Source organism: Actinokineospora iranica, assembly GCF_900101685.1.
Taxonomy (GTDB): domain Bacteria; phylum Actinomycetota; class Actinomycetes; order Mycobacteriales; family Pseudonocardiaceae; genus Actinokineospora; species Actinokineospora iranica.
In genome coordinates, this window is sequence record NZ_FMZZ01000023.1 from 1 (window position 1) to 57,671 (window position 57,671).

Sequence of the window (57,671 nt, forward strand, 5' to 3'; positions counted from 1 at the left end):
GATCCGCACCACCAACACCACCATCACCACACCGGCCACAGCCGCGGAGAACCGCCACCCCCAGCCGTTGTAGCCGAACAACCACTCACCCACCGCGATCAACGACTTGCCCAACGGCGGATGCACCGTCAACTCATAACCGGCGTTGTCCTCAAACCCCCCATTGCGCAGCATCTGCCACGCCTGCGGCACATAATGCTTCTCATCGAACACCGGAGTGCCATGATCAGTCGGCCACCCCAAATCCCACAACCGCACAAACCCACCCAGCAACCCGACCACAGCGGTCACCAGCCAGCCGCGCAGCCGGTCGGCGGGCATGGGGGTAGCCAACGCCCGCCCGGGGCTGGCGGGCGGGCGTGGTGGGGGGTCGGTCTTGGGGACGGTCTCAAGCAGCATGGCCGGGCTCCCCGCGGGCCCGGCTCATCAACCGCCCCAGTACTGGGTGAACGGCGCCATCGCTTCGCGGATCCGGTCGGCCACGGTGGCGGGTTTGGCCTGCGCGGGCTTGGGCTCGGCTTTGGCCTCGGTCTTGCGCTGGACGGGCACGGCCTGCTTGGGCACGGGCGCCTGGACCTGGGTGGTGGCGGCAGCGGCGGCGGGTGGCGCGACCACGGCCGCCTCGGCGACCCGGGCGGACGGGATCTTCGGCTGCGCGACCGGGGTCGTCGGCGCGGGCGGGTGCTGGGTGCCCGCGACGTCCCTCGGCTCGGATTCACCCGTGACCGCCAACAACGCGCCCGCCGCGACGGCCAACCCCGCCGCGGCTCCCGCGACGCGACGGGGCAGGGGGCTGCGCCCGGGAAGGTCACGGCCTTCCCGGGACAGCACGTCGGCGACGGGCACAGAACGGGCCCGCGAATCCGGTCGCCAGGTCGTCACGGCGACAACACCTCCTGGTTGTGCCAGTCGGTCACATGCCCGCGACCTTGCGGCAGGTCGGCGCCTTGCCGAAGGCGTCGTTGATCTCGGGGTTCTCGCGCAGGTCCTTCATCGGGCCTTCGCTGTACTTCTCGAACACGTCCGTGCTCGCGCCGAGTTCGGTGAGGGCGGCCTGGAACGCGGCCGGGTCGTTCGTCGGGGCTGCCTCGACCTTCTTGATGACCGAATCGAGGGAGGTCTTCGCGCCGTCGATGTTGGCGAGGGCCTTGTCCACCACGGCGGAGCCGTTGGCGACCGGCGGGGCGCCCGCGCCGGTGATGGTGTCGCCGACCTGGGTCAGTCCCTCGCTCAGCGTCCCGAACAGGGTGAGCAGCCCTTCCTTTGTCTTCGCCGGGTCGGTCGGGTCGAAGGCGGGGAACTGCGTCGTTTTCGCGCTCGTGGCGTCGACCGACTGGCAGACCTTTTCCACCCAGCCGACGGCGGGGCTCTCCGGCGGCGGAACCGTGTCCGGGGAATCCGAACTGCAGCCTGCCAGGGCGGCGGCCGCGACCAGCACCGACGCGAGAGCGGGGACGAGACGACCCATCATTAGTCTGCTTCCTTCTCGAAAAGACGAAAAGAGATCGCGCCGAAGCCATATGCCGGCTGCGAATGTCCGCCCCTGGCCCACTTGGCGACTACTGGATGAAACCCTACTGAAACACCAACGGCCCCGGCAAGAACCACCAAGGAACCAGCGTGGACCTTTCGAGGGTTTTGTCACCCCCACACAGTCCCGGTGGGTAACTTTTGAAGGTTGCACAGGGCGAGCCGCCTCGATCGGGTGCCGCCATCCGGGTGATGCGTCCGGCCACCTGACCCATGACGTGGGAAAATCAAGGCGAAGATCCACCGGAGCGGACGCACGGCAGTGGTCCGTCCGGCCGATCGAATGAGGGGCCGACAGTGGTTTTGTCACAAACTCACAAGACGCCGGTTCGGTTTCCACCATTTTCGCAGAAAGCTGCGGTAACTTATGACCCATACGAGTGTCGCAACCGTCACGTAACGGTTGCATTTGACACACCCGGTGTGCCGAACTTATGGTCGTCGTCACAAAATAGCGCCCGCCCGACGGCGCGCTGCGGCGGAGTTTTGTGAGCGACAAGGGGACGAGAATGCCGATAGAACTGGGCAACCGACCCGCACCCCCGACCACTCGGAAGGACCAGCACAAAGGAAGCCGACCACAGTTTCCTACTCCGCACGGACCCGTATCGAGGATTCCGTCGCAGGACGACCGGGCCACCGCGCTCTGGGCGAGCCTGCCAAGGGAGTTGGTTGCGCGCTTCCGTCCGATGGTCGGGCAGCTCACCCAAGACATGATCCGCGAGATCCAGCGCGCGGTGCCCACCTACGCCCAGCCGCTGGAAGGCCACTTCGGCGCCATCATGGTCGCGGGCGTCGAGCAGGCGGTCATGCGCATCCTCGACACCGTCGGCGTCGGCGGCGCCCAGGACGAGAACTGGGCCAACGTGTTCCGCCAGCTTGGCCGGGTCGAGTTCGGCGAGGGCCGCAGCCTGGACTGCCTGCAGACCGCCTACCGGGTCGGCGGCCGAGTGGCCTGGCGCCACCTCGCCGCGTGGGGCCAGCAGCAGCGGCTGCCCACCTCGATGCTGACCGTCGCCGCCGAAGCGATCTTCGCCTACGTCGACGAGATCTCCACCCTGTCGATCGAGGGCTACACCGCGGCGCAAGCCCAGTCGGTCGGCGTGATCGAACGATGCAGACGCAGGCTGGTCGAGCTGATCCTGAGCGAGCCGCCCGCATCGATGGCGACCATCACCAAACTCGCGGGCACCGCCCGCTGGCGGGTGCCCGACTCCGTGGCGGTCGTCGTCGTCGAGCAGGCGGCCGACGGCGAGTCCGACGAGTTCAGTGGCCCCGGCCTGCACGAGGACGTGCTGACCGACCTCGACGGCGAGATGCCGTGCCTGGTGATGTCGGACCCGCAGCGGCAGCTGCGCGGCCTGCACGAGCAGCTGCGCGGCAGGCGGGCCTGCGTCGGCCCGATGGTGTCGCTGCGCGAGGCGGCGACCTCGCTGCGCTGGGCCCGGCGCGCCATGGGCCTGGTGCACCGCGGCGTCATCAACGACGGCCCGGTCACCTGGTGCCGCGACCACCTGTCCACGCTGTGGCTGCTCGCCGACGAGTTCCTGGTGCGCGAGCTGCTCAAGCGCACGCTGGCCCCGCTGGCGGACCTGACCGCGAAGCAGCGGGCCCGCACCGCGGAGACCCTGCTGGCCTGGCTGGAGACACGCGGCAGCGCTCCCGAGATCGCCGAACGGTTGCAAATCCACCCCCAGACCGTGCGCTACCGTATGCGCCAGGTCGAGAAGCTGTTCGGTGACCAGCTCGCCGACCCGGACTCCCGGCTGGACCTGGAGATCGCCTTGCGCGCGCACCGGCTGCTGTGGCCGGGCGACCGCGCGCACGACGGCCGGGAAACACCCGCCCGCGCGAGCTGAAACCGCTTCCCTAGGCCGACGGCCGGTCCCGCCCAGCGGGACCGGCCGTCGCCCTATCCCCGCTGTCGTACTCAAACAGTTCGCAGAAGCAGCCCCCAGGCTTGTCGGCTCATGATAATTTCTCTCATATCACAAGCGTATTGCAGAATAAGTCTCGGAGAAGTTCCGCCGAACCCGCGAATCACTGTAGATTCCGTGACGGGTGACACGCCTGCCTGCCTTTGCGTGACCGGCACGGAATAACGCCCGAAATACGTTGACGGCAATCTTCGACCGGCCGGTCGGGATTGGCACGCACCAGGAGGCCGACGGTGTCAGAGCAGCGCGACGAACCGGACGGACTAGCCGAGTTCCCGCTGCGGATAGCCTTCGACTCCCTGCTCTCCCCCGCCGCGGCAGGCGACCGGGACGACCAGGACGTCAGCTCGATCGACCTGTGGTCCCTGCTGCCGTCGAACCTCGCGCCACTGTTCCGCCCCGGCGTGCAGGACCTCACCGAAGAGATCCGCAGCGAGCTCAACCGGGCCATCCCGGCCTTCGGCAGACGCATGGACGGCTCCTTCGGCCGCTCGGTCACCGAGGGCATCCAACAGGCCATCATGCAGTTCATCGACCGGCTCGCCGACCCCACCGCCCCACAGGACGACCGGGCGCAACTGTTCCGCGAACTCGGCGTCCACGAGCTCTACGACGGGCCGATCCTGGACGTCCTGCAGACGGCTTACCGGATCGGAGCCAGGGTCGCCTGGCGGCGGATGTCGCAGGTGGGAGACCGCGCCGGGGTGCCGACCTCGACGCTGTGCCTGCTCGCCGAGGCGATCTTCGCCTACATCGACGAGCTGTCCGCGCTGTCGGTGGAGGGGCACGCTTCGGTGCGCGCTCGCGAAATGGGCGCCCTGGAACGTCGTCGGCGGCAGTTGCTGGAGGTCATCCTCTCCCCCGCTGCCGCGACTCCGCAGACCCTGGCCCGGCTCGCCGAGGCCGCGCGGTGGCCGGTTCCGGAGCGGGTCGTCACGGTGGCGCTGGAGTTACGCGGGGATGAGCCTGAGCAGCTTCCCGGGGCCACCCTCGACAGCCGCATCCTGGTGGACCTGGAGGGCAACGAGCCGTGCCTGGTGCTCGCCGAGGAGAACCGGGACGCGCTGCACAAACTGAGCCAGGAGCTGCCTGGGTGGCGGGCGGCGGTGGGCCCCACGGTGCCGGTGACCGAGGCCGCGGAGTCCTTGCGGTGGGCCCGGCGAACGTTGGGGCTGGTGAGCCAAGGGGCCCTGCCGGACACGGACGTGACCTGGTTCGACCGGCACATGTCGGTGCTGTGGCTGCTGAACGATCCGTTTCTGGTGCAGGAGATCTCCGAGCGCGCGCTGGCTCCGATGGCGGAGTTGACGGGGAAGCAGCGGGACAAGCTCAGCGAGACATTGCTGATCTGGCTGGAGACTCGGCGTAGCGCGCCGGAGATCGCGCAGCTGCTGGATGTGCACCCGCAGACTGTGCGGTACCGGTTGCGGCAGCTTGAGCGGCTGTTCGGGGCCAACCTGGAGGATCCGGACCGGCGGTTCGACATCGAGGTGGCGTTGCGGGCCCGGCGGACGCTGCGGGGGTTTGAGCATTCTCGGTGAGGGGTGCTCGGGGGGCTGCTCTGGAACTGGCTGTGGGGTCTGCTCGCTGGGGTGCTTGCTTTCGTGGGGTTGCTCGATGGGGTGGAGTGGTTCCCGGACTGGTTCGCGGGGGTTGCTCGCGAATGCTTCTTGGCCTGGCAGGAGGGCGGGTGTCCTTGCTGCTCCACCCCATCGAGGACCTGACAGGGACGGGTGCGGTCTTTGAGGTGGGACGGGTTCTGTCCGCTTCTGCCGAGGATCTGGCAGAGTTGGGTGCGGCTGGCTAGTGGGTGAGTGCGCTGCTCTGCTCCCATCGGGCACCTGGCGACTTTGGGCGCGGTTGGCAGGAGAGCAAGTTGGATCATCAGCCTCGGCTGGTGCGGGTTCGGCCGGTGCCCCAGCCGTGTTCGCGGACGACCTGGTTGCCGATCACGGTATGTATCGTGCGACGCGGGCGAGCAGGGTCGGGCACCACTTCGCCGTGCTCGTCGAGGTCCCAGACCTGGGAGTTGACGGCCAACCACCTGACGCCTGCCGGACGTTCGCCGGTGCGGCACCAGTCCAGGATCACGTCACGGAGTTGGTCCAGTGGCAGCACAGCGACTGGTGGAAAGATCACCGGAGTCGGCAGGTCGTAGAAGATCGACGGGGCATCGGCCAACGGGTCGGGGTTGAGGGCGATCCAGGCCCAGTCGTCGCCGGGCGGGGTGAGGTCGTCGTGGAAGAACGCGGCCCCGTAGCCGCCGTGGTAGCCGATCCGCAACCATCGACGGGGGCGCTTTCCTTGCGGACCTGGGAATGTCGCCGGACCGCCCCACACGTGAAACCAGGTCTCCGTAGGATTGTCCTCCCGGAGCAGCGCGTCCACCAACCAGGCGTGTTCGTTCTCGTCATCAGCGACCAAATGCGGAAACACCGATCCGTTGTGATGACCGATCACGAGCCGGTCAGCGATGTCCACCTATGCACCTCCGGGTAGCTTGGTCGGCTTCGCCTTGCCGGGCGACCACACTTCGAGCAGATACCCGCGTGGCGGTAGTGCGCTGGTGAGCGCGTCGCACGTTTGATCTTCGTCGGCGCACACGCCCTTGCTGTTGTTGATCACTGCTACCACGTGCTTGACGCCGGTTTCGCGCATCCAGCACGCGAGCTTCACCTCGGCGTGCGACGCGGCTGGGTAGCGCCCTGCTCGGTCGGGCGCGAACCCGAGGTCACGCAACTTCTTGGCCACCTTGTCGTAGTCGGCGTCCTCGCCGCTGGTGTACCGGTGCTCGGCGCCGTCCTGGTCGCCACGACGCGCCCTCCTCGTCTTCGCGCAAGCCGTGAGACAACGCGGTTTGGCTGGGGGTCTCCGGGCTCTTGTGGTCTGCTCGATGGGGTGGAGTGGTTCCCGGGCTGGTTCGCTGGGGTTGCTGGCAAGGCCGGGTACGGCTTTGTGGGGGGCGGGTGTCCTTGCTGCTCCACCCCCCAGCGTGCATCTGGCAGCCTTGGGTGCGGTGGCAGTAGGGCGGGTGTCTTGTCCCGCTCGTACCGAACGCCTGGGTGGGTGGGGTTGGTTGGCAGGTTGGCAGGCGCCTTCACTGCTTCGCTTCCGCGAGCAGCCAGCAGGGGGGGGGCGGGGTGGGCCGGGAAGCGTTGAGGATGGGAAATACGTGAGAGGGCAGGCGCAAGGCGCCTGCCCTCTCTAAGCGGATGCTCACCCAACAGCGGTAGGGTTTCAAACCACCGCCAGGGCATCGCGCGTGGACGGGCGACGCTGCCTGTCCTGATAGGTTTCCCCGACCGGCCCCCAAACGCGGCCGACACGTTGAGTTTACCTATTGGGCCATTTAGGGGACAAGCGTTGGGACGTAATTCACCGAAGATCGATGACAATAGCTCTGCGTATTGTCACGTTCTGCGTGAAATCACCTGGGGATGAGTTGGGAGATCTTCCAGCGGCCGTCGTCCTTCTCCGCGGTCACGCTCAGTTGGGCGCCGCCGGAGGTGGGTTCGCCGGTGTCGCCTCGGGTGGCGCTTTGGTCGAGGAAGACCAGGAGGGTGGCGCGGTCGCCGTCGAGGACCGAGACGCCGGAGATCACTACCTTGGAGCGGAGGACCAACTTCTGCGCGGGGGCCTGTTCGCGGACCTGTTGGAACAGGCGGACGTACTGGGCTGACGCCTCGCCGGTGAGGAGGTCTCGGGCGGCCAGTTCGGTGACCACGGTGTCGTCGAACTTGTAGGAGAAGATCTTCTCCAGGCCGTCGCGGACGGCTGTGCTGACTTCGGCTGTGGCCGCGATGTCCACCAGGGCCGTGTTGTCGCTGGCCGCGTCGCGGACCTGGTCGGCGCGGATGGTCATCCAGACGCCCGCGCCAGCCAGGAGCAGGGCTAGGGCCAGGAGGACCAGCGCGAGCACCGGGCGGCCGCGCGGGGGGGCCTGCTCGGTGCCCGCGTCGCCTGCCGGGGTCTGCTCGTCGGGTTCTGGAGTGGCGTCCGGGGCGGCGGTGGGGTGCTGCTCGGCTCGGGACGCCTCTTGGGCTGCTCGGCGGGCCGCGCGGCCCGCCACCACCGGCCTGCGGCCGCCGCGGGCCGTGGTGTCGGGGCGTCCGGTGCGCATATCGGGTGTTCCTCTCGCTTCGCCGGTCAGGCCGTGCTCATCGGGACCTGGCCGAGGGCGCTGAGCAGCCAGCCCGACTCGGTCCTGGTCAGCTCGGCCTGAAACCGGCTGCGCTTGGTCGCGGGCTGGCCGCCGTCGGGGATCACCACGATCTCCACGGCGGCGATCGCCTTCGCGGTGCCCCGTTCGGTGTCCAAGTCGGTCAGGGCCGCGTCGGTGACCCGGCCCTCGCTGGTGGTCTTGGCCTCGATCACCCGCTGCTTGCTGGCCTCACGGGTCTGCGCCAACTCCTCGCGCAGGCCGCCGGTCGAGCCCGCCAGCCAGCGGTCCAGGCCCTTGTCCACCTCACGGTAGTCCAGCGTGTTGAAGGTGGCCACGCCCGACCGGGCCGCGGCGAGGGCGTTGTCGCGCTCCGCGGCCCTGGCGGCGTCCTGGTCTGTCTCGGCCGAGTACAGGCCGTAGCCCGCCCACAGCGCGAAGCCGAGCGCCACCGCGAGGACAGCGGCGGCCACCACCAGCAGCGGCGAGCGCGCCGTGCGCTGGGGATCGGTGTCGGTGTCGCTGTCGGTGTTGTTCATGTCCGCTTCCCTGGTCGGCACGCTGGTCACGGAGTCAGGGCCAGCATCTCGTCCAGTGAACCGCGCAGCCGCGGACTCTGCTGGTCGGGCAGGGTGCTGGTGGCGCCGTAGCTCGCGGGCGCGACCGCGGGCGGGACACCGCCGCCGGACGGGGCGTTCTGCGAGCCGCGCACGTTGCCGCTGCTCGGGGCCAGCGCGCAGCGCGCGTTGGTGTTGAACGGCGCTGGCGAGGTGTCCAGGCCGTTGCGGTAGCGGGTGCCCTCGTAGCCCGCGGTGCACGGCAGCGGGTCGAAGAACGTCGAGGACAGGCCGAAGTGCGCGCCGTCGGGCCGGATCACGTCACCGGCCACCGCCACCGCCTGCGGGGTGACCACCAGCATCTGCTCCAGCCCGTTCTGCCGGGTGGCCAGGACGTTCGAGGTCGTCAGCAGGTTGGCCAGCACCGCGCCCAGCGACGGGCCGCTCTCCTGCAACAGGGCGCTGACCTGCGCGGCAGCGCCGGGCGCGTTGCCCAGCAGGGACCGGATGTCGGCGTCGGAGCGGCCAAGCTGCTCGGCGATGAGCTTGCTGTTGACCGCGAGGTTCTTGATGGCCGCGGAACTCTCGGCCTGCGTGGTCAGCACCGTGCCGGAGTCCTTGATGAGCGACGTGGTCTGCGGCAGGTTCTCGGTGGCGAGCTTGGTGAAGCTGCTCGCCGAGTCCAGCAGCGCCTGCAGGCTGGGGCCGGTGCCCTGGGTGGCGAGGTAGAGCTCGTCCACCAGCGAGCGCAGTTCCTCGCGCGGCACCGACTCCACCAGCTTGTCCAGGTTGAGCAGCACGGTCTCGCTCGCCAGCGGGATCTTGGTGGACTCGCGGCCGATCACCGAGCCGTCGGTGAGGTAGGGCTGGCCGTCGCGGCGGGGGCGCAGGTCGACGTACTGCTCGCCGACCGCGGACCGGTTGGCGACGACGGCCTCGGTGTCCGCGGGGACCTGCGGGGCGTCGTCGCGGATGCGCAACTCGACCTCGACGCCGTCGGGAATCAGGTGCAGATCGGCGACCCGCCCGATGGCGACGCCGCGGTAGGTGACCTCGGCGTTGGAGAAGATGCCGCCGGAGTCGGCCAAGCGGACCTTCACCCGGTAGCCGGTCGCGCCGAAGAGGGCGTCGAGGCCCGCGTAGCGCGCGCCGACATAGCTGATGCCGAGCAGGGCGACGAGCACGAAGATCGTCAACTGCACCTGGACCCGTCGGGTGATGATCACGAGCCTGCACCTCCGTCGGTCTCAGGCCGGCCGAGGTCGGCCGAGGGCAGCGGCAGCGGCGCGGACGCGGGGGCGGGCCTGCCCTGCCCGTGCGTCCGCGAGTTGAGCGAGAGGTAGGTGTTGATGTAGTCACCCTTGATCGCGTTCATCGCGCCGTCGGTGAACGGGAACGTGAACAGCAGCTCCATCGCCTGCGGCAGCTGCTGGCCCGCCTCGTTGAGCTTGCGCAGCGTGGGCTCCAGGGCGCGCAGGTCGGCGATGATGTTGTCCTTGCTCTTCTTGATCACGTCGGTGGCGACCCCGGAGAGCGAGTTCAGCGCGTTGAGCATGTTCACGAACTGGGTGCGCTGCTCGGAGAGCACCTTGATGCCGGGGGTCAGGTTGTCCAGCAAGCCGTTGATCTTGTCGCTCTGCCCGGCCAGCGAGGTCGAGAGCCGGTCGAGGCCGTCGAGCGCGCGGACGATCTCGCCGCGGTGGCTGTCGAGGCCGCCCGCGAAGGTGTTGAGGTTGGTCAGCAGCGCGTGGATGTCGCTCTCGTTGCCGTTGAGAGCGGCGTTCAGCTCGCGGTTGATCTGCTGAAGCTGACCGACGCCGCCGCCGTTGAGCAGCATGGACAGCGCGCCGAACACCTCTTCGATCTCGGTGTTGCGGTTGGTCCGCTCCACCGGGATGTTCGCGCCGTCGGCCAGGACGCCCTCGCGGGCTTCCTCGGCCGGGTCGTCGAGTTCGACGAACTTCTCGCCCAGGACGCTGGACTGGCGCAGCCGGGCCAGCGCGGTCCCCGACAGCCGCACGGACCCGTTGACCGCGAGGGTCACCCGGGCGATGCGGCCGTCCGGGGCCAGCTCGATGGCCTCGACCTTGCCGACGGTGACGTCATCGACCTTGACCCCGGACTGCGGGACGAGGTCGAGCACGTCCTTGAAGTCGGCGGTGACCCGGTACGGGTGGTCACCGAGGTCGGCGCCGCCGGGCAGGTCCACGCCATAGAGGCCGGAGCCGCAGCCCGCGAGCAGCGTGGCGCCGAGCGCGAGAACCGCCGCCCGGGTCACCGCTTTCCCGGTCTGCCGCGTCCTCCGGAGTGTCAACGCGCGCATCAGTTGCCTCCCTGCGCGTCGGCCGTCCGCGGCAGCGGCAGCATCGAGTACTCGTTGAGGTTGGCCCGGCCGTCGATGGTGTGGGTCGCCGGGTCGTAGGCGTTGACCACGTTGGTCAGCGCGAGCGGCGCGGTGTCGAGCGCCTCGGCCAGCGAAGCACGCTGGTCGGAGAGCAGCTTGGTGGTTCCTGCCAGCTTGTCGACGTTGGACTTGATCCGGGCCCGGTTGTCCTTGATGAACCCCTCGACCGCGCCCAGCGCCACGGACAGGTCCTTGAGCGCCGCGTCGAAGGTGGCGCGCTCGTCGGCGAGGAACTGGGTCACCGACGAGAGCTGGTCATCGATCTGGCGGACCTTGTCGTCGTTGGCCGCGAGCAGCGCGGCGAACTTCGAGAGGCTGTCGATGGTGGTGAACAGGTCGTCCTGGGAGCCGTTGAGGGTGCGGGCGAGGTCGCCGAGGTCGCGGACCGTCTGGCCCATGTCCGCGCCGTTGCCGCGCAGGTACTCCTCGGTGGTGCGGATCAGGTCGCTGAACGCGCCGTCGGTGTTGGCGCCCTCCGGGCCGAGCGCGGTGGTGAGCCGGTCGAGGCTGGAGAACAGCTCGTCGAGCTCGACCGGGACGACCGTGCGCTCCAGCGGGATCACCGTGCCGTCGGCGATGCGCTTGCCGGAGGTGAGGACCGGGGCGAGCTGCACGTAGCGGTCGCTGACCAGGCTCGGGGTGACGACCAGGGCGTTGGCGTTCTCCGGGACCGGGGCGTCGGCGTCGATGGTCATGACGACCTTGACGTTGGGGCCCTGCGGCTCCACCGAGTCGACGGTGCCCACGGCGACGCCGAGCACCCGCACGTCGGACCCGGCGTAGAGACCGACCGCCGCGGCGAAGTACGCCGTGAGCGAGCGGGTCTTGCCCTGGTTGACCAGCGCCCACGTGCCCGCGGCGACCACCATGACCGCGACCGCGCCGAGCGCGATCAGGCGCAGCAGGCGGGCCTTGCGCTTAGTCGTGGCCATCAGCGACCTCCCTTCGGCGGAACACACCCGGCGGAACCGTCCGCGGACGGAATGAGCCCGCAGATGTAGCTGTCGATCCATCGTCCGTTGCCGACAGCGTTGCCGATGAGCCGGTAGAACGGGCCCGCGAGGCGCAGGCTGCGGTCGAGGTTGTCCTGGTTCTTCTGCAGGACGTCGGTGACCCGGTCGAGCTGTTCGAGCGCGGGCCCGATCTGCGCCTGGTTGTCCGCGACCAGCGCGGAGAGCTGGCGGGACAGGTCGCGGGTGCCGCTGAGCAGCGCGCCGATCGCGTCGCGGCGCCGGTCGAACTCGGCCAGCAGGGTGGTGCCGTCGTCGAGCAGCGCCTGGAACTGGTCGGTGCGGCCTGCGAGGGTCTTGCTCACCCCCGCGGTGCTTTCCAGCAGCTGCTTGAGCTCCTGGTCACGGGAGGAGATCGTGTGCGACAGCTTCGACATGCCGTCCAGTGCGGTGCGCACGCTCTCCGGCGTGGTGGCCCCGAAGGTCTGCGAGAGCACCTTGAAGCTCTCCGCGAGCTGCGCGGTGTCGATCTCGCCGGTCGTCTTGGCCAGGTCGCCGAAGGCGTCGTTGACGTCGTAGGCGGTGACCGTGCGGTCCTGCGGGATCGGGGTGTCGGGGTCGAGTTCCTTGGTGCCCAGCGGGTCGAGCGCCAGGTTCTTCTGCCCGAGCAGAGTCTTGATCTTGATCGCGGCGACGGTCTGGTCGCCCAACCAGACGCCCCTGGCGCGGAAGGTCACCTTCACGTAGGTGCTCTCCAGCTCGACGTCGGTCACCTTGCCGACCTTGACCCCGGCGACCCGGACCTCGTCGTCGGGCTTGAGGCCCGCCGCCTCGCGGAAGTGCGCGGTGTAGACAGAGCCGCCGACCAGCGGAAGGCTCTCCCAGGTGAAGATCAGGACGCCGAGCACGGCCATGACGGCCAAGCCGACGAGGCCGAGCTTGACGGTGTTGCGTTCGCGGAACGGTTTCACGATCGGCACCTCGCGTCGGTGACCGGCAGGCCGATGTCGCCGGGCGACTGCCCTGGGGCAGGCGGGGCGTCAGTGGAGGCCGAGCACAGGTAGAAGTTGAGCCACGAGCCATACGACGCGGTCCGCCCGATGGCCTCGTACTTGATCGGCAGGTTCGCGATGAACTTGTCGAACGCCGGGGAGTTGTCCGCCAGCGTCTTCGACAGCGCGCCGAGGGCGTCGATGTCGCGACGCAGCGGCTCCCGGCCCTGTTCGAGCAGGCCCGAGGTGGCCGTGGTCAGCGCGGCGATGCCGTCGATCGCCTCGCCGATGGGCTTGGCGTCCCTGGCCAGGCCGCTGACCAGCTCCTGGGTCGTGAGGACCAGGGCGGAGAACTGGTCGCCCCGGGAGTTCATCTGGCCGAGCACGGTGTTGAGGTTGCCGACGACCCGGCCGAACACGTCGTCCTTCTGCGCCAGCGTGGTGGTCAGCGAGCCGATGTGCTTGAGCAGGCTCTCCACGGTGCCGCCCTCGCCCTGCAGGACCTGCACGACCTCCATGGACAGCTTGTTCACGTCCTCGGGCGAGAGCGCCTGGAACAGCGGCTTGAAGCCGTTGAACATCGCGGTCAGGTCCAGCGCGGGGCGGGTGCGCTCCATCGGGATGAGCGTGCCCTCCTTCAGCGACCCGGACCCGGTGCCCTGGTCGAGGGCGATGTAGCGCTGGCCGATCAGGTTGCGGAACTTGATCGTGGCGGTGACCGTCGGGGACAGCGCCCAGCGGCGGTCCACCTCGAACTCGACCTCGCTGAACCGCCGGTCGACGATCTTGATGTCGGTGACCTGGCCGACGCGCACGCCTGCCATGCGGATGTCGTCGCTGGGGTTCAGCGAGGTGACGTCACTGAACCGGGCGCGGTAGGTCAGGGCGTCGCCGGTGCCCTTGTTCGCGATGGTGATGCCGAGCAGGCTGGTGGCCAGCACGGTGATCACCGTGAAGATCAGGCCCTTGACGATCGGGCCGCCGAGGCCCTTCAACTGCTTCACGACAGCGTCACCTCGGTTCCGCGCAGGAGCGGGCCGACGAGCAGGCTGCTCCACTGCGGCATCTCACTCGGACTGACCCCTTCGACCGGCGCCAGCAGTTCGGCGATGAACTGGTTTTCCTCCGGGGAGTTCGCCACGCCCAAGCCGTCGGAGCCGAGGTCGGGCTGGTACGACGCAGGCGCGACGCCGCCACCGCCACCGGGGCAGCGGGGGCCGCCGCCCGCGTTGAAGACCGGCCGGTCGCGGCCGGGCACGTAGGCGCCGCGCGACTCCTTCACGGTGAGCTTCACGTGCAGGCCCGGCTCGTTGGTGCCCACGCCCGCCATCTTGTCGATCAGCGGCTTGAGCCGGATCACCGCGTCGGTCAGGCAGGGGAACTCCGGCGAGTAGCGCGCCAGCTTCTCCAGGGTCGGGCGGCTGGCGTCGGCCAGGCTGATCAGCGTGTTGTGGTTGGCGCGGAGGAACTTGTCCACGTCGTTGGTGGTGCTGGTCAGCGACTTGAACAGCTCCGCCACCTGGTTCTTCTGCTCGGCGAAAGTCTTGGCGGTGACGGTGAGCCCGTCGAGCGCCTCCACGATGTCCGGCCCGGCCGCCTCGTAGACCTCGACGGTGTCGGCCATCCGGCTGATGTCGGTCTGGATCTGCGGCATCTGCGGGTTGAGCTGGTCCAGATACTGGTTCATCGTCGCCAGGGTCTCCCCCAGCGGCTTGCCCCGGCCCTCCAGCGCCTGCGCGATCGCGCCGAGCGAGCTGGACAGCTTCTGCGGCTGGACCGCCTGCAGCACCGGAAGCAGGTCGTTGAGCGCCTTCTCGACCTCGATGGCGCGCATCGTGGTGTCCTGCTGGATGACGTCGCCTGCGGCGAGCGGCCGGGAGGGACGCTCGGGCACGATCAGGCTGACGTAGCGCTGGCCGAACAGCGTCTTGGGCAGCAGGCGCGCGGAGACGTTGCTCGGCAGCAGGGGCAGCTTGTCCGGGTCGATCGCGAGGTCCACCGCGACGCCGTCGCCGGTGGTGCGGACCTGCTTCACGGTCCCGACCATCACGCCGCGGATCTTGACGTCGGCGTTCGCCTTGAGCTGGTTGCCGACCCGGTCCGTGTGCAGGGTGACCGGCGTGGTGGTGACGAATGCCTTCTGGTAGATCGCGATCGAGAGCCAGCCCAGCGCGCCCAGGATCACGATGAAGACCAGGCCCAGCGCCCGGTTCCGCAGCCGCGTCGCATTCATCCGGCCACCCGCACCGTCGTCGTCGCGCCCCAGATCGCCAGGCTGAGGAAGAAGTCCATGACGCTGACGATCACGATCGACGTCCGCACCGAGCGGCCCACCGCGATGCCGACGCCCGCCGGGCCGCCGCTGGCGCGGTAGCCGTAGAAGCAGTGCGTGAGGATGATCGCGACACTGAAGATCATGACCTTCACGAACGACCAGAGCACGTCCTCCGGTGGGAGGAACAGGGTGAAGTAGTGGTCATAGGTGCCCGCCGACTGCCCGTACACCTCCACCGTGATCGTGCGCGCCGCGAGGTAGGCGGTCAGCAGGCCGATCACGTACAGCGGGACGATCGCGATGAAGCCCGCGATGATCCGGGTGGTGACCAGGTACGGCAGCGACCGCACGGCCATCACCTCGAGCGCGTCGATCTCCTCGGAGATCCGCATCGCGCCCAGCTGCGCGGTGAAGCCGGAGCCGACCGTCGATGACAGCGCCAGGGCCGCGGCCAGCGGGGCGATCTCGCGGGTGTTGAGGTACGCCGAGAGGAAGCCCGCGAACGCCGCGGTGCCGATCTGGTTCAGCGCGGAGAAGCCCTGCAGGCCGACCACGGTGCCGGTGAAGACCGACAGGCCGACCATCACGCCGATGGTGCCGCCGATGACCGCGAGCGCGCCGCTGCCGAAGCTGACCTCGGCGAGCAGCCGGACGATCTCGCGGAAGTAGCGGGTGATCGCGAACGGCGCCCACGCCAGCGCCCGGAAGTAGAACCGGAGCTGGTCGCCGAGGCGCTCCAGCGCGTTGAACGGGCGCTGCAGGCTCGGGCGGTAGCGGCCGCTGAGGATCGCCACGTCATGCCCCCTTCGCCGGAATGAGTTGCAGGTAGATCACGCTGACCACCAGGTTCACGAAGAACAGCAGCAGGAATGTGATGACCACGGACTGGTTGACGACGTCGCCGACGCCTTTCGGGCCACCCTTCGGATTGAGGCCCCGGTAGGCGGCCACGAGTCCGGCGAGGAAACCGAAGATCAGCGCCTTGATCTCGCTCACCCACAGGTCGGGGAGCTGGGCAAGGGCCGAGAAACTGGCGAGGAACGCGCCAGGGGTGCCGTCCTGGACGACCACGTTGAAGAAGTAGCCGCCGCAGACGCCGACGACGCTGACCATGCCGTTGAGCAGGATCGCCACCGCCATCGCGGCCAGCACCCGGGGCACGACCAGGCGCTGGATGGGCGAGACGCCCAGCACCATCATCGCGTCGATCTCCTCGCGGATGGTCCGCGAGCCAAGGTCGGCGCAGATGGCCGAGCCGCCCGCGCCCGCCACCACCAGGGTCGTGACGATCGGGCTGGCCTGCTGGACGACCGCGAGCACGCTGGCCGCGCCGTTGAACGAGTCGGCGCCGATCTGCGCGGTGAGCGAGCCGAGCTGCAGGGTGATCACCGCGCCGAACGGGATGGACACGAGTGCGGCGGGCATGATCGAGACGCTGGCGATGAACCAGAACTGCTGGAGGAACTCCCGGATCTGGAACGGGCGCTTGAACATGGCCACGACGACGTCGAGGCCCATCGCGAACAGGTTGCCGAACTCGCGCAGCGCGCCGGTGACCGCGTTGCTCGCCGCCTCGATCGGCGAACGGGTGGTGGTGCTCACTGATCGCCCCCGTCGCGCCGCCACGGACGCAGCCTCGGCCGCGTCGCCGGGGCCTGCTGCACCTGTTGCGGCGGGATCGGGCGGGTCGCCTGGTGCGCCTGCTGCGGCGAGACCGGGCGGGACGGGGGGCGCTCGGGCAGCGCGGTCGGCATGGCCATGCCCGCGGTGCGGCGGCGCCAGTCCTGGTAGCGGTCGAAGTCCTCGCGGCTGAGGCTGGCGAGGATGCCGTGCTGGGCAGGCTCGGGCAGCGTGTGCAGGATCTGCATGACCCGCTGGCGCCTGCGCCGGGCCGCGTCGCGCGGCGGCAGGCCGGGAGTCGGCTCAAGCTGCGGGACGACGCCGCGCATGTCCTCGCTGGAGCCGTCGTGGTGGCCAGCCTCCAAGTGCGCCTGCTCCTGGGCCATCTGCGCGGAGTCCTTCTCCTCGGACATGCCGATCGGGCCGATGCGGCGGCCGTTGAGGAACTGCTCGACGACCGGCTCCTCACTGGTCAGCAGCACCTCGCGCGGACCGAACATGACCAGTTCCTTGCGGAAGAGCATGCCGAGATTATCCGGCACGGTCCGCGCGACGTTGATGTTGTGGGTCACGATCAGGATCGTCGCGTCGATCTGCGCGTTCAGGTCGATCAGCAGCTGCGACAGGTACGCGGTGCGGACCGGGTCGAGACCGGAGTCCGGCTCGTCGCACAGGATGATCTGCGGGTCGAGCACCAGCGCGCGGGCCAGCCCGGCGCGCTTGCGCATACCGCCGGAGATCTCACCGGGCAGCTTCTGCTCCGCGCCGAGCATACCGACCATGTCCATCTTGGACATGACGATGTTGTGGATTTCCTTCTCGCTCTTGCGGGTGTGCTCCCGCAGCGGGAAGGCCACGTTGTCGTAGATGCTCATCGAGCCGAACAGGGCGCCGTCCTGGAACAGCACCCCGAACAGCTTGCGGATCTCGTACATGTCCTTCTCGGGACACGAGCACAGGTCGACGCCGTTGATGACGACCCGGCCCTTCTCCGGCTTGAGCAGCCCGATCAGGCACTTGAGGAACACCGACTTGCCGGTGCCCGACGGACCGAGCAGCACGCTGACCTCACCAGAGGGCAGAGTGAGCGTCACGTCCCGCCAGATGGCCTGCCTGCCGAACGACTTGCTCAGGCCCTCGACGACGACCTCGACACCCATCACACCTCCCGGGAGAACTACTGTGGACTATCGGCGGCTTCGGCGGCTGGGCGGGCCCGGCTCGCGAAGCACGAGACTGCGGCTATGGCGCGGGCGCCGTCGTTCCCCGTGAGACCAGCACGTTCTCGACCTCGTTGCCCGGACCCGACACCAGCCCGCTGATCAGCTTGTCGAGGTTCTCGGTCGTGCCGCAGCCGGTGAACGCTGGGATGGCCGCGACCGACTTCAGGACGCTGCGCTTGCCCTCGGGGAGCTTGACCGCGCCTTCCATCGACAGCTTCAGCGGGGTCGCGGTGCGGCAGTTGGGGCCGACCTTGAGGTCGACGCCGTCCTGGCGGACCTCGAGGACCTTCAGGGTGACCTCGGCTGTCGTCTTCTTGAGCGTGGCGGCGAGGTCGCCGTCCTTGTCCGGCGCGATCGTGGCGAAGCCGTTGACGGTGCCCTGCCCGGAGAGCTTGTTCGTCACGGGCATGAACTTGAAGACCACCAGGTACGCCTCAGTGGGCTTGAGGTCGATCGTGCCCGTCATCTTGTTGCCTTCCGGGCCGGGGGCGGCGATTTCGATGTCGGTCGCCAGCGCACCGGTCAGCACCACGTTGGTCTTGAGCTTCGCGATACGCGTGGTGGCGGTGAGGTCGAAGTAGTACATGAGCCCCTGGGCCGTCACCGGCGGCTGGGCCAGCGCCCGGTTCTCCGCCGGGGCCTGGGGCGCGGCGGGGGCCTGCGCGGCGCGGGGGGTCACGTTGACCGTGCCCAGCGCGCCCGCGCCCGGGTTGGCGGCGCAGTCGACGGTCAGGCCGCCGCTGCGGAGGGTGGCGTCGAGGCCGCTCAGCTCCACTTTCGCCTCGCCCTCGGCGGGGGTGAAGGTGACGGTCTTGCCGATCGCGACGACGCCGAGCTCACCGCCCCCGGGGAGCGGGTTCGACGAGGTCAGGTCGGCGACCTGGAGGTTTTGGGGGGCGTCTCCCTGGTGCAGGGCGAGCTTGGGGCGCACGGCGGTGTCGACCGTCGTCCCGCCGCCCCGCAGCGCGTCCACGACGGCGGCGGGCAGGGTCAGCTTCGCGGTGGGCTCAGCGGTCACCGCGTCGCCCGCGACGGCGGTCGAGGGCACGGTCAGCCCGAACTCGACCGGGACGTCGACCCGTTCCCCGTCCGGAAGCGTGCAGCCGAAACTGCCCGCGGCCGTGGTCTGGCCCGCGGTGGCGGCGCCGGTGAAGTAGAGCCCGCCCGCGACCGCGGCGCCGACCGCGACAGCGGCGATGACTCGCACCGCGACACGGCGGCTCTTCCGAGACCGGGAAACGTTCATGAGACGACCACTCACCTGCCGGATAATAAGCGGAGGGAATAGGCGCAAACCGCACGCCGAACCACGGCAAGGGACGTTACCAGCGTGTCACCAGCATGACAACAGTGCTTTCCCTACCGATGCGTAATGGCGCGGGACTTGTCACGGGTCGCGCAATTCCATGGTCCACTTTGTGCACTACCCAGCACACGGCGGGGCGACACAGGCCCCTCCAGCCCAGGTCGCACGGGCCAGACCCTGCTGTTTTGTGCGTGGTCGAGCAACTTCTCCTGGGAAGTTGTCACCGAGCGCCGAGTTCGCATGAGGTATCGAAACACGGATCGGGAATGATTCGGCCACCATTGCATCACGTGCGTTCAGCGGCCTACGTTACCTCGCCGCGCCGCCTCCGCGCATCACCGGAATCGACGCATTCGCCGGGCTTTTTCTTTGGCAGCGGCGATTTCTGGTCGCGTCATCGTAGGCGCTGTCGGCGGGGTGCTGTCCGGTGGGGTGGCTGTCTTGGTCGGCTCGATGGGGTGGAGTGGTTTCCTCGGGGCCCCAACGAAGGAGCCACGCCATCCCATCGAGCACCTGGCAGCTTCGCGTGCGGCTGGCAGGGGTGTGCCGTGCGCTCGTTCACCCATCGAGCGCTGAGATGGGCGTCGGTGGGTCCGGCGGGTGGGGTGGGTTTTGACCGGGTGCTCAGGCTCCTTCGCGGACTGAGCGGAGCCGCTGGCGTTCCTCGCGGATCAGGGCGCAGGCCTCGCTCAGCTCGCGTGGTGATCTGGCTTTGGCCAGGAGGCGGGACGCCTCGGTGTAGGCGGCGGTTGCCCGGCGGCGCTGTTCGGCGACGATTCCGCCCGCGCGGCGGGGCACCGATTCGATCTCGTCGGCGAACTCGGAGATCTCGGCGCTGACCTCGTCGAGGACCTGTCGGAACACGACCTTGTCGCGGCGTCTGCGGGCTCGGTTCCACTTCGCGAAGGCGACCGCGCCCGCGGTTGCCACCACCAGTGCCGCCAAGACGACCAGCACGTCTGTCATGCCGCGTCTCCCGCGTCCACCTGCTGTTCGAGCAGGTCGCCTTCGGCCAGGACTCGTTTGAGCACCTTGCCGGTCTGGTTGCGGGGCAGCTCGTCCACGAAGATGACCTCGCGCGGGACGGAGAACCGGGCCAGGCGCTGGTGGACGTAGGCGCGGACGCTGTCCTCGTCCAGGCGGGCGCCGGGGCGCACCACCACGTAGGCGACCAGCCGCTGCCCGTACTCGGCGTCCGGGACGCCGATCACGGCGGCCTCGTCCACCTGGGGCAGGTCGACCAGGACCTCCTCGACCGGGCGGGGGAAGACGTTCTCCCCGCCGGAGACGATCATCTCGTCGTCGCGGCCGGAGACGAACAGGCGCCCGTCCGCGTCGAAGTAGCCGCGGTCGCCGGTGTCCATGAGCTCGTTGCGGACCTCGCGGCCCGCGCCGTCGGTGTAACCGTCGAAGAGCATGTCGTTGCCGACGAAGATCCGCCCGACCACCCCGGGCGGGACCGGCTTGCCGTCCGGGCCGAGCAGCCCGAGCCGGGTGCCCTGTGGGGCCCTGCCCGCGGTGGTCGGCGCGGCGCGCAGGTCGGCCGGGCCCGCGATGCTGGCCGCGGAGACCTCGGTGGAGCCGTAGAAGTTGTAGAGGATGTCGCCGAAGGTGTCCATGAACCCGGTGACCAGCGCCCCGGGCAGCGCGGAGCCGCTGCTGGCCACGATCCGCAGGCTGGAGGTGTCGTAGCGGGCGCGCACCTGCGCGGGCAGGTTCAGGATGCGCTGCAGCATGATCGGCACCGCGAACAGCGCCGTGCACCGGTGCTCGGCGATGGCGGCCAGGGTCGCCTCGGCGTCGAACCGGCGCTGCACCACCAGGCCCGCGCGCAGCGGCATGGCGATCTGCAGGGCGGTCAGACCCCAGCTGTGGAAGATCGGGGCGGCCACGAAGATCCGGTCGCCCGCGCGCAGCGGGATGCGGGAGAGCACCTGCGCGGCGTCGGCCAGGCCCGGGGTGGGCCGACGGGCGCCCTTGGGGGTGCCGGTGGTCCCGGAGGTGAGCACGATGAGCCTGCCCGGCTCGGGCGGCGCGGGCAGCGGATCGGTGGCCCCGGCGTCGACCAGCTCGTCGACGGTGGTGTTGACGTGGTCGCTGGGCTCGCCGGTGCCCACCAGCGGAATGTCGTCGGGCAGGTAGCGCAGCAGCGGGGTGAACTCGTCGTCGGCGACCAAGACGACCACGGTGTGCCTGCGCACCATGTCGTCGATCTGCGCGCCCGCGAGCCCGGTGTTCAGCAGCACCGCGTCCGCCCCGAGCTTCCCGCACGCGACCAGCGTCTGCACCATCGCGGAGTGGTTGCGGGCGAGCACGCCCACCTTGCTGGCCGGACCAACGCCGAGACCGGCCAGGCTGTGCGCGAGGCGGGTGCTGCGCTCATCGACCTGGGCGAAGGTCAGCTCACGGTCCTCGTCGGTGATCGCGGGCGCCTTGGGCGACCGCGCGGCCGCGGCGCCGTAGCCGCCCGCGAGGGTCGCGCCCCACTTGGCGAGCGCCCGCAGCTGCCGCAGCGTCTTGTCGGGCCGGGCAGGCATGAGGATGCCCGCGCTGATCAGCGTCTTGGCCACGTGCAGCGCCGACCCGCGCGGCTCCCGGTGCCGGTCGGCCCGGGTGTCGGCGACCCCGGCGAGGTGGTCGGACACCCGGCGCAGCCCGTCGCGGGCCCAGGTGCGGATGTCGGACTCCGACCAGGACGCGCCCAGCTCGTGGCGCAGCATGGGCTTGAAGAAGACGATCTTGACCTGGGTGCGGTCGGGCCCCGCGTCGCTGAGCCGGATCGAGACCCAGCCCCCGGTGTCCGGAACCCCGGAGAGCACCAGCTGCTCGTCGCGCCGGTTGATGACCGTGCGCAGCCGGTGATCGATCACCGCGTTCGTGCCCAGACATGCCCGCAGCGCGTACTCGGCGGGCGCGCCGTAACCATCGGTGGCGAGCTTGTCGCAACTGCTGACCCCTCGGAAGAACCGGGGGTAGCGGGCGGGCTCGCCCAGGATCTCCCACAGCTCGGACCGAGAGTGATCCATCGTCATGTCGAAAACCACGCAGTCGGCAGCCATGACACCCGTCCTCGGTCTAGTCCCACCTCGGTTCACCGAAGAAAGCACCCCCATTAACCTGGGGTCAAGGGTGACCGACCAGTTGCGACAAAACTGCGCGGTGACCGCACACCGGGGTCGAGGTTTTATGTGCCTGCGGACAGTTTTCGCGTGGACGTTAAGTGCCGTTACACGCCACGACCTGCGACGACACGATCGCGCGGGGTCAGCGTTTTTGGCTTAGTATCACAAGTTCGTCCGCCGCGGCAACAGCCCCGCCCGCCGCGAGGAAGGACGCACGCACCGCCTGGGCGGCCTGCCGGTGCACCGGGTTGTCCAGAACGTCGTCCAGCGCCTTGCCGATGTGCTCGGCCCGCGCGTGCGCGAACCGCACCCGCACCCCCGCCCCGGCGCCGACGACCTGCTCGGCCACGATCGGCTGGTCATCGCGGATGGGCGCCACCACCAGCGGCAGCCCCCGGGCCAGCGACTCACACACCGTGTTGTGCCCCGCATGGCACACAACCGCGGCGGCCCGGTCAAGCACCGCCTGCTGCGGCACGGAGTCGCGAACCAGAACATTGTCCGGAACCTCGACCCCAGCGAACACATCCCCCGGCGCGACCACCACAGCGGAAACCCCCGGCCGATCACCGACGGCGGCGACACACTCCCGCAGGAACCGCCCACCCGCGTCGGCGTTCAACGTCCCCAGGGTGACCAGCACCAACCGCCGCTCAGAATCCAACCAGGACCATGGAAACCCAGAGTCCACAGCCTCTTCACGGGCGACCGGCCCAACAAACCGCAGCGGCCCACCAGGGATCGCCACATCCCCGACCAGCGCGGGCGTCGTGAACCCCAGCACCAGATGCGGCGAGAACCGAAGATCCCCTTCAGCCCCCGAATCCCCGAACCGCCCACGCAGCGCGGAAAGCTGCTCGGCAACCCGTTCGGCAACAGCGGGCATGGCAGCCAGCGGATCAGTGAACTCACTGGAAGTGGTAGCGGACGTGGCCCACGGAACCCCCACCCGCTCAGCGACCAACGCCCCCGCGAACGCCTGCTGGTCCACAACCACAACATCGGGCCGCCCTTGGGCAATCGCCTGCTCAACCCCAGGCACCATCGCCTCGGCAAGGGGAACAAGCACGTCATCCCAGAGAAACTTCAAAGCGGCGAACCCGCGAGCCTGCGCAGGCCGCTCGGCAACCGGAGCACCAGCACACGGATAGACGACAGAACCGCTGGGCAGCAACCGCCCCAACAACTCCGGGTCACCCGCCCAGGCAACCGAGTGCCCCCGCCGCGACAACTCAGCAGCCACACCAACCATCGGATTGATGTGACCGGCAAACGGAGGCACAACCACCAAGAACCGGCTCACCGCCCCACCTGCCAAGCCGCGCCAACGCCCGCCAATCGAGCAGACCCCGCAACCCAGCCCGCAGCGGACCCCCGAGCAGCCCCGCCCGGAGCAAACCCGGCGGAACTCACGCAGCGGCCCGGTCGTGCAGAGCGTTCACCCAGCCGAGAACCATGTCCCGCACAGTCCGATGCCGCTCCACCAGCACCGAATGGTTCTGCCCGTCGATGACCTCGGTCCGGCAGTCCGGCAGCAACGACTCCACAGCCGTCAGATCATCACTCTGGAACCCTTCACTGCCCAAAATGGACAGCACCGGGCACGTGATCGAAGCCAGTTCCGCAGAGCTCAGCAACGGCCCCTGAGGCACCTCTTCCACGATGCTCGTGGCCCGGATCATCGCCGCCGCCGCCTTCGCCAGCCGGGCGTGGTGGCTGCCGAAGGTCTCCGCCAGCCAGCGCAGGTTCTCCTCGTTGTCCATCTCCGCCACGACGATTTCCAGCGTGCGGCCCATCTTCTCCGCCCACGGCTCGGTGGCGGGCTCGGCCTCGATGGAGACGATGCTGCGCACCCGCCCGGGGTGCCGCGCGGCGAAGCTGAACGCGATCGTGCCGCCGAAGCTGTTGCCGACCAGGTGGACGGGCTGGTGAATGCCGTTCAGGTCGAGCAGTTCAGTCAGGTCGTCGACGAAGTCCGACAGCCGGTACCCGGTCGCAGGCCGCTCGGTGCGGCCGTGCGCGCGGAGGTCGTAGGTGAAGACCTCCATGCCCGCCTCGGCGAACGGCGCGGCCAGGGTCAGGTAGAAGCTGGCCAGGCTGTCGTAGCCGAGGCCGTGGACGAACACCACGACCGGCGGGGACGCCGAGCGCGGGTTCTTCGCGGGCATCCGCTGGTAGTGCGTGCGGATGCCCCTGACCTCGATCATCGCCACGGCTCAGCGTCCCGCCGTCGCGTCGACAACGAAGTCAACGAGCAGGCCGACGCGCAGGGCGATGACCTGGTCGAGGTCAAGCTCGGCGAGGAACGCGGCGAGGTTGACCTGCTCGCCGTAGCGCTCGCTGAGCATCGCGGCCACCGCGACGAGGTCGATGCTCTCCAGCCCGAGGTCGTCGTGGAAGCTGGTGTCCTCGGTGATCTCGGTGTCGTCGAGGCCGTACTGGTCGAGCACCTTCTCCAACATGCCGCGGATCTCGTCGAGGACCTCCGCGCGCGCGGGGGACTGCTGTGCCGTCTCGGTCACCTGGGAAATGGTCACTGGAAACGCTCCCTCTGGGTGTCACGTGCCGCCGTCCAGGCGACGATGTACTGCCGATCCGGCAGCCCCGCCGGGCTGCCGACCAGTTCGGTGTCCGCCCTGACACCGCCGACGGCGGCGCGCGCGTCGGCCTCAGCCGCCGCGACGCTCCGCTGCCCCACCTCGACCACCGCGACGGCGAGCGGAGTCGCCGCCGGTTCGGACACCAGCGCGACGCCGATCTCGCGGCAGGTCGCCACGGCCAAGTCGAGGGCGGGCAAGACTAACCCTTCCCTGCCGACCGCGACCATCCGGCCGTCCGCGTCCTCGCGGATCTCGATCTCGGCCGGGAACAGCGGGCCGAATCCGCTGTCCCACAACTTGCCCCGCACCGCGTCCTTGAGCACAACGCGGGCGAGCAGCCACTGCCTGCGCTCGCGCGGCGGGCAGCTCTCGTACTCGGCCCGTTCGGCCGAGCCGAGGTATTTGCGCAGGTAGAACTCCCGGGAGGCCAGCGTCGGCCAGCGCTCGGCGGCGACCCACCAGCCGCGCTCGTGCCGGTCGGACAAAGCGCTGGTCTCCGGGAAGCGGTGCACGGCGCTGGTCTTGGGGTCGCTGTCGAACCGGTGGTCGGTCCAGCCGGTGATCGACACCAGGGTCTGGTCGCCGCTGCTGACCTGCAGGTCGGCGCGCAACTCGCGCTCATCGATGGCGGCGATCCGGATCGCGCTCTCGACCGCCGTGCCCGCCGTGGGCGGCGCGGCGTGGAAGCGGATGCGGGCGATCGACACCGGGAACGCGATCCACCGCTGCGGGTGGCATTCCACCAGCCAGTGGCCGATGACGTGGCCCGCGTTGTCCAGCAGCGCCCCTGGCGCGCTGGGCACGGTGATCTCGGCGCGGGCGGCGTGCGGGGCGACGCCCACGGTGCGGGTGACGCCCTGGTAGGCCGGGCCGTGGAAAAGCCAGCGCTCTTCGTACAGGCGGGCGGCGGTCACCGTGGGCTGCCGCTCGTCGGCGGGCTCCTCCCAGACCGGCGGCCCGGACGGGTAGTCGTCGGCGAACACCACGATCCCGTCGGCGTAGTCGCCGAGGCGGACCTGCACCCGGTCGCGGTCGATCCGCCGCACGCGCACCGGCACCCGCTGCTCGGGCGCGGCGACCAGCCAGCGGTGCAGCCGCACGTCGTCGACGCCGACGGCGACCCGGTCGGTGATAAGGTCCTGGGCGAAGCGCATCAGGTGCCAGACGACGGTGGTGGCGGGGACCACCGGCCGCAGGTCGGACTCGTCGCGCCAGCCGGGGCGCTGGTGGGCGAAGCAGTGGTCGAGCAGGTAGGGCATCTCGCTGGTGGAGACCACCAGTTCGGTGGTCGCCCCGGGCGGCGTGGACGAGGCGAGCACAGCGGGCCCACGCGCGGCCGCGGCCGATCCGAGCCCCCTCGGCCGACCGACCGCGGGTGGCGCGGTCCTCGGCGCGGCCGGGGTCGGCCGGGACCCGGCAGGGCCTGCGCCGGACGCGGTCGGGGTCGCGGTGGGGCGGGCGGCCACCGGATCAGGAGCGGCCACGGAACGGTGGGCGACAGTCGAATTGTGGCCGGACGCGACGGGCGCCGCTTGGGCGGCGGCGAGCACGGCGGCCACCGACTCGGCGGTCTCGCGAACCAGGGCGGCGAGTTCGGGCAGCGCGGGGAAGCGGCCTGCCAGGGCGGCGAGCTGGTCGAGCGCGCCGACCGGCGTCGGCTCCGGCCGCGCGGCGGGCGCGGAGCGGCGAGGCCGCGCGCCCCCTGGGGCCGGGGCGACTGGAGCCGGGGACCTGGGCGCGGGGGCCGGGGTGGGCGGCGCCGAGACTCCGGGGAGCTGGCCGGCAGGCGCTTCTGGCGCCGGGTGCCAGGGCTCCGGAGCGGGAGACGCGGTGCGTGCCGCCGGAGCCGTGGTTCCCTGGGCCATGATCCCCGGCAGGGGCGAGCCCTCGGACGCCGCGGCGGTCGAGTCCGCGGGGGCGGGGGCTTCCGGGGCCGGGGCTTCCGGGGTGGCGGCTTGGCCTGCGACGGTCACGGCCTCGGCGGGGTCGAGGGCGGTGAAGTCGGGGGCGGCGCCCTCGGTCCACAGGGCCAGGGCGGCGCGGCGCAGTTGCAGCATCCCGGTCGAGCGGCCTGCGTTGGCGGCCACGGTCAGGTGGTCGTGCTCGCGCAGGGTGTCGTCGATGAGCGAGCCGAGTTGGCCGGGGCCGGCCTGGACGAACGCGCGGACGCCGGAGTCGTGCAGGGCCATGGCCAGGGCGCGGAAGCGGACCGGTTCCAGCAGGTGCCGGACGCACAGTTCCCGCGCGGCGCCCTCGTCCACCGGGAATGGGCTCGCGGTGGTCGCCGACCACACCGGCACCGCGGGCGGGTGCAGGCGCAGGCTGGGCACGCCGCTCTCCCGGAACGGGGCCAGGTAGGGGGCGAGCATCGGGGTGTGGAAGCCGGAGCGGAACGGCATGACCTGGCAGATCACGGCCTTGGCGCGCAGGTCGTCCACGACGCCCTTGACCGCTTCCGCCGGTCCGCACACCACCGTCTGGTTCGTGGAGTTCTCGTGCGAGACGACGACCCCGGCCACCCCGTCGACGGCCTCGGCGGCGCGGTCGGCAGGGCAGCCCAGCACGGCGAACTCGACGCCGGGCACGCGCAGCGCGTCCAGGTCGATCCTGGTCAGCATCTCCTCGAAGTCGGCGGCGGCGAACATGCCCCCGGCGATCATCGCGGTCCACTCCCCCACGCTGTGCCCGGCCACGATCGCCGGGGTGATCGCGAGCTTGCGCAGCGCCGCGTCCATGAGCCTGCCGACGTTGATGACCGCGGCGCCGTGCCTGCCCAGGGTCTCGACGCTCAGGTCGGGGACCGGCACGCCCAGCCACTGCGCGACGTCGGCGACCGCAGGGTCGAACTCGGCCTCCAAGCCGGGGAACAGGAACGCGATGCTCGTGCCCGGCGCGCCCAGCAGCGGGTCCGGGCTGAACCACAGGTCCTTGCGGCCGCGCCAGGCGCGGCCCTTGCCGACCACGCGGCGGGCGAGGTCGATCCGCTCGGGGGTGGGGTCGAGCAGCGCCAGGCGCGGACCGGGCACCCGCGCGGGCGCGGCGGCGAGCAGGTCCTCCAGCGGACGGGCCAGCAGCTCGGTCAGCGCCGCCGGGGACGCGGCGCCGAGCAGGAGCTGGCGGACACCGGGGGAACGGGCCATCCGCCTCACCACCCCGACGCCGTGTAGACCACCGACCGCACCTCGGGCGAGCCCCAGGCCAGCTCGGAGAGCAGGGCGGCGACGCCGTCGGCAGGGGAGATCAGCTTGACGCCGCGCTCGGCGTAGCTGCGGCCGAGTTCCACGCTGACCATGCCGCCGTGCTGCTCGTCGGGGGCCCACGGTCCCCAGTGGACGGTCAGGGCCCGGTGGCCGGTGCGCTTCGACCACGCCGCGCCCAGCACGTCGAGCGCGTCGTTGGCCGCCGCGTAGTCGGCCTGGCCGCGGTTGCCCAGGGCGGCGGCGATGCTGCCGAAGGACACCACGAACCGGGGCGCGGCGCTGACGTCGTCGAGGCCTGCGAGCAGGGCGGCGAGGCCGTCGACCTTGGTGGCGAAGACCCGCCGGAACGACTCGGGGTCCTTCTCGGCGATGAGCTTGTCCTCGATGACGCCCGCGGCGTGCACCACGGCGTCGATGCGCCCGTGCTCGGCGTGGATCTGCTTGACCAGGCGGCGCACCGCGTCCGGGTCGCGCACGTCCAGCGCGTGCAGGTTGGCCTCGCTGCCCAGGCGGCGCAGGCCTGCCAGGGTCGCGTTCACCTCGCGGCGGGCGAGGATGTCGCGGGCCGCGCGGTCGATGGCCGCGGGCCCGGTGTGCCCGAGACCGGCGAGGGCCTTGCGCAGCCCGGCGAGGTCGTGCGCGGCCGCGGTGGCCGGGTGCTCCGGCTCGGTGGCCGGGCCGGTGCGGCCCGCCAACTCGATCTTGCAGCCGGTCGCGGCGGCCAGCGCGCGGGCGACCTGCGCGGTGATGCCGCGGGCGCCGCCGACGAGCAGGACCACGGAGTCCGCGCTCAGCCCCATCGCCTCGGCCTCGGCGACGCCGGGGCCCGCGGGCCCGGAGCCGGTCATGGCCAGCGCGCCGAGCGGGGTGGGCACCAGGTCGAACGCCTGGCGGGTCGCCGAGCGCACCACCACCGGCTCCGCGCCGGGGGTGAGCAGCTCCTCGATCACCGCGGCGGCGGCCGAGTAGTCGTCGGCGGGGAAGCCCTCGAACTCGACCAGCCGGGACATGGTGTCCGGGTACTCCCGGCGCAGCGTCCGGAAGAAGCCGCGCAGCCCTGCGGTGCGCAGCGGGTCGCCGTGGGCGGCGGCCAGCAGCCAGCGCGGGCGGCGCTCCAGCACCGAGCGGAACATCGGGAACGCGGCGGGCAGCAGCGGCTCGTCGCCCGAGGGCAGGCAGATCAGCCCGTCGACGCGGTCGACCCACTCGGCGAGCTCGGGCAGGCCCGGCAGCGGCATGGCGAGCGCGCCGCGCGCCGAGAGCTGCCCGGCAAGCTCCTCCACCAGGTCGGGGGTGCCGCCCGCGATGAGCAGGGTCGCGCCGAACAGCGCGCCCGGGTCGTCCGATGGTGTGCCGGGGGCGTCGACCAGCCCCAGGACGTAGCGTCCCGGCGCTTCACCGCGCACGACCGGCCCGGTCGCCGTCTTGGGGGCGGCTGCGGTCGGCGCGGGAGCGGCGGCCTTGGGGGTGGCGGTGAGCAGGTCGGCGAGGGCTGCGGCGGTGCGGGCCCGGACCAGCTCGTCGAGGTCGGCCGTGCTGCCCAGCCGGGCGGCCAGGTCGCCCGCGATCTCGGTCCGCTTGATGGAGTCGACACTCAGGTCGGCTTCGAGGTCCAGGCTCGGGTCGATCATGTCGGCGGGGTAGCCGGTGCGCTCGGCGATCACGGCGACGACGGTCGAGAGGGCGTCGCCCTTCGGCGCGGCGGGCGCGGCCGGGGCGGCCGAGCGGGGCGCGAGCAGGTCGGCCAGCTCAGCGGCGGTGCGGGCTCGCACCAGCGCCTCGACGTCGACGCCGCTGCCGAGCCGGGACACCAGCTCGCCCGCGATCTCGGTCCGCTTGATCGAATCCACGCTCAAGTCGGCCTCAAGATCGAGACTCGGGTCGATCATGTCAGCCGGGTAACCGGTCCGCTCAGCGATCAGACCGACCACAGTGGACAGGACATCCACCGCGGGAGCCGACTGAGATTCCTGGGCGGGAGCGAGCAATCCTGCCAGCTCGGCAGCCGTGCGCGCCCGCACCAAGTCCTCGACGTTCGCCGAACCACCGAGCCGCGACACCAGCTCACCGGCGATCTCGGTCCGCTTGATCGAATCGACACTCAGGTCGGCCTCAAGATCCAAGCCCGGGTCGATCATGTCAACGGGGTAACCGGTGCGCTCCGCGATGAGACCCACCACAGTGGACAGAACGTCCACCACGACGGCCTGCTGAGCCGGGTGGCCCGGGGCGAGCAAGCCCGCCAGCTCGGCAGCCGTGCGCGCCCGCACCAGGTCCTCGACGTTCGCCGAACCACCGAGCCGCGACACCAGCTCACCGGCGATCTCGGTCCGCTTGATCGAATCCACGCTCAAGTCGGCCTCAAGATCGAGACTCGGGTCGATCATGTCAGCCGGGTAACCGGTCCGCTCAGCGATCAGACCCACCACAGTGGACAGAACGTCCACCGTCTGGGCCTGCTGTCCGGCGACCGGGGCAGGCTGGGGTCCCTGGGCGGGGGCGAGCAGCGCGGCCAGCTCGGCCGCCGTGCGGGCCCGGACCAGCGACTCGACGTCCACCGCGCTGCCCAGTCGGGCGGCGAGTTCGCCCGCGATCTCGGTGCGCTTGATGGAGTCGACGCTCAGGTCTGCTTCGAGGTCCAGGCCAGGGTCGACCATGTCGGCCGGGTAACCCGTCCGCTCCGCTATCAGACCCACCACAGTGGACAGAACGTCGGCCGGGCGGGCGGCGGGGGCAGGCGTGCCGAGTGCGGGCCGCTCCGCCGGGGTCAGGGCGGGAGCGGTCGGCGCGGGGGCCGCGCCGAGGTAGCCGAGCAGCACGTCGCGCTGGGCGGTGATCATCTCGCGGCTGGTGCGCAGGAAGTCGGCGACCATCTCGTCGCGGGTGCTCGCCGGAGCCGGGGCGGGGCCCGCGGCGGACAGGGTCGCGATCCGCTTGGCCGGGGCGAGGCCGCCCGGGATGACCTTGCCGTCCGCGGTGCGGACCAGGTGCCCGTCGACCGTCCACCCCGGTCGGGCGGGTGGGGTCAGCGTGCTGACGTCCTGGGCGCCGCGGGCGGCGACGAGCCAGCCGGTGCGCAGCGGGACGCCCGCGACGGCGAGGCGGGCCAGCGCGTGCAGGAAGCCGGGCAGCCCGGCGTCGCGGGTCGGCTCGATCGGGATCACGGTGTGCGGGCGGTCGCCGAGGATCTCGCGGACCAGGTTGGTGAGCACCCGGCCCGGACCCGCTTCCAGGAACACCCGGGCGCCGTCGGCGTACATGTTCTCGATCTGCTCGCAGAACTTCACCGCCCCGGTGACCTGGGAGGCCAGTTCGGCGCGGATGCCCTCGGCGTCGCCGACGTAGGGCTTGGCCAAGCGGTTGCCCCACACCGGGACGCGGGGCGCTGCGAACGACCGCGAGGCCAGCTCACTGGCGAACGCGTCGCTCGCGCCCGCGATGACCGGGCTGTGGAACGCGCAGGCCACGTCAAGGCGCTTGGCCGAGATCCCGGCCGCGCGCAGCGCCGCGACGGCTTCCTCGACCATCGAGGTCGGGCCGGACACGACGATCTGGCGGGGCGCGTTGTGGTTGGCGATGACGACCCGGTTCGCGAGCCGGGCGCCGTCGAGGACGCTCTCCACGGTGGGCCGGTCGGCGGAGACCGCGGCCATCGCGCCCGCGTCGTCGCCTGCGGCGGCGAGGATCGTGCGGGCCCGCACCGCGCTCAGCGCGACCAGGTCGCGCGGGTCGAGGGAGCCCGCGGCGGTCAGGGCGACAAGTTCGCCGTAGCTGTGCCCGGCGTACATGTCGGCCTCGACGCCGACCTTGGTCAGCAGTTCGTGCACGGCCAGGCCGGTGACGCCGAGGGCGGGCTGGGCCATCCGGGTGTCGCGCAGCCGGTCGCGCTGGGCGTCGGCGGTGGCCTGGTCGAACGCGGCGGGCGGGAACATCGCCGCGGCGATCTCGCCGCGCCCGGCGAAGCGGGCCAGGTCGGGGAAGGCGACGAACAGGTCCGAGAGCATCCCCGGCCGCTGGCTGCCCTGGCCGGGGAACAGCACGGCCAGCTTGCCCCGCGGCTGCTCACCGGTCACCCGGTACAGCCCCGCCTTCGGGTCGCTCTCCCCCGCCAGCGCGCGCCGCAGCAGCGTCTGGAGGTGGTCGAGGTCTTCCGCGACGACGGACACGCGGACCGGCGCGACCTCGCGGTCGGCGCGGGCGGCCGCGGTGCGGGCCAGGTCCCGCAGCGTCCACGGGTTTCCGCTGGCGGCGTTCGCGGTGACGCTTTCCAGCAGCCGCTCGATCTGCCGGTGCGCGGCGGCGTCGTCCGCGCCGCGGAAGGTGAACAGCTCGGCGGGCCAGCGCCGCAGGCCGCGGCGGGTGAACGCGGCCGAGGCGTGCCCGGTCATGACGACGTGGAAGTTCGTGCCGCCGAAGCCGAACGCGCTGACCCCGGCGACCCGCTCGGTGGCCTCGCGCAGCCACGGCGACGCGGCGCTCAGGAACGCGAACGGGCTGGTGGCGTCCCACGCCGGGTTGGGCTCGGTGACGTGCAGGGTGGGCGGGCGGACGCCGGTGTGCAGCGCCATCGCCGACTTGATCAGCCCGGCCAGCCCGGCCGCGCACTTGGTGTGCCCGATCTGGGACTTGACCGACCCGACGACGCACGAGCCGGGCCGCGCGCCCGCCTCGGTGAACACCTCGGTCAGCGTCTGCAACTCGGTGCGGTCGCCGACGACGGTGCCGGTGCCGTGCGCCTCGACCAGGTCGACCTCGGCGGGCGAGACGCGCGCGTTGGCGTAGGCGCGGTCCAGCGCGCGGCGCTGGCCTTCCTTGCGCGGCGCGGTCAGGCCGAGGGCCTTGCCGTCGCTGGCGCTGCCGACGCCGCGGATCACCGCGTAGACGCGGTCGCCGTCGTGCTCGGCGTCGGCGAGGCGCTTGAGCACCACGCACGCCACGCCCTCGCCGAGGGCGATGCCGTCGGCGTTCGCGTCGAAGGTGCGGCACGCGCCGGTCGCGGACAGCGCGCCGACGGAGGAGAACAGCAGGTAGTCGTCGATGGCGTTGTGCAGGTCGGCGCCGCCGCACAGCATCAGGTCCGCGGTGCCCGCGGCCAGTTCCTTGCACGCCACGTCCACCGCGGCCAGCGACGACGCGCAGGCGGCGTCGACGGTGTAGTTGACCGCGCCGAGGTCGAGGCGGTTGGCGATGCGCCCGGAGATGACGTTGGCGAGCCTGCCGGGGAACGAGTCCTCGGTCAGCTTGGGCAGCTGGGCGTCCAGCTCGGCGGGCACCTGGTCCACATAGGACGGCAGGACCATGCGCAGGGTCGCCGCGGTGGACAGGTCGCTGCCCGCCTCCGCGCCGAACACCACGCCCGCGCGCTCGCGGTCGAACCCGCCCTCGGCGTACCCGGCGTCCACCAGGGACCGGTGCGCGGCTTCCAGCGCGAGCAGCTGCACCGGCTCGATGGCGGCGAGCGCGGCGGGCGGGATGCCGTAGCGCAGCGGGTCGAACGGCACCGGGTCGAGGAAACCGCCCCACTTCGACGGGGTGGCGTCGCCGGAGCCGCGGGTGGCGGCCGGGTCGTAGTAGGTCGCGGCGTCCCAGCGCCGCGGCGGGACCTCGGTGACGCAGTCGGCGTTGCCGACGATGTTGGCCCAGAACGAGGCCAGGTCGGGCGCGCCGGGGAACAGGCAGGCCATGCCGACGACGGCGACGTCCAGCGGCTGCGGGGCGGGGCGCTGCGGCCGGGCCTTGCCGAGGACGGCGCGCAGCCGGGTCGCCCGGTCGCGGTGGAACTCGGCGGCGCGGGCGGTGACGTCCTGGTGCAGCTCGGCGACGGTGGTGACCGCGTCGCGCAGCATCGCGACCTGGCCCGCCATGAACAGGCCCTGGTCGAGCACGCCAGCCTCGTCCACCGCGACGAGCTCGGGGCCCTCGCGGCGCAGGCCCTTGCTGGCGATGCGCAGGCGGCCGGTGTTGAGCTTCTCCAGCTCCTCCCACACCTCGCGCTGCGGCACGCCGCGGTCGAGCAGCTCGCGGCCGGTGGCCTCGAACGCGTCGACGAACGGGCTCGGCACGCAGCGGGTGGCGTGGCCGGGGGCGGTGTGCAGCAGCGCGGTCCGCTCCGCGGCGACGACCTGCCGCTGGAAGGTGGCGGTCACCGCGCCGTGGGTGACGGCCTCTTCGGTGAACAGGTAGCCGGTGCCCATGAGCACGCCCACGGCGGCGCCGCGGTCGTGCAGCGGGGCGGCCAGCGCGGACACCATGGCCGCGGAGCGGGCGTCGTGGACGCCGCCCGCGAACAGGATCTGCACTCCCGCGATGTCCGCGCGGTCGCGCAGCACGTCGAGCTGCGCCTGCCACAGGGTGAAGCTGGTGCGCGGGCCGACGTGGCCGCCGCACTCGGCGCCCTCGAAGACGAACCGGCGCGCGCCCGCGTCGAGGAACTGCGCCAGCAGGCCAGGGGACGGCACGTGCAGGAAGGTCGCGATGCCGACGTCCTCCAGGGCCTTGGCCTGGTCGGGGCGCCCGCCCGCGATCAGCGCGACCGGGGGCCGCAGCTCCTCGATGACCGCGAGCTGCGCCGAGCGGATCTCCGGCGGGGCGAACCCGAGCACGCCGACGCCCCACGGCCGCGCGCCCAGCGCGGCGGCGGTCTCGGTCATCATCGTGCGGGTCTGCTCGCCGGAGGCCAGCGCCAGCGCCAGGAACGGCAGGCCGCCCTCCCCGGCGACGGCCGCGGCGAACCCGGCGCGGTCGCTGACCCGCGTCATCGGGCCCTGCGCGACCGGCAGCGCGGTGCCCAGCGCGCGGGCCAGCGGCGACCCGGAGCCCAGGACCGGCGTCCGGTCGGCGCGGACGGCCTCGTGCACCGCGGCCAGCACGCCCGCCACGGCGCGCGCGACGGTGCCGAAGCGGTTGAGGAACGCGGTGGCCAGGTAGGCGTCCTGCCCGACCGGCAGGTGCCCGGTCGCGGGCGCGCGGCGCGGCAGCAGCCGCTGACCGTCGATCACCACGGTGTCGGTGCCGTCGCTGGTGGCCAGCGCGGCGGTGAGGTCGTCGGGCACGTCGGCTTCGGGCAGCAGCGCGAGCTGCGTGTCCAGCACGACGCCCGCCGCACCGCCGACGATGGCAGCGGCGGCGGTGTCCGGGCCGATGCCGCCGCACACCCACACCGGCAGCGCCAGCTCGGGCTCGGCCAGAAGCTGTTGCAGCAGAACGAAAGCGCCGGACTCGCCGACGCGCCCGCCCGCCTCGTTGCCGCGGGCGACGACGCCGTCGGCGCCCATGGCCGCCGCGGTCAGCGCCTCGGCGACCGAGGTGACCTCGACCAGCACGAAGTAGCGGTCCGGGACCTCGCTGACCGACCAGGGCGCGCCCCAGCCGAGCAGCACGACCTCCACCTGGTCGGCGGTCGGGCCGAGGATCGCGGCCACGTCGTCGAAGCCGAGCGCGCACCCGGCGGGCACGCGCAGGCCGAACGGCCTGCCCGAGGGCCAGCCCGCTGCGCGGGTCAGCGCCGCCCGCGCGCGGTGGTCGCCCGCGCCCAGGTCGAGGACACCGAGCCCGCCCGCGGCGCTCACCGCGCCGCAGAGCCCGGCGCAGGGTTGTCCCGCCGGTCCCACGCCGAGAACCAGTTCGGGGCGCTCGCCGCGCGCTGCCATGACGCCTCCGTCGGTCATCGGGTCTTCGTCTCTGGAGAACGGCGCAAGCTCGCGATCCAGCTGTCCGGGTCCGCCGCCTTGCGCGCGTGCATCTCGCCGACCTCCGCGTGCGGGAGGATCAGGAACCGCTCCTCCGCCATGCCCGCGACCGCCGCGTCGGCGACGTCGGCCGCCTCCAGCAGCGGGGCGAACTCGGCCACCGCGCGGGCCGCCGGGTGGCCCGCGGCCACGCCGGGCATGAGGAAGTCGGTGCGCACGCCCATCGGGCACAGCGCGCTCACGCCGATGCCGAGGTGGCCGTAGGTGTAGGCCAGCCACTCCGCCAGCGCCACCGCCGCGTGCTTGGTGACGGTGTAGGGCGCGTCCGACGGCAGGCCGAGCAGGCCGACGGCGGACGCGGTGATCAGCAGGTAGCCGCCGCGGCGGCGCGACATCCCGGGCACGGCGGCCTGCGCGAGGTGCACGTGCGCCAGCACGTTGACCGACCAGGACTTCGCCCACTGGGCCTCGCCCGCGTGCAGGCCGAGCCCGGTGGCGACCCCGGCGTTGGAGCAGATGATGTCGGCGGCCTCGTGGTCGCGCTCGGCCCTGGCGATCAGCTCGCGGCACTGGGCCGGGTCGCTCACGTCCGCGTGGACGGCGACCGCGGTCACGCCGCGCGCGCGCACGCGTTCGGCGACCTCGGTCGCGGCGGCGAGATCGATGTCGGAGACCACGACCGCCCGGGGGGAGTCGGCGGCCAGCCGCAGGGCCAGAGCGGCGCCGATGCCATGGCCCGCTCCGGTGACGACCACCGTTTTACCCGGTGCTTTCATGCCATTCCTCCGACCGGAGTCAATTTCCTGACCCGCCACTTGGCGCCGCGTGCGGGCCGAGGAGTTTCCGGCGCCTGCCGGCCGAAGTTAGAATGCGCACTAAGGCACAGTCAAGCCGGCCCCTCGAACTTCGCACCGCTCACCGAGTTTCCCCAGGGTGACTTGTGCCGTTGTGAGTGTTTCAGCCGGACGGAGCAGCGGCGCTACCGGGGGCGGGAAACCCCATGCGGAACCCGGGAAACCATGTCATACCAGGCTAGAGGCAGGGCAACCGCACCTGGGCCCGGGCCGCCGGGGGTCGGCAGGCCCCGCGGCGCCGTTGCCGGGGAGTGTGCGAACCGTGACAACTTCGACACCGGCGCCGACCCCGACAGGCCGTGTCGCATACCACAACTAACGCCGCCGACACGAAAGCCCTGGGCATCGCATTCTGCCCCCGCTTTCACCATTCGTCCTACGGCCATAACGTGAATAATATGCCCGAGAACGTGAAAAAAAGTCAGCCGGTGCAGTTCGAGGTGGCAGGCCGCTCAGCGAAGCGCTCGGTCATCCAGGCGAGCGCGTCCCGGTTGCCGGTGTAGACCAACGTGAAGTGATCAGACCGGTACTCCCGGTATCGCACGGCCACCCCCCGCGCGCACAGGTCCGCGCGCAGCGCCCGCGCCCGCGCGACCGGCGCCAGGTCGTCCTGCTCCGCGTGGTACTGGTAGACCGGCACCGGAAGCGGCGCGCCGCCCAGCCTGTTCTCCTCGGCCCTGGCCTGCCAGGACGGGGAGCGCAGCGGGTCGGCGGTCGTGTAGTCGGCCAGCTTCTTGCCCGACCAGGTGGTGAGCAGCTCCAGCGTGCAGGCGTCGCGCTCGATGTCGGCGAAGGCGGCCGCGCCCGCGTCGGTGAGGTAGTCCCGCAGCCGCAGGTCCGGGTAGGCCCTGTCCAGGCCGATCAGCGAGGAGAACAGCAGGCCGGAGGCCTTCGCGCCGTCCATGCCGGGCGCGAGCGCGGTGAGGCCGGCAGGCACGCCGCCACCCACGACGCCGACAAGCCTGAGCTCCGGGGCGTAGGCGGGCTGCGACCGCCCGGCCCACAGCGCCGCGCCGCCGCCCTGCGAGTAGCCGCGGAACACGACCTTGGCCGCGGGGCTGAGCCCGCCGCCGGGCAGCCGCTGGGCCGCGCGGACCGCGTCGATGACCGCGGCGCCCTCGGACCGGCCCACCGCGTAGGTGGTCGACGGGGTGGGGCGGTAGCCCTCGTAGTCGGTGACGGCCACCGCGTAGCCCGCGGCGAGCAGATCGTTGACGGCCGGCTGCTCGTAAAACGCGCCGATGTCGAGCATGTGCGACGGGGCGCACCGGTACGCCGGGCCGTGCGTGCCCGGCGCGAAGCCCACGATGGGAGCCGAGGCCAAGTCGACGCCCTGGGGCAGCAGGACGGTGCCGGTCACCGCCATCGGATTTCCGAGCGCGTCTGTCGACAGGTACATCACCTGCCACGCGCCGCCACTGCCGCGCACCACGGTCGCCTTCGACGGCCGAGAGCGGATCACATCGCCGGGACGGCCTTCTGGCAACGGGTTCGGCGGAAGGTAAAAGGCGTCTTCTGGGGCGTTTCGCGCGTCGGCGTCAAACGGCGCGTTCTGCGCCTTGGCGGGAGCGTTCTGCGCCTTGGCGGGAGCGTTCTGCGTCTTGGCGGGCATGGCCTGCCCGGACGGCGCCTGCCAGACCGAAACGGCTGCCGTGATCGCGAGCAACGACACCACCGCCACGGCTCGCCTCGGGTTGGGGCGGTTCGGCGAAGCGGTCACCCCGGGGGAAACACCACGTCCGGACTGACTGCGAGAAAAGGGAAACACCGGGGGAATGGTACCTCCTGACCGGAGAAGTTGATCTAGAAGAAGCACACAAAATAAAGGGGCGCACCGCAACGAAGCTGATGAAATCCGCCCCGAAACGCCGGATGCCCGGCGGAGAGGTCTCCGCCGGGCATCCGGATTCAGCTAGCTAGCAGCGATCAGCCGCGGGCCGCGCGGCGACGCTGCCAGAACAGCGCTCCGCCGCCGAGGGCGAGCAGGGCCGCGCCGATGCCCAGGGGCAGCGCGATCGAGGCTCCGGTCGAGGCGAGGCCGCCGCCGCTGCCGCCAGCGGGGGGCGGGCTGCCGTAGTCGGCGGGCGGCGGGTAGTAGCCCGTCGTCGTGGTCACGGTCACCAGCGGCGGCTCAGTGGTCGTCGAAGTCGGCTCGCTCGTGGTCGGCTCGGTGCTGGTGGGCTCCGTGGACGAGGTCACCGAGGTGGACGAGGTGGCCGAGGTCGAGGACGTCGCCGAAGTCGACGAGGACGTCGGCGGCTTGGTCGAAGACGGCGGGGTGGTGCTCGAGGTCGAGGACGGCGGGGTGGTGGAGGACGGCGGGGTGGTGCTGCTGGTGGGGCCGCCGCCACCGCCGACGGTGAAGGTCGCGAGCTTGGTGTCCTGGCCCGGGTCGAGCGTGCACTTGGACTCGAACGTGTGCAGGTCGGTCTCGCTGCCGTCGGCCTTCTTCGGGGTCAGCGTGGTGGTGAAGTCGCCGACCGAGACCGTGGTCTCGCCTGCCTTGGGCACGACCTGGTCGGCCACGGTGCCACCGGCGATGGTGTCGAACGGGCCGGACGCCGGGACGTCGGTCTTCGGGATGATCAGGCCGGGGATCGGGATGTCGAGGGTGTCGCCGCCGTTGACGGCGCGGACCGCGGCGTCCGCGGTGCCCTCGATGGTCTTGGCGCCGATCAGGGTCAGCCCCTGGGTCGCGGTGCCGGGCACGGTGGCCGTCGCCGAGAAGTTCGTCGTCTTGAGGACGCCACCCGCCTGGGCGGGCGGGGTGAGGTCGGCCTGGATGCGCACGGCGAGCTGCTGGGTTCCGATCAGCGGGAACGGGCAGCTGTAGGTGACCTTCTTGTCGACCTTCACCACGTCACCGCCCGCGGGGGGCTCGGTGGTCGAGGTGGTGGTGCTGGTCGGCTCCGAGGTCGTGCTGGTCGGCTCCGAGGTGGTGCTCGTCGGGTCCGAGGTGGTCGACGTCGGGTCCGAGGTGGTGCTGGTCGGCTCCGCGGTCGTGCTCGACGTCGCGCTGGTCGTGGTCGCGCTGGAGGTGGTCGACGTCGGCTGGGGCGAGGTCGTGCCGCCGCCGGGGGCGACGGTGAACTCCAGCAGCTTGGCGTCCTGGCCCGGGTTCATCTTGCAGTCCGAGGTGAACGTCTTGAGGCCGGTCTCGTTGCCGTCGGCCAGCCGCGGGGTCAGCGTCGTGCTGAAGTCGCCCACGACGATCGAGGTGGGGCCCGCCTTCGGGAACGCGGTGGGGACCGTGCCGGAGGCGACCGTGTCGAAGGCGCCGGAGGCGGGCACGTTCGTCTTCGGAATGGTCAGGCCCGGGATGGCGACGGGCAGCGCGATGCCCGCGTTGTTCAGCGTGATGTTCGCGACCGCGGAGCCCTCGATGGTCTTGGCGCCGATCAGCGTCAAGCCCTGGGTCGCGGTGTCGGGAACCGTGGCGGTGGCGGAGAAGTCCTTGGTGGTGATCTCGCCGCCCTCGGTCTCCGGGGCGTTGATCGTCGCCCGGATGCGCACCTGCAAAACCTGGTCGCCGATCAGCGGAAACGGGCAGGTGAAGGCGAGTGTCTTGTCCACCTGCACCGGGGCGGCCGAGCTGGAGCCCGCGGCGACCAGCAGGCCACCCACCACTAATCCCGTCACGCCGACGGCGGAAGCCGCCGCCAGCAGGCGTTTGGAGTTCACGCGAATCCTCATCAATTCTCTTCCGTTCCCATGGGGACCAACCCGGCGACGACAATTCCCATAACCCCGACGCGGCCGTCCGGCGAACAGCAGGTCCGAAGCCCGTTCGCCGTCCCATGTCGAGGTAAGTTCTGGATAACCTCCGCAGGAGACGACACGGGCCGAAACCAACCAGCCACGACAATGCAACTTACCGAGCGGTAAGATGTAATGCAAGTCCCACCGCCGACGCCCAAATAAAGATCCACTTGGCAAATGAGGCGAATTAATCGCACCGCCCTGCGCGACTGGTGACAATTACTACGCAGTGCGGTCAATCGGGTGCGCACAGTGCCAGGACGCCCCGCTCGGCCAGGGGGTTTCACTCGCGCTTCACACCCGAACAGTTGTCATGATCAAACAACGCCCGACCGAGAAACCGTCGGTTTGTGACAAGTGACACTGAAACAGCCACCCCCGGGGGTGGATTCTCGCGTCAGCACGACGAAGTTTGACACTATGAACGGGCATATTTATCGTCTGCGGAGCAAACCGGTCGCCGTCCTGGGGTGACCTGAAGGCACTTTTGTCACGAAGAGGTGGCGCATGTCGAGTGAACCGAGGCGGTCGCCGGGGCCGGTCCGGCCGGGTGGGCAGGTCGCGCCGCTGCGCCTGGCCAGCCGCGACGGCGAGCCGACGCGGCCAGGGCAGGCCCGCGGCGCCAGCGCGGCGCGGGAACTGTGGGCCTCGATTCCCGCTGAGCTGTCCGCGCAGATGCGCCCGATGGCCGCGGAACTCGTCCGCGACGTCGTGGGCGAGATCCAGGCGGCGGTGCCCGCCTACGCCGGGCCGCTGGAAGGCAAGCTGCGCGAGATCCTGGTCGGCTCGGTCGAAATGGCCATCGTCAAGTGCTTCGAGAACATGCGCGACCCCCGGGCCACCGAGGCGCACTGGGAGGCCGCGTTCCGCTACGCCGGGCGCGTGGAGTTCATCGAAGGCCGCACCATGGACGCCCTGCAGACCGCGGTCCGCGTCGGCTCCCGGGTGGTGTGGCGGCGGATGAGCGTCGTCGGCCGCGCCATGGGCGTGCCCGCCGACACCCTGTTCGCCATCGCCGACAAGGTCTTCGCCTACGTCGACGAACTGTGCACCATCGCCATCGCCGGCTACACCGACGCCCAGGGCCACGCCACCGGGGCGCTGGAGCGCAGGCGCAGGCAGCTGCTCAAGCTGATCCTGGCCGACCCGCCCGCGGCGCCGCAGGCCATCGCCGACCTCGCGAGCACCACCGACTGGGTGCTGCCCGAGCGGGTCGCCGTCGTCGCCCTGGAATACCGCGACGACCTGAACCACCGCGGCGTGAGCCACCGCGACGGCCAACACCGGCTGCCCGCGTTCGCGCTGGCGGGCCAAGTGCTGGTCGACCTGGAAAGCGCCGACCCGTGCCTGGTGGTCGCCGACCCCGACCAGCACATGCCCGGCCTCGCGGGCGAACTGCGCGGGCGCCGCGCGGCGATCGGCCCCACCGTGCCGCTGGCCCAGGCGCACCGCTCGCTCGCCTGCGCGCGGCGGGCGATGGTCCTCGCCCAGCGCGGCGTGCTGCCCGACCAAGAGGTCATCCGCTGCGCCGACCACCTGTCGGCGCTGGTGCTGCTCTCCGACGAGTTCCTGCTGACCCAGCTCACCGTGCGCACCCTTGAGCCGTTCCGCGCCCTGACCACCAAGCAGCGCGACCGGCTCACCGCCACCCTGCTGGCCTGGCTGGAGACCCGAGGCGGCATCAACGAGATCGCCGCCCGGCTCGACGTGCACCCGCAGACCGTGCGCTACCGCATGCACCAGATCGACGAACTGCTCGGCGACCGCCTCAACGACCCGCAAGAGCGGCTGTGCATGGAGATCGCCCTGCGCGCCCGCACCCTGCTCGACCCCGACCTGCCGGTCCCCCGCGACTCCGCGGGCGACCCGGACGACGAGGACGAGCCCGTCGCGCACGCCCGCTGACCCTGGGTCACCCTGTGTGACCAGGGCGGACGGTCGTTCTCCGATCGGGTAAGAGCGCCGACGGGGGTTGTGTCCTGGGCTGAGAAGCGTAGCGTCGGAGGTGTCCCGATCTTTGCGGTGACGCTGCGTTGGAGATGCCATTCGGGTGTGGCCACCCGGCTAGGACACATTTTCTTCGTGGCCGCCCCGACCGAGGGAGCGCCACATGACCTACGACCTGGGCGAACTTTCCGTCCGGCACGACCAACTCGACCACGTCCCGGTGCTCCGGCTGCGCGGGGACATCGACATGGCGACCTGCTCGACGGTCGCCGCGGCGCTGTGGGCCCGCCCGCGCGGCCTGCTGGTGGTCGACCTGACCGAGGTCGGCTTCGTCGGCTCCTGCGGGCTCGTGCTGCTCGCCCAAACCCAGCAGCGGGCCGCCGCGGTCGGCGGCCGGGTGCTGGTGGCCGGGTGCCAACCGGCGGTGCTGCGCGCTCTTGAGGTGACCGACCTGTTGTCGGTGGTCAGCCCGCATCCCACCGTCGCCGACGCGCTGGCCAGCCTGATCGAGATCCCCGCGCCCCGCGCACCCCGCTGAGGAGCCGTCCCGACCGCGGCCGATCGCGGCGTGACCAGGGGGCTCAGTGCCGGGTCGTCACGCCCATGGGCTCCGAGCGGTGTCGACGGCGTCCGTGTCGTTCTGCACCACCTGGTCCTCGGAGACCGAGCGCAGGGCGGTCACCGTCACGTGGCCCGCGGCGAGCAGGGCGGCGTCGGTGTCCGGGGCGGGCTCGGTGTCGGTGGCCACCGTCGTCACCTCGATCGTGCCGTCGGAGAGCCGTTCGACGGCGCTGCGCACCGAGCCGAACTCCGCCAGCCGGGCCCACCGCGGCTCACGCAGCCGGTCGACGGGGACGTTGGGCACGTTAACGCTCAGCACCGTCGCGGGCGGACTCGCGAGCAGCAGGTCCAGCGCGGCGGCCACGACCGAGGCCGCGGTCTCCCAGTGCGCCTGCCCGTTTCCGTCGAACCCGACGTCCAGCGACACCGCCAAGCCGCGCACCCCCACGACACTCGCGGTGAGCGCGGCGCCCACGGTGCCGGAGTGCAGGACGGCGCGGCCGATGTTGGCACCCCGGTTGATGCCGGACAGCACCACATCCGGTGTCCCGCCGAACGCCCCCTGGCACCCGACGTGCGCGATCAGTCCCGGGTGCGCGCCGACGCCGAACGCGGGCACGCCCACCAGACCCGGCAGCGCCCGCTCCTCGGTGACGATCCGCTGGTGATCCTCGGTGGCCACCAGGCTCGCGCTGGTGCCGCTGGCCTCGGACAGCGGCGCGGCCACCGTCACCCGGGCGCCCGCGGCGACCGCGGCGCGAGCCAGCGCGGCCAGCCCCGGGGACTCGATCCCGTCGTCGTTGGTCACCAGCGTCGACTCGGCCATCCCGATCGCCTCCCCGTCATCCCTCACTCAGGCAGGATCACGCCGGGCGACGGTCGGCGGGTGGCCGCCGCCGGTCATCCCCGCGAAATCGCGGCCAACGTCAGTCCCGCTCGATCAGGTGCCCCACCACGTCCGGGCCCGGATGCGGCGCGCCGGAGCCGTCCCGGCGCGGGTCCGGCTCGGGCAACTCGATCGCCGACCCGGTGCGGCTCGCGCCAGCGGGCCGCGGCCCGACCCAGGCGAGCACCAGGCCCGCCTCGCCCTTGAGGAACCGGTGCGCGCGCACGCCGCCGGTCGCCCGGCCCTTCGCCGGGTACTCCGCGAACGGGGTGACCTTGACACTCTGGCCGGTCGAGGTGACGACCATCGGCTCGCCGTGCTCCGGGTCGTCGGTGCGGACCGCGCCGAAGAACGCGACCTTCGCCGCCCCGGGCAGGGTCATGCCCGCCATGCCGCCGCCCTTGAGCCCCTGCGGCCGCACCAGACCGGCGGCGAAGCGCAGCAGCGACGCCTCCGACGAGACGAACACCAGCGTCTCGGTGCCGTCGGTGAGCCAGGTGGCGCCGACGACCTCGTCGCCATCCTTGAGGGAGATGACCTCGAACTCCTCCGAGCGCACCGGCCACTCCGGCGCGCACACCTTCACCACGCCGTGGCGGGTTCCCAGCGCCAGACCCGGCGAGCCTGCCGCCTGCTCGCCCAGCGGGGCGATGCCGACGACCTTCTCGCCCTTGTCCAGCGGCACGAGTTCGCTGGCGGCCATGCCGCCGCTGAGCGACACCGTGCCGCTCTGCTCGGGCAGCACCGGCAGCGGCAGCACGTCGGTCTTGACCGCCCGGCCCCGGTTGGTCACCAGCAGCACCTGCCCGCGCGCGGTCGAGTGGACCACCGCGGCCACCGTGTCGTGCCGGGCCCGGCCCCGGCGCCTGCGGCCCTCGGTCGCCTCCTCGGACTCGGCGGCGGTCCGCGCGACGAGGCCGGTGGCCGACAGCACCACCTGGCACGGGTCGTCGGCGACCTCCAGCGGCCCGGCGGGCTTCGACGCGGCCAACACCTCCTTGAGGTCGCCGTCGATCAGCGCGGTGCGGCGCTCGGCGGTGAGGTCCTTGGCGACCTTGCCCAGTTCGGTGGAGACGACCCGGCGCAGCACCTTCTCGTCGTCGAGGATCTTGGACAGCTCCTCGATCTCGGCGCGCAGCTTGTCCTGCTCGGCTTCCAGTTCGAGCTTGTCGTAGCGGGTGAGCCTGCGCAGCGGGGTGTCGAGGATGTAGGTCGCCTGGATCTCGGAGAGCTTGAAGCGGCTCATCAGGCCCGCCTTCGCCGCCGCGGCGTCCTCGCTGCCGCGGATCAGCTTGATCACCTTGTCGATGTCGAGCAGCGCGCGCAGCAGACCCTCGACCAGGTGCAGCCGTTCCTCGCGCTTGCGCCTGCGGTAACGGGTGCGGCGGGTGACGACCTCGGCGCGGTGCCGCAGGAAGACCTCCAGCAGCGCCTTGAGCCCCAGCGTGCGCGGCTGGCCGTCGACCAGCACCAGGTTGTTGATGCCGAAGGACTGCTCCATCGGCGTGAGCCGGTAGAGGTCGGCGAGCAGGGCCTGCGGGTTGACCCCCACCTTGCACTCGATTACCAGCCGGGTCCCGTTCTCCCGGTCGGTGAGGTCCTTGACATCGGCGATGCCGGTAAGCCGCTTGGACTTGGTGACCTCGTCGGTGATCTTCTCGATGATCTTCTCCGAGCCCACCTGGTAGGGCAGCTCGGTCACCGTGATCGCCTGCCTGCCGCGGCTGCCCTCCAGCGGCCCGATCTCCACCTTGGCCCGCATCCGCACCACACCGCGCCCGGTCTCATAGGCCTTGCGCACCTCGTCCAGGCCGAGCAGCATCCCCCCGGTCGGCAGGTCCGGCCCCGGCACGAACTCCATCAGCTTGTCCAGCGTCGCGTCCGGATGCATCAACAGCCACCGCGCGGCGGCGACGACCTCGCCGAGGTTGTGCGGGATCATGTTCGTCGCCATCCCGACCGCGATCCCCGAGGTCCCATTGACCAACAGATTCGGGAAAGCGGCGGGAAGAACGGTCGGCTCCATCAGCGAACCGTCGTAGTTCGGCCGGAAATCGACCGTGTCCTCCCCCAGTTCCCCGACGAGCAGCATCGCCTCGGCCGACATCCGCGCTTCGGTGTACCTGCTCGCCGCCGGTCCATCGTCTGGGGAACCGAAGTTTCCGTGCCCGTCGATCAGCGGAGCGTTGAGGGAGAAGTCCTGCGCCAACCGCACCATGGCGTCGTAGATGGCGGTGTCACCGTGCGGATGGTATTTACCCATGCAGTTGTGCACAACGAAGCCCTCGACCACAAAAGCGTGCTCGTGGGAGCCTACTTGAATGTCATACGTGGCGTCCGATTCCACCACCTCGACGGACTCGACCGACACACCGCCGGGTGCCGCGCCATGCTCGGCGACGATCGCGCCGAGGGCGTCTTGCTTGTGCCCGATCCTGGTCCAGGGCAGCAGAGCCCGCCCGAGCACGGCGGCATCCCGGCCCGACACCGAGACGGCGTGCGCGGCGGCCTGGCCCGCGCGAGTCCATCGACGCGCGTGGATGCCGCGGTCGGCCAACATCGAATACACCTGTCGCGCCACTGTCTCGCCCGCGCTCACAAAGACGATTTCCCGATCCGCCCGGCGGACCCGGCCGCGGCCGTCGAACAGACCCGCGAGAAATGGCAGCCACGCGGCGCGGTCACTGAGCACACTGTCCGGCACGCGCCGATATTCGCTATCCGGCTCACCCGCCGCGAGCAGACCGTCGTGTCGGGCGAACGTGAGAATGTGCTCATCACGGCCGTCCGGTTCGCTCGCTTCTCGCTTTCCACGAGAAACCGTCACACCCGTTTCGATCGCCCAGCCGTGGGCCACGTCAAGCGGTTCGGCATCGCGCAGGTGAATGCGCACACGCCCGTCCGCATCACCGACGGAACCTTTCGCGAGGACCAGGCCGAGCACATAGTGATAGGGCTCGCCATTCGGCTCCCACTGTGGGTGGCGCCCGGCGCCGTATCCGACCGTCCGGCGGCCGATGAGGTCGCGCGCCTCGGTCCAGCGCACGGTCAGGTCGTCGTCGACAGTGCGGAACCGTTGGCCTGGGGTCACCAGCATCGTGTGCCCGTTGGTCCAGGTCACCCGGACCAGATCCGAGGCGGGGTTCTCGTAGACAGCGACAACCGGCACCGGCCTGCCCGCGCCGTCGAGCACGAGGTCGCCTAGCTCGACGGTCTCGATGGGGCGCAGGCCGTCCGGGGTCGACACCAGTGCGCCACGGACGAAGCAGTCGCCGACGACGCGGGAGGACTTCACGTAGGCGTGGGTGGGGCGGTAGCCCTGCTCGTTCATCGAGAACAGGATGCGGCGGTGCACCGGCTTGAGGCCGTCGCGGGCGTCGGGCAGGGCGCGGGAGTGGATGACGGAGTACGCGTACTCCAGGTACGAGTCCTCGATCTCGGTCTTCACCGGGTTGTCGAAGACCTGCGCGCCCGCCTGGTCGAAGGCGGCGGGATCGACCTTGGTGGTCGAGGGACCCTTGCGGCGTGCCATTGCTCAGCGCTCTCTCTCGTGCGGCTCGGGTGCGGACGGTCAGACGTCGATCGCGGCTTGGTCGACGCGGCCGGAGGACTCCACCAGCCACGCGCGCCGCGGTTCGACCTTCTCGCCCATCAGCAGTTCCAGCGCGTTCTCTGCGGCTTCGGCGTCGTCGAGGGTGATCCGGCGGACCGAGCGGGTGGCCGGGTTCATCGTGGTCTCCCACAACTCGTCCGCGTCCATCTCGCCGAGGCCCTTGAACCGGGGCACCGGCGTGACGATCTGCTTGCCCGCCTTGGTCAGCCGGGCGACCGTGGTCTCCATCTCCCGCTGGGTGAAGGTGAAGATGGTCTCCGGGTTGCGTCCCTTGGTGGTCACCTTGTGCAGCGGCGGCATCGCCGCGTACAGCCTGCCGTCCTCGATGACCGGCCGCATGTACTTGGCGAACAGCGTGATCAGCAGCGTCCGGATGTGCGACCCGTCGACATCGGCGTCGGCCATCAGGATCACCCGCCCGTACCGCATCGCCGCGAGGTCGAACGTCCGCCCGGTCCCGGCCCCGAGCACCTGCACGATGGAGGCGATCTCAGCGTTGCGCAATGTGTCGGCGAGACTGGCCTTCTGCACGTTGAGTATCTTGCCCCGCAAGGGAAGCAGCGCCTGATACTCCGACACCCGCGCCATTCTGGCCGAGCCGAGGGCGCTGTCGCCTTCCACGAGGAACAGTTCGCTGCGGGACAGGCCGGTGGTGCGGCAGTCGACCAGTTTGGCTGGCATCGCCGCGCCTTCCAGGGCCGTCTTGCGGCGGGCGGCGTCCTTCTGCTGTTTCTGGGTGAGGCGGACGCGGCTGGCGTCGACGATCTTCTGGAGGACGACTTTGGCTTCGGACTTGGTCTTTCGGTCCTCGGTCCACAGTTTGACGTGGCGCTCGACAACGCCCTGGATGACCTTGGTGATGCCCGCGGTCGACAGCTCGTCCTTGGTCTGCGAGGTGAACTGGGGCTCGGGGATGCGCACGTGCACCACCGCGGTCATGCCTTCGAGCACGTCGTCCAGGGTCGGCGGGTCCTCCTTGGGCTTGAGCAGGCCGCGGGTGCGGGAAATGGCCTCCTGCAACGCCTTCACGGTGGCGCGCTCGAAACCCTTGCGGTGGGTGCCGCCGTGGGCGTTGCGGATGGTGTTGGTGAAGCACTCGACCGTGCGCTCGTAGCCGGTGCCCCAGCGGAAGGCGACCTCGATCTCGGCCCGGCGCTCCACTTTGGACCGCATGACGCCGTTCTCGTCGGCGGCGTTCTCCTGGTAGGCGCCCTCGCCGATGATCAGCAGGGTGCCCGAGACGGCCCGCTCGCTCGACGGGGCGAGGAAGTCGACCATGTCGGTGAGGCCGTTGGGGTAGTGGAAGGTCTCCTCGGAGATCGAGTCCTCGGCCGCGGTGCGCAGCACGTAGGTCACGCCGGGGACCAGGAACGCGGTGTTGCGCACCTTGGTCCGCACGGCCTCGACGTCGAGGGCGGCGCCGTTCTCGAAGTAGCGCGCGTCGTACCAGTAGCGGATCGAGGTGCCGGTGGACTCGCCGCGCTTCATCTTGCCGACGATCTGCAAACCGGACTGCCGGGTGAACTTCGCCTTCGGGCCGGGGCCGTCGAACACCCCGGGGACGCCGTGGGCGAAGGACATCTGGTGGACCTTGCCCTCCCGCTTGACGGTGACGTCGAAGCGGTGGGACAGGGCGTTGACCGCGGACGCGCCGACGCCGTGCAGGCCGCCGGAGGTCTTGTACCCGGAGCCGCCGAACTTGCCGCCCGCGTGCAGCCGGGTGAGCACGAGTTCGACGCCGGAGAGCCCGGACTTGGCGTGCACCCCGGTCGGGATGCCGCGGCCGTCGTCGTCGACCTGCACGCTGCCGTCCGCGTGCAGGGTCACCACGACCCGGGTGGCGTGGCCCGCGACGCCCTCGTCGGTGGAGTTGTCCACGACCTCGGCGAACAGGTGGTTGATGCCCCGGCTGTCGGTCGAGCCGATGTACATGCCGGGTCGCTTCCGGACGGCCTCCAGACCCTCCAGATGGGTCAGGTCGTCGGCCCCGTACAGGGTCTCGGCTGTCACTGGGTCGCACTCCAAGATCGTGGTGTCGCTCGAACAGGTGTCCCAAGGTACCGGAGGGTATCCGGCGCTCCCGACCATGTGGCGGCACCGCGCCGCCGCTCGCCGGTGGGCTGGCGCACGCCCCAGCCACCACTGTCCTCCCCGCGCTGAACCGCGGGCGTCGAACTGGGAAATTCCCGGCGGCCGGATTGCGCGCCGCCACCTTGACCGGCTGCCCAGGCCGGCCTTTTGGTCTAGACCAAATCCGCGCCTCCCCATCCCGCGGGCGCACCCCGCGCCCGACGGGCGGCAGGCGTCCCACTGCTCAACGGTTCCCCCCGCCGTACCCGGCGGAAACGTCCGCGAAGTGGAGAGCACATGAGACACCAGCGCGCCCTCGCCGCCGTCGGCCTCGCGTCCCTGCTGCTGGTCGCCCTGCCCGCGAGCCCCGCGGCGGCCCACGGCTACGTCAACGCCCCGCCGAGCAGGCAGGCCGACTGCGCGCAGGGCCGGGTCGGCGACTGCGGCCCGATCGTCTGGGAGCCGCAGAGCGTCGAGGGCCCCAAGGGGCAGAAGAACTGCCCCGGCGGCCTGCCCCAGTTCGCACAGCTCAGCGACGAGACGAAGGCCTGGCCCGCCACCCCGGTCGGCCGCCGGGTCGAGTTCACCTGGACCCTCACCGCCCGGCACGCCACGACGACCTGGGAATACTTCATCGGCGAGACCCGCATCGCGGTGTTCGACGACCACGGCGGCCGCCCCGCCGCCACCGTCCGCCACACCGTGGACCTCGGCGCCCACACCGGACGGCAGAAGGTCCTGGCCGTGTGGAACATCGCCGACACCCCAATGGCCTTCTACAACTGCGTCGACCTCGACGTGGGCACCAGCCTGCGGGCGACCGACCCTAATAGCCGCAGGCAAGCGGGCTGGGAGCCCGGCACCGCTCCGAGCCGCTGGCACCGACTCTGATCACCGCCCGACCCTGCCGGGCGCTCACCTCCCCGGAGGCGGTCCCCCGAGGGCGGCCTCCGGGGCAGGCGGGCACCGAACTCACCTGATGTGGCGAGCCAGGACTGGTGCGGGCGTTCCCTACCGGGCTCCCCTAGAACCACCCGACACCCTTTCCTGCTCATCCGGATCAAGAACATCGAACAGGCCGGGAGCGACCGCACTGGTGGCTGTCAACCCGAAAAGCTGCAACAGGCCGCGTCGTTTCATGGTGTCCACCAATCCCCGCAGGAGTTCAGCTTCCCAGCTACCGCAGTCCGCTCGCGACCAACCGCTCGTCAAGCTGCTTCACAGCCGCCAAGTCCTCCCACGGCGTGAGGGTCCGTCGGACTTCATGAATCTGGTGGTCGATCCTGGCTGAACGGTTTTGGGCCAACGCTTCCGGCACGCTCCCGAGCATCCACGCGGCTTCCTCGATGTTGCCCGCCACCACGTGGGCTTCGCTGAGCCTGATCCTTCCCACGGCGACATCACGTGGCTTGGCGAGAGCAGCGCTTGATGTGTAAGAGTCAAGCGAACCGCTCATCACTTGGATGGCCTCATTTACGCGACCCAGGGCAAGTAGAGATTCCCCTCGTCGCCCGGTGTGCAACTCATCGCTGTACGCATAGAGATATGGGGCTGGGGGCTCCTCGCCGCATCGGGGCAGGTAGGTTCGGGTTTCTTCCAACTTCCGCATGGCCGCGTGAGTGTCGCCCATGGCCGCGAAGGCGCAGGCGGCGGTGTCTGATGCGAAGGCTCGCACACCGACGTTGTCTGTGCGGGCCACCCACGTCTGAGCCGCGACCGCGTAGTCCACGCCGACCGCAGGCAAATCCATCCACAGGGCCAGTTGCGTCATGCTCGCAAGAATGTAAGCCGCCCGCGTCACGTCTTGAGCCTGATGAGCCGTTTCCCGCGCCTGCTCATAGCAACGACGGGCACCAACGAAATCGTTCTTGTTGAAGACCAGCCAGCCGCATTTCTGTTGCGCGTTGGCGAGTGCGGACAGCAACCTGGGCCGCAACGAATCGGGGCAGTTCGGCACCATGCCGCTCAAGATCTTCACCTGGGCGAGCAGGGTGTGCAACGCCGCCTGTGGGCCGAACTGGTGATCGGTCACACGGGCGTGTTCGACGATAGTCTCAATGTGGGCGATGACTTGTTCGTCCACCCGTTCAGGCACGGCGATCGCACCCAACACACGTTCCTGCTCATCCGAGTCGAAAGCGTCGAACATGCCTGGAGCGACCGCACTGGTGGCTGTCAACCCGAAAAGCTGCAACAGGCCGCGTCGTTTCATGGTGTCCACCAATCCGCGCAGGAGTTCTTCGGCTTCCGTGCTGGGCGTGCGGTTTTCCGGCGGGGGTATCCGCAGGCGGAGCGCCTTGCTTCGGGCTTCGGCCAGTTCGGCTTCCCGCGCTTCCAGGCGGTGCGCCTGGCAGACCGCGTCCAATGCCCGGAACGACTCCAACAGTGCCCCGTTCGCGCCGACCTTGCGGTCGACCGCCGACCAGAACTGCTCGTCCGCCCGGTAGCGGCCCTTCTCGATGTGCGCCACGGAGGTGCGGTCGTAGTGCGTGACCCGCGCCAACTGCTCCTGGGTCAGGCTCGCCGCCTTCCGCAGGGCGGCGAGTTGCCCGCCGAGGCGACGGCGCAAGTTGACTATCGTTTCCGGCTCACGGGGCATCGTATGCACGCTTTCGCTGTCCCAGACACATGTTCGACCAGCATAGCCACAGACTGTGCGCGTGTGACAACCCTTTGTATCCGAAAGCCCACAATCGGCTACACAGGATCGAGTTCAGGCATGGCATCCCGGAAACCGCCCGCCGAGCGGTTCGGTGCCATGTCCTGTCACCGAGCCACGGGAGCCCATCCAGTGCCGCACACCGTCATCACCCAAGCCGATGCCCTCTCCCGCCTGCCCGCGCTGGGCGAACTGCCTGGCGTCCAGCGGGGAGGGTGGGCGTTCCACCTGCTCAGCGAGAACGACACTGTCTCCGGGGTCGCGGCCAGCCGAAGCGGCGCGCGGCACACCGACGTGGTCTTCGTCTTCGATCAACGGCAAGTGCTCGGAATGCGCGTGGTCCCCGACGGCGACGGCGGCATTGTCTGGGGAACCCACGGCAACGCCGTCGCCGATGTGGCCCGGCGACTGGTGCAAATCCCCGCGCCCGGCGAGCCAGACGCGCCGAACGTGGTCCTCCCGGTCACCGCGTTGGGCGCACCCCAGACGTGGGAAACAGCCCTGGGCGGCGCCGCATGAGCAGCGCCAAGGCAGACTCCGTCGTCCCCTACATCGCCACCTGGAGCGAAGAACACTGGGACGAACACCCCCGGGTCGTGGAACGCCCCGACGGCTCCGGAATCGCCTACCCCGACGAAATCCTCGCCGACCGCGACCAGCGCGGAGTCCTCTGGGACCGGGCGACCAGCAGGCCGGGACACGGCAAACCCCAGTTCGCCAGAATCCACCCACTGCGGCAGCGCCGCGCCATGCGCAAACTGCTCTGCCAAACCTGCGGCAACCCGGCCGACAACACTTGCCACGGTGTCCTCTGGGTTCTCCGCGACACCGGCCAACCGCTGACCGAACACCTACTTGTCAGCGAACCGCCCATTTGCCTGCCCTGCGCGCGGTTGTCCGCCAAGCTCTGCCCGGCCCTGCGAAAGGGACACATCCTGCTGCGAGCCGAATCGTTCCGCCTCTTCGGAGTCGACGGACTGCGCTACCGCACCGGTCACCCGGCCCCTGTCCCCATCGACCACCACGTCGTCTCCTTCACCGACCCCGCGATCAGGTGGACTCTCGCGGACAAACTGGTCCGCGAGATCGGGGACTACACGATCCTGACCCGCTAGAGACCCAGGTCAGCCGCGTGCGACGGTGGGCTCCTCATAGGTGGGGAAGCTGTCGGCGAAGCTCATCCACCCGAGCCCGGTAAGAGTCGAGCCCGCCGAGCTTTGCCGATTACTACGAGGAATAGGACGACGAGTGGCAGCGGACGACGATGGGCAACGTGAATGGATGCGTGAACAGCTAGCCGTGGCGGCTGATCACTTCTCGGTGAAACCGCACGGTGAACTGGTTTACGGATGGCGTGACCGGACGATCGGCAGCCGGGTGTCCAGTCGGGGCGGTGAGCGCTGGTTGCGTGTCTCGTGGGCCGATCCGCAGTGGGCGCAAGGCGAATACTGGACCGGCAACGCGGACTCGACCAGCATCACGGGCGTGCCGAAACCGGTGGTGCTCGACAGGCACGAATGGGGTGCGGAGAACTACCGCAACCGGGCGGAAATCATGACCCTGGTCATCGACCAGCCGTGCTCGGCGACGGCCGAACTCCGTGACGACATCGACCTTCCCGATCAGTGGTGGTCCGATCTGCGGAACGCGCTCGACACACTGGCCCACCAGCGCACCGACCGAGGGAAACGCGACCAGCGGCAGGTAAGCACACGTCTGTTGGCATTCTTCGGCAGCGGCATCGATCCGACGGTGACCGCCTGGGTGACCGCACACGGCGACCTGAACTGGTCCAACCTGACGCGGCCCGGCCTGGTCCTGCTGGACTGGGAATCGTGGGGACGGAAAATGGTCGGCTACGACGCTGCCACGCTGTACGTGCTGGCGTTGCGCGCTCCGGATACGGCCAAGAAGGTGCACGACACGTTTGCCGACACGCTGGATAGCCCCGACGGTCTCCGCGCCCAACTCTTCGTGATCGCTCGCTATCTCAAGCGCGTGGAACTGGGCGACTTCAGCGACTACGCGGACCATCTCCACCGACGCGCCCGGACCCTCCTGGACCGGCTTTAGCGTGCCGGGCCAGGAGAGCCGGATGGTCAGCCGCGTGCGGCGGTGATCTCGTCGTAGGTGGGGAAGCGGTCGGCGATGGAGTCGGGGAGGAAGTCGGCTACCCAGCCGTCGTCGTCGTGGAAGAAGCGGATGGAGACGTAGTCGGGGCGGGTGCCCATGTCGAACCAGTGGGTCGTCTTGGCTGGGACGCTGAGGAGGTCGCCCGCTTCGCAGAGGACGGCGTGGACTTTGCCGTTGGCGTGCAGGTAGAAGATGCCGGAGCCGCGGGCGAAGAAGCGGTCCTCGTCGTCGTCGTGGGTGTGTTCGGCGAGGAACTTGGCGCGGGCCGCGGCGGCCTGGTCGCGCCACTGGGGGGTGTCCGCGGGGGTCATGGCCACGGCGTCGACGAAACCGTAGCCCTCGCGGGCCGAGATCTCGTCCACCCGCGCCCGGTAGGCGTCGAGCACCTGCTCGGAGGTGGTCTCGGCGGGCAGGTCCGCGACCAGCGGCCAGCGGTCGAACCGGACGCCGATGCCCGCGAGCGCGGCCCGGATCTCGTGCTCGTCCTCGGTCCTGGTCAGCTCGGTGGCCGGGTCGTCGTCGGCCCAGACGGTCAGCAGGGTCATCGGGCGCACCTCACTCGGTCTCGGTTTTGAACCGCAGCAGCCACTCCAGGCACTCGGCGCGGTGCCGGGCGGCCATCAGGTCCTCCCCCCACACGTACACCCCGTGGCGGGCGACGACCAGCGCGGGCGTCGCCGGGTCGAAGCCCGCCTCGAACGCGTCGCCGAGGACGCGCATGTCCTGGGAGTTGGGGATGACCGGGATGGTGACCAGGTCGTCGTGGGCGGCGCGGCCGAAGCCCTTGAGCATCTCCAGGTCGCGCAGCTCGATGCCGCCTGGCCAGCGCTCTGCGGCGATGACCGGGGCGAGCATGTGCAGGTGCACGACGGCCCCCGCGCCCGCGACGGCGGCGATCCTGGCGTGCAGCCCGGCCTCGGCCGAGGGCCGCTGGAGCTGGTCGGGCAGCGCCTCGCCCGCCGCGTCGACCACGACGACGTCGGCGGCCGACAGCTCCCCCTTGTCCAGCCCGCTGGCGGTGACGACCAGGCGCAGCGGGTCGTGGTCGAGGGTGACCGAGAGGTTGCCGGACGTGCCGCGCATCCAGCCCATCGCGGTGTAGCGGGCGGCCTCGGCGGCGAGCGCGTGACCTGCCTGGAAGACCTCAATCATCGGTCACGATCCGGAACTCGTCGAAGGACTTCGCGACCCGGTGGGCGCCGAAGTCGGCGGCGGCGAACGGCTCGCCGTCGCGGGCGAGGCCGATCGTCTGCCAGCCCGCCGCCGCGGCCGCGTCGAGTTCGGCGGGGACGTCGGAGAGGAACACGATCCGGCCGGGCGTCGGACCGCCCAGGCCCTCGGCGATGGCCGCGTACGAGGCCGCCTCGCGCTTGGGGCCCGCGTTGACGGTGTCGAAGTGGTGCCGGAAGAGGCCGGTCAGGTCGCCCTCGGTGGTGGTGGAGAACGACGCGATCTGCCCGGCCACCGAGCCGGACGAGAACACCGCGAGCCGCAGGCCCGCGCTGTGCCAGGCGCGCAGGGCGGGCACGACGTCGGGGAAGTACTCCGAGACCAGGTCGCCGCGCGCGTAGCCGTCCTGCCAGATCAGGCCTTGCAGGTCCTTGAGCGGGGCGGCCTTGCGGTCGGCGGACATCCAGCCGTGCAGGACCGCGACGACCTCGGCGGTGGTCGCGTCCTCGGGCAGGCCCGCCTCGGCTTTCGTGCGGGCGACGGCCGACCGCACGGCCAGGTCGTCGGGGTGGGCGTCGATCCACGGGCCGAGGCGCGGGCGGGCGTAGTCGTAGAGCACGACGTGGACCCCCGCGGTCGGCATCAGAGTGCCCTCGATGTCGAGGACGACCCACTGGGCGTGGAGCGTGTCGGTCACGGTCCCTCTCTCCGATAGTCCTGGCGGTCCTGGAAACACTGGTAGTCGGCCAGCGCGTCCGGGGCGAACGGGCCCCGGTCGGTGACGATTGTGGTCACGAAACGCGGCGGCGTCACGTCGAAGGCCGGGTAGTGGCCGCGGACCTTGTCGCTGGCTGTCCGCACGCCGAGGGTGTGCAGCACCTCGTCGCCCGCGCGGTGCTCGATGGGCACGTCGGCGGCGGTGGGCGCGGCCGGGTCGGGCGCCTGGACCTGGGCGTGGAACGGCACGCCGAACGCGTGCGCGGCGATCGCGAGCCCGAGGGTGCCGACCTTGTTGACCACGTGGCCGTCCATGGTGACCCGGTCGGCCGCGGTCAGCAGGACATCGACCTCGCCCGCGCCGAGCACGGCGGCGCCCATGCCGTCGGTGATCAGGGTGGTGTCGACGCCCATCTCGGCCAGCGTCTCCGCGGTGAGCCGCGCGCCCTGCAGGTAGGGGCGGGTCTCGGTGCAGAAGAACGAGACGCGCTTGCCGAGCCGGGACACGGCGGCGACGGTCTCGATCAGGTAAGCGTCGGCCCAGCAGTGGGTGAGCACGCGGGCGCCGTCGGGCAGCAGCTTGGCGCTGTGCTCGCCGAGCGCGCGGCTGGCGGACCGGTAGCGCTCGTCGCCGACCGCCGCTCCCCTGGCCGCCGCGGCCACCAGGTCCGCGCCCGCCACCGGTCCCGCCGCGTCGACCTCGGCGAGCACGACCGCGACGGCCTTGCGCAGGTGGTTGTTGGTGGACCGGCTCGCGATGAGCCGCGCGCCCGCGCGGTCGAGGGCGGCCCGCGCGTCGGCCGGGGGCAGGTTCGCGGCGTCGCGGGCGGCCAGGACCATGGCGAACAGCGCCGCGAAGTACGGGCCGGAGGACTGGGTGACCATGTCCTCGATGGCGACCGCGACGTCCTCGGCGGTGGCGCACCGCACCCAGACCCGCTCGAACGGGAACCTGCGGCGGTCGAGGATGAGCACGCCGCCGTCGTCGAGCCGGACGCTGCGGGCGAGCGTGGGCTCTACCGTCTGCCGCACGGCCATCAGCTGTATCCGGTGAGCGGCGGCAGGTCGCCGGTGAGCAGGTGCCTGCCGACCTCGGTGGCCTTGTAGACGGCGGGGTCGTGCAGGGTCAGCGTGCGGGCGTTGCGCCAGAACCGGTCGAGGCCGTACTTGGCCGCGGTGGCGCGGGCGCCGGTCAGCTCGAACACGCGGCTGCCGATCTCGGTCGCGAGTTCCGATGTGACGACTTTCGCGGTCGAGATCCGCACGCCGGTCTCGCCCCTCTGCTCGGCGGTCAGCGCAGGCCCCTGGGCCTCGGCCGCGTCGAACGCCTCGGCGGCGAGGTCCACCAGCAGGTCGGCGGCGTCGAGCCGGGACCGCAGCACCCCGTAGGCGGCGAGGACGTGCGGGTCGTCCACCGCGCGCTCGACCCCGGACGCGGGCCAGGCCCGCGAGACCTCACGGGTGTACCGGGCGGCGGTCGCGAGCGCGCCCCGCCCTACGGCGGCCAGCACCCGGCTCAGCACAAGCTGGAAGCCCAGCGCCGCCAACGAGTCCCGCTGCGCGCGCGGGTCGCCCGGCTCGGGCTGCGCCCCCAGGATGTCCGCTGGCGCCACCTCGACGTCGGCGAAGTCCACTCCCCCGCTGGCCGACAGCCGCTGCCCCAGGTTGTCCCAGTCGCCCAGGTAGCGGATTCCCGGAGCGGCGGCGTCCAGCACGAAGGTGACCTTGCGCCCGGTCGC

General features: G+C 70.9%; 44 protein-coding genes (1 of these 44 running past the window's edge). 8 read left to right on the forward strand and 36 right to left on the reverse strand.

Annotated features, from left to right (window positions below):
• From BLS56_RS28805 to BLS56_RS28815, 3 genes are all read right to left on the reverse strand, one after another.
• The coding region (locus BLS56_RS28805; RefSeq protein ID WP_139191054.1) for a phospholipid carrier-dependent glycosyltransferase at window positions 1–399 on the reverse strand (399 nt) is incomplete at its 3' end.
• 27 nt (window positions 400–426) lie between these two features.
• Window positions 427–882 (reverse strand): hypothetical protein, encoded by a 456-nt coding sequence (locus tag BLS56_RS28810; protein WP_139191055.1) that lies wholly within the window; start codon window positions 880–882, stop codon window positions 427–429.
• Window positions 883–913: 31 nt separating this feature from the next.
• A complete protein-coding gene (locus tag BLS56_RS28815; protein WP_091457326.1) occupies window positions 914–1,471 on the reverse strand; it encodes a hypothetical protein in 558 nt (185 codons plus the stop codon).
• A 748-nt stretch (window positions 1,472–2,219) separates the two neighbouring features.
• Between BLS56_RS28815 and BLS56_RS28820 the strand changes: the two genes are divergently transcribed.
• Window positions 2,220–3,389, forward strand: coding sequence for a helix-turn-helix domain-containing protein (locus tag BLS56_RS28820; protein ID WP_228772016.1), 1,170 nt, complete (start codon window positions 2,220–2,222; stop codon window positions 3,387–3,389).
• 311 nt (window positions 3,390–3,700) lie between these two features.
• Window positions 3,701–5,008 carry a PucR family transcriptional regulator gene (locus BLS56_RS28825; RefSeq protein WP_228772017.1) on the forward strand — a complete coding sequence of 436 codons (1,308 nt, stop codon included), beginning with the start codon at window positions 3,701–3,703 and terminating at the stop codon, window positions 5,006–5,008.
• 343 nt (window positions 5,009–5,351) lie between these two features.
• On the opposite strand, the gene BLS56_RS28830 is transcribed toward BLS56_RS28825, so the two are convergent.
• The 24 genes from BLS56_RS28830 to BLS56_RS28945 form a co-directional block, all read right to left on the reverse strand.
• Window positions 5,352–5,948 carry an Imm1 family immunity protein gene (locus tag BLS56_RS28830; protein ID WP_091457332.1) on the reverse strand — a complete coding sequence of 199 codons (597 nt, stop codon included), beginning with the start codon at window positions 5,946–5,948 and terminating at the stop codon, window positions 5,352–5,354.
• Window positions 5,949–6,458 (reverse strand): DddA-like double-stranded DNA deaminase toxin, encoded by a 510-nt coding sequence (locus tag BLS56_RS28835; RefSeq protein WP_091457334.1) that lies wholly within the window; start codon window positions 6,456–6,458, stop codon window positions 5,949–5,951.
• Between the two features lie 436 nt (window positions 6,459–6,894).
• Window positions 6,895–7,587, reverse strand: a complete 693-nt coding sequence (locus BLS56_RS28840; RefSeq protein WP_091457336.1) for a nuclear transport factor 2 family protein — start codon at window positions 7,585–7,587, stop codon at window positions 6,895–6,897.
• Between the two features lie 26 nt (window positions 7,588–7,613).
• Complete coding sequence (locus BLS56_RS28845; RefSeq protein ID WP_228772019.1) at window positions 7,614–8,165, reverse strand: hypothetical protein; 552 nt, start codon at window positions 8,163–8,165, stop codon at window positions 7,614–7,616.
• A gap of 26 nt (window positions 8,166–8,191) precedes the next feature.
• Window positions 8,192–9,406: an MCE family protein gene (locus BLS56_RS28850; RefSeq protein WP_091457417.1), complete on the reverse strand. Its 1,215-nt coding sequence runs from the start codon at window positions 9,404–9,406 to the stop codon at window positions 8,192–8,194.
• The gene (locus tag BLS56_RS28855; RefSeq protein ID WP_091457342.1) at window positions 9,406–10,506 is read right to left on the reverse strand and encodes an MCE family protein; all 1,101 of its coding nucleotides are present in this window, start codon (window positions 10,504–10,506) and stop codon (window positions 9,406–9,408) included. Before BLS56_RS28855 ends, BLS56_RS28850 begins: the two co-directional genes overlap by 1 nt.
• Window positions 10,506–11,519 carry an MCE family protein gene (locus BLS56_RS28860; protein WP_091457343.1) on the reverse strand — a complete coding sequence of 338 codons (1,014 nt, stop codon included), beginning with the start codon at window positions 11,517–11,519 and terminating at the stop codon, window positions 10,506–10,508. Before BLS56_RS28860 ends, BLS56_RS28855 begins: the two co-directional genes overlap by 1 nt.
• Window positions 11,519–12,508 (reverse strand): MCE family protein, encoded by a 990-nt coding sequence (locus BLS56_RS28865; protein ID WP_228772020.1) that lies wholly within the window; start codon window positions 12,506–12,508, stop codon window positions 11,519–11,521. The genes BLS56_RS28860 and BLS56_RS28865 overlap by 1 nt, the downstream gene beginning before the upstream one ends.
• Entirely contained in the window at window positions 12,505–13,524 is a 1,020-nt protein-coding gene (locus BLS56_RS28870) for an MlaD family protein (protein ID WP_091457420.1), read from the reverse strand. Before BLS56_RS28870 ends, BLS56_RS28865 begins: the two co-directional genes overlap by 4 nt.
• A 5-nt stretch (window positions 13,525–13,529) precedes the next feature.
• Window positions 13,530–14,762 carry an MCE family protein gene (locus BLS56_RS28875; protein WP_091457349.1) on the reverse strand — a complete coding sequence of 411 codons (1,233 nt, stop codon included), beginning with the start codon at window positions 14,760–14,762 and terminating at the stop codon, window positions 13,530–13,532.
• Window positions 14,759–15,598, reverse strand: a complete 840-nt coding sequence (locus BLS56_RS28880) for an MlaE family ABC transporter permease (RefSeq protein WP_091457351.1) — start codon at window positions 15,596–15,598, stop codon at window positions 14,759–14,761. Before BLS56_RS28880 ends, BLS56_RS28875 begins: the two co-directional genes overlap by 4 nt.
• Window position 15,599: 1 nt before the next feature.
• Window positions 15,600–16,322, reverse strand: a complete 723-nt coding sequence (locus BLS56_RS28885; protein ID WP_091457423.1) for an MlaE family ABC transporter permease — start codon at window positions 16,320–16,322, stop codon at window positions 15,600–15,602.
• Window positions 16,323–16,402: 80 nt separating this feature from the next.
• Entirely contained in the window at window positions 16,403–17,584 is a 1,182-nt protein-coding gene (locus BLS56_RS28890; RefSeq protein WP_091457354.1) for an ABC transporter ATP-binding protein, read from the reverse strand.
• An 82-nt stretch (window positions 17,585–17,666) separates the two neighbouring features.
• The gene (locus tag BLS56_RS28895) at window positions 17,667–18,908 is read right to left on the reverse strand and encodes a DUF6801 domain-containing protein (protein WP_139191056.1); all 1,242 of its coding nucleotides are present in this window, start codon (window positions 18,906–18,908) and stop codon (window positions 17,667–17,669) included.
• A 669-nt stretch (window positions 18,909–19,577) separates the two neighbouring features.
• The gene (locus BLS56_RS28900) at window positions 19,578–19,919 is read right to left on the reverse strand and encodes a hypothetical protein (RefSeq protein WP_091457359.1); all 342 of its coding nucleotides are present in this window, start codon (window positions 19,917–19,919) and stop codon (window positions 19,578–19,580) included.
• Window positions 19,916–22,012, reverse strand: a complete 2,097-nt coding sequence (locus tag BLS56_RS28905; RefSeq protein WP_091457362.1) for an AMP-binding protein — start codon at window positions 22,010–22,012, stop codon at window positions 19,916–19,918. The genes BLS56_RS28900 and BLS56_RS28905 overlap by 4 nt, the downstream gene beginning before the upstream one ends.
• A gap of 205 nt (window positions 22,013–22,217) precedes the next feature.
• Window positions 22,218–23,378, reverse strand: coding sequence for a glycosyltransferase (locus BLS56_RS28910; protein WP_091457363.1), 1,161 nt, complete (start codon window positions 23,376–23,378; stop codon window positions 22,218–22,220).
• Window positions 23,379–23,484: 106 nt separating this feature from the next.
• Window positions 23,485–24,282: an alpha/beta fold hydrolase gene (locus BLS56_RS28915; protein WP_228772022.1), complete on the reverse strand. Its 798-nt coding sequence runs from the start codon at window positions 24,280–24,282 to the stop codon at window positions 23,485–23,487.
• Between the two features lie 9 nt (window positions 24,283–24,291).
• Entirely contained in the window at window positions 24,292–24,597 is a 306-nt protein-coding gene (locus tag BLS56_RS28920; RefSeq protein ID WP_407640561.1) for an acyl carrier protein, read from the reverse strand.
• Between the two features lie 11 nt (window positions 24,598–24,608).
• The gene (locus BLS56_RS28925; protein WP_091457368.1) at window positions 24,609–27,815 is read right to left on the reverse strand and encodes an acyltransferase domain-containing protein; all 3,207 of its coding nucleotides are present in this window, start codon (window positions 27,813–27,815) and stop codon (window positions 24,609–24,611) included.
• Window positions 27,816–27,820: 5 nt separating this feature from the next.
• A complete protein-coding gene (locus BLS56_RS28930) occupies window positions 27,821–35,542 on the reverse strand; it encodes a type I polyketide synthase (RefSeq protein WP_091457370.1) in 7,722 nt (2,573 codons plus the stop codon).
• A complete protein-coding gene (locus BLS56_RS28935) occupies window positions 35,539–36,339 on the reverse strand; it encodes an SDR family oxidoreductase (RefSeq protein ID WP_091457373.1) in 801 nt (266 codons plus the stop codon). Before BLS56_RS28935 ends, BLS56_RS28930 begins: the two co-directional genes overlap by 4 nt.
• A gap of 499 nt (window positions 36,340–36,838) precedes the next feature.
• Window positions 36,839–38,137: a lipase family protein gene (locus tag BLS56_RS28940; protein ID WP_228772023.1), complete on the reverse strand. Its 1,299-nt coding sequence runs from the start codon at window positions 38,135–38,137 to the stop codon at window positions 36,839–36,841.
• Window positions 38,138–38,343: 206 nt separating this feature from the next.
• A complete protein-coding gene (locus BLS56_RS28945; RefSeq protein ID WP_139191057.1) occupies window positions 38,344–40,110 on the reverse strand; it encodes a DUF6801 domain-containing protein in 1,767 nt (588 codons plus the stop codon).
• A 573-nt stretch (window positions 40,111–40,683) separates the two neighbouring features.
• Between BLS56_RS28945 and BLS56_RS28950 the strand changes: the two genes are divergently transcribed.
• On the forward strand, window positions 40,684–42,081 hold the full coding sequence (locus tag BLS56_RS28950; RefSeq protein WP_091457377.1) for a PucR family transcriptional regulator: 1,398 nt from the start codon (window positions 40,684–40,686) through the stop codon (window positions 42,079–42,081).
• A gap of 205 nt (window positions 42,082–42,286) precedes the next feature.
• On the forward strand, window positions 42,287–42,661 hold the full coding sequence (locus BLS56_RS28955) for an STAS domain-containing protein (protein WP_091457380.1): 375 nt from the start codon (window positions 42,287–42,289) through the stop codon (window positions 42,659–42,661).
• 57 nt (window positions 42,662–42,718) lie between these two features.
• Here the strand turns inward: BLS56_RS28955 and surE are convergent, their stop codons facing one another.
• From surE to BLS56_RS28970, 3 genes are all read right to left on the reverse strand, one after another.
• Entirely contained in the window at window positions 42,719–43,537 is an 819-nt protein-coding gene (surE, locus tag BLS56_RS28960) for a 5'/3'-nucleotidase SurE (RefSeq protein ID WP_228772024.1), read from the reverse strand.
• 73 nt (window positions 43,538–43,610) lie between these two features.
• Window positions 43,611–47,102, reverse strand: a complete 3,492-nt coding sequence (locus BLS56_RS28965) for a DNA topoisomerase (ATP-hydrolyzing) (protein ID WP_091457385.1) — start codon at window positions 47,100–47,102, stop codon at window positions 43,611–43,613.
• A 39-nt stretch (window positions 47,103–47,141) separates the two neighbouring features.
• Window positions 47,142–49,193 carry a DNA gyrase/topoisomerase IV subunit B gene (locus BLS56_RS28970; protein ID WP_091457386.1) on the reverse strand — a complete coding sequence of 684 codons (2,052 nt, stop codon included), beginning with the start codon at window positions 49,191–49,193 and terminating at the stop codon, window positions 47,142–47,144.
• Window positions 49,194–49,550: 357 nt separating this feature from the next.
• On the opposite strand from BLS56_RS28970, the gene BLS56_RS28975 reads away from it, so the two are divergent.
• Window positions 49,551–50,144, forward strand: a complete 594-nt coding sequence (locus BLS56_RS28975) for a lytic polysaccharide monooxygenase auxiliary activity family 9 protein (RefSeq protein ID WP_091457389.1) — start codon at window positions 49,551–49,553, stop codon at window positions 50,142–50,144.
• 286 nt (window positions 50,145–50,430) lie between these two features.
• Here the strand turns inward: BLS56_RS28975 and BLS56_RS28980 are convergent, their stop codons facing one another.
• Window positions 50,431–51,852, reverse strand: coding sequence for a helix-turn-helix domain-containing protein (locus BLS56_RS28980; RefSeq protein WP_091457392.1), 1,422 nt, complete (start codon window positions 51,850–51,852; stop codon window positions 50,431–50,433).
• A 192-nt stretch (window positions 51,853–52,044) separates the two neighbouring features.
• Between BLS56_RS28980 and BLS56_RS28985 the strand changes: the two genes are divergently transcribed.
• The 3 genes from BLS56_RS28985 to BLS56_RS28995 all read left to right on the forward strand — a co-directional run bounded on the left by BLS56_RS28985 (window position 52,045) and on the right by BLS56_RS28995 (window position 53,985).
• Complete coding sequence (locus BLS56_RS28985; protein WP_091457395.1) at window positions 52,045–52,431, forward strand: hypothetical protein; 387 nt, start codon at window positions 52,045–52,047, stop codon at window positions 52,429–52,431.
• Complete coding sequence (locus tag BLS56_RS28990; RefSeq protein WP_228772025.1) at window positions 52,428–53,027, forward strand: hypothetical protein; 600 nt, start codon at window positions 52,428–52,430, stop codon at window positions 53,025–53,027. The genes BLS56_RS28985 and BLS56_RS28990 overlap by 4 nt, the downstream gene beginning before the upstream one ends.
• A gap of 133 nt (window positions 53,028–53,160) precedes the next feature.
• A complete protein-coding gene (locus tag BLS56_RS28995) occupies window positions 53,161–53,985 on the forward strand; it encodes an aminoglycoside phosphotransferase (protein ID WP_228772026.1) in 825 nt (274 codons plus the stop codon).
• A 26-nt stretch (window positions 53,986–54,011) separates the two neighbouring features.
• Here the strand turns inward: BLS56_RS28995 and BLS56_RS29000 are convergent, their stop codons facing one another.
• The 5 genes in view from BLS56_RS29000 to BLS56_RS29020 are tightly spaced (at most 10 nt apart) and all read right to left on the reverse strand, a layout consistent with a single transcriptional unit that may run on beyond the window.
• Window positions 54,012–54,590: a 1,2-dihydroxy-3-keto-5-methylthiopentene dioxygenase gene (locus BLS56_RS29000; protein WP_091457400.1), complete on the reverse strand. Its 579-nt coding sequence runs from the start codon at window positions 54,588–54,590 to the stop codon at window positions 54,012–54,014.
• Window positions 54,591–54,600: 10 nt separating this feature from the next.
• On the reverse strand, window positions 54,601–55,197 hold the full coding sequence (gene mtnB / locus BLS56_RS29005) for a methylthioribulose 1-phosphate dehydratase (protein WP_091457402.1): 597 nt from the start codon (window positions 55,195–55,197) through the stop codon (window positions 54,601–54,603).
• Entirely contained in the window at window positions 55,190–55,912 is a 723-nt protein-coding gene (mtnC, locus tag BLS56_RS29010; protein ID WP_091457404.1) for an acireductone synthase, read from the reverse strand. Before mtnC ends, mtnB begins: the two co-directional genes overlap by 8 nt.
• Window positions 55,909–56,964, reverse strand: coding sequence for a s-methyl-5-thioribose-1-phosphate isomerase (locus tag BLS56_RS29015; RefSeq protein WP_407640562.1), 1,056 nt, complete (start codon window positions 56,962–56,964; stop codon window positions 55,909–55,911). The genes mtnC and BLS56_RS29015 overlap by 4 nt, the downstream gene beginning before the upstream one ends.
• Before the next feature lie 5 nt (window positions 56,965–56,969).
• On the reverse strand, window positions 56,970–57,671 hold the 3' portion of the coding sequence (locus BLS56_RS29020) for an acyl-CoA dehydrogenase family protein (protein WP_091457409.1). 486 nt of this gene lie beyond the right edge of the window; 702 of the gene's 1,188 nt are visible here — the last part of the coding sequence; its start codon lies beyond the right edge, outside the window — the gene reads right to left on this strand; it ends in the stop codon at window positions 56,970–56,972.

Excerpts from the sequence above, each read along its gene's own strand:
- BLS56_RS28855 (WP_091457342.1), bottom strand. The coding sequence starts at position 10,506 with ATGCGCGCGTTGACACTCCGGAGGACGCGGCAGACCGGGAAAGCGGTG.
- BLS56_RS28885 (WP_091457423.1), bottom strand. The coding sequence starts at position 16,322 with ATGGGCCTCGACGTCGTCGTGGCCATGTTCAAGCGCCCGTTCCAGATC.
- BLS56_RS28845 (WP_228772019.1), bottom strand. The coding sequence starts at position 8,165 with ATGAACAACACCGACAGCGACACCGACACCGATCCCCAGCGCACGGCG.
- BLS56_RS28875 (WP_091457349.1), bottom strand. The coding sequence starts at position 14,762 with ATGAATGCGACGCGGCTGCGGAACCGGGCGCTGGGCCTGGTCTTCATC.
- BLS56_RS28990 (WP_228772025.1), top strand. The coding sequence starts at position 52,428 with ATGAGCAGCGCCAAGGCAGACTCCGTCGTCCCCTACATCGCCACCTGG.
- BLS56_RS28930 (WP_091457370.1), bottom strand. The coding sequence starts at position 35,542 with ATGACCGACGGAGGCGTCATGGCAGCGCGCGGCGAGCGCCCCGAACTG.
- BLS56_RS28860 (WP_091457343.1), bottom strand. The coding sequence starts at position 11,519 with ATGGCCACGACTAAGCGCAAGGCCCGCCTGCTGCGCCTGATCGCGCTC.
- BLS56_RS28890 (WP_091457354.1), bottom strand. The coding sequence starts at position 17,584 with ATGGGTGTCGAGGTCGTCGTCGAGGGCCTGAGCAAGTCGTTCGGCAGG.
- BLS56_RS28955 (WP_091457380.1), top strand. The coding sequence starts at position 42,287 with ATGACCTACGACCTGGGCGAACTTTCCGTCCGGCACGACCAACTCGAC.
- BLS56_RS28905 (WP_091457362.1), bottom strand. The coding sequence starts at position 22,012 with ATGGCTGCCGACTGCGTGGTTTTCGACATGACGATGGATCACTCTCGG.
- BLS56_RS28820 (WP_228772016.1), top strand. The coding sequence starts at position 2,220 with ATGGTCGGGCAGCTCACCCAAGACATGATCCGCGAGATCCAGCGCGCG.
- BLS56_RS28925 (WP_091457368.1), bottom strand. The coding sequence starts at position 27,815 with ATGGCCCGTTCCCCCGGTGTCCGCCAGCTCCTGCTCGGCGCCGCGTCC.
- BLS56_RS28815 (WP_091457326.1), bottom strand. The coding sequence starts at position 1,471 with ATGATGGGTCGTCTCGTCCCCGCTCTCGCGTCGGTGCTGGTCGCGGCC.
- BLS56_RS28840 (WP_091457336.1), bottom strand. The coding sequence starts at position 7,587 with ATGCGCACCGGACGCCCCGACACCACGGCCCGCGGCGGCCGCAGGCCG.
- BLS56_RS28950 (WP_091457377.1), top strand. The coding sequence starts at position 40,684 with ATGTCGAGTGAACCGAGGCGGTCGCCGGGGCCGGTCCGGCCGGGTGGG.
- BLS56_RS28980 (WP_091457392.1), bottom strand. The coding sequence starts at position 51,852 with ATGCCCCGTGAGCCGGAAACGATAGTCAACTTGCGCCGTCGCCTCGGC.
- BLS56_RS29000 (WP_091457400.1), bottom strand. The coding sequence starts at position 54,590 with ATGACCCTGCTGACCGTCTGGGCCGACGACGACCCGGCCACCGAGCTG.
- BLS56_RS28900 (WP_091457359.1), bottom strand. The coding sequence starts at position 19,919 with ATGACAGACGTGCTGGTCGTCTTGGCGGCACTGGTGGTGGCAACCGCG.
- BLS56_RS28915 (WP_228772022.1), bottom strand. The coding sequence starts at position 24,282 with ATGATCGAGGTCAGGGGCATCCGCACGCACTACCAGCGGATGCCCGCG.
- mtnB (WP_091457402.1), bottom strand. The coding sequence starts at position 55,197 with ATGATTGAGGTCTTCCAGGCAGGTCACGCGCTCGCCGCCGAGGCCGCC.
- BLS56_RS28935 (WP_091457373.1), bottom strand. The coding sequence starts at position 36,339 with ATGAAAGCACCGGGTAAAACGGTGGTCGTCACCGGAGCGGGCCATGGC.
- BLS56_RS28975 (WP_091457389.1), top strand. The coding sequence starts at position 49,551 with ATGAGACACCAGCGCGCCCTCGCCGCCGTCGGCCTCGCGTCCCTGCTG.
- BLS56_RS28945 (WP_139191057.1), bottom strand. The coding sequence starts at position 40,110 with ATGAGGATTCGCGTGAACTCCAAACGCCTGCTGGCGGCGGCTTCCGCC.
- BLS56_RS28965 (WP_091457385.1), bottom strand. The coding sequence starts at position 47,102 with ATGGCACGCCGCAAGGGTCCCTCGACCACCAAGGTCGATCCCGCCGCC.